Raw genomic sequence first — 56,436 nt, 5'->3', positions numbered from 1 at the left:
TGCCGACGCGGCCGGAAGCGCTGGGTGACCTGCTGGCCTCGGCTGTTGTCGACCGGGTGAACGAAGGCGACCTGACCCCGTTGACCGGCCACATCCAGGCCCGTTCGACCGAGATCGACCTGCCCTTCTCGGTGGACCTGGGTGACCCGGACGTGGTGGAGGAGCTGCGGGAGAAGTACGAGGAGCGCCGGGCGAACCCGGAAACGCCGGTGACGGGCCGGCACGCGTCGGCGATCCTCGACCTGATCGAGGACGACACCCTGCCGACGTCGATCCCGCTCCCGATGTGGGCGTGGCGCTTCGGCGGCCTGGCCATCCTCGGCCTGGGGCACGAGGTGCTGTCGTCGTACGACCGCAAACTCCACCGCGCGTTCGGCGGCCCCCTGTGGGTGATGGCCTATACGGGCGAGGTGGAGTGCTACGTCCCGGACGACCGGGCCCTGCGCGAAGGCGGCTACGAGGCCGGCTGGTCGGGCGACGACAACGAAATAGCCGGAATCGACTCCGCCGCCATGTCCTACAAGTGGCCCGCGCCGCTGGAGGAGGGCGTGGAACAGCAAATCCTCGACGCCGCCCTGAAACTCCTCAACGGTTGATCCCCGGTCAGGGGTTGAGCAGCGGGGTGACGAGGGCGTCGACCTCGGCGGCTTGTCCGTCCGACACCTCGGGGACCTGGTAGTCCAGCTCTCGTACTTGCGCGAGGAATGCGGCGGGTAGGCGGAGGTCGTAGTTGTCGTAGTAGTGGCCGAGGTCCTGCCGCCAGAGGTATTCGCCATCCGTGCGGATGGACGAGCCGTTGAAGATCTGCCGGTCCCCGCCCATCACGTCGGGGTCGTTGCTCATGATCGCGAGGATCAGGTCGCCGGTGTCCAGGTACTGGCGGACGCGGTCGGTATCGGGCTCGCGCGAGGTCGAGGTGTGCGCCTTGATGGAACCGTCGGTGCCGGTGGCGTACGGCCACAGTTCGTCGTAGAAGCCGAGAATTTTCACTGCTTCGCTCCCAATGGCAGGAGTATTCGCCACTAGCCGTCGTTCTGGTGCTTCACCGACTGGTCGGGGCCGAGTCGGCGGTTGACGCCCACCCGCCCGCCGGGGATGAAGGAACCCTGTCGATCACCGTGGACCACCACGTCGTGGTAGCGATCCTCGGGCGCGGCGCAGGTGGCGGGCCGGCAGGTCGCGTGCCGACTCGGCCAGGTCTGCTGCGGTGTGGAGGTGGGTGGCTGTTTCGGTTGCTTTGGCGAGGACTGCGTGTAGGGCGGTCTCGACCTCGCCCAGGGTCGTCACTCGGGCGTGGTGAGGAATGCCTGTCAGGTCGAGGACGGGAAGGTCAGGGTGGGGCCGGTCGGGTTCTTCGAGTCGCGGACGAGGGTGGTGACGGCGGTGTGGGCCACCTCTACGCAGCTCGTCTGCCCGCTGCCGCTGTAGGTGCTCTTACGCCAGGTCGGTGCCTCGGTCATCGCGGTCCTCTCGACGGTCGTAGATGTCCGCCCAGTAGGCGAACACTGCCCGTGATTGTTCCGCACTCAGGGCGATCCTGGCCAAGAGCTTCTGGTGGCGCTTGTAGGTCTTGATCGCGTCCCTGTCGTCGATGAACAAGGAGGCGGTGTCGGTTTCGGCGCACGCCACCGGGTCGATCGGCGTGTCGAAGGTCATGAGGTTGAACGGGCTGCGCACGAGGTGGTGGCCGACCGCCGAGAGGGGGACGACGCGGAGGTCCATGTGCGACCACGTGCCCATGAACCTCAGACGCATCAATTGGTCGTGCATGACCTTGTTGCCGCCCACCACGGCTTGCAGCGCCGCCTCGTGGATGTAGAAGGTGGTCTGGGGCGGCGCGTTGCGGACGTAGATGTCCTGGCGGCCCATCCGGGCGTCCACGAACAGGCGGTGGTGGTGCGGGCGGATGTAGTGGCCCAGGTCGTGTTCTTCGATCAGGCGGGCGACGCGGGCGCGAGTGGGCGGGTCGGCTTCCAGGCGACCGAGGAGGGTGCCCACGTCGAATGCGGTCGCGCCCCTGGAGCCGTGTTCGAGCCTGCTGATGCGGCTCAGGGACCAGCCGAGGGATTTCGAGAGGTGTTCGGCCCTGAGGTCGAGTTTCAACCGCATGGTGCGGAGTTCTTCGCCTGGTTCCCGGCTGCGGATGGTTGTTTCGGCTTCCGTGCGCATGGGCGGAAGTTGGTGGCAGTCAACGGGAATGGGGGCTGTTGGGGCGAAAATTCGCCCCAACAGCTTACTTCACGTGTGCTGTTGCCAGGTCGGCAATGTGTTTGCCGATTTCCAGCGCCCCGGTCGCGCCGGGGCTCGGTGCGTTCAGCACGTGCACCTGGTTCGGTGCGTTCTCGATCAGGAAGTCGTCCACCAGGGCACCGCTCGGCAGCATTGCCTGAGCCCGCACGCCCGATTCCGCCTTGACCAGGTCGTGTTCGCCCACCTCGGGCACCAACCTGGCCAGGCTGGCCGCGAAGCGCTTGCGGGAGAACGAGCGGAGGACTTCTTCCGCGCCGGTTTTCGCGAAGCGCTTCGCCAGGCGCCACGTGCCGGGGAAGCGGGCCACGTCCAGCAGGTGCGACGGGGAGATCCGGCCCCAGCCGTAACCCTCCCGGGACAGGGCCAGGACCGCGTTCGGGCCGGCGTGGACGGTGCCGTCGAGCATTCTGGTCAGGTGCACGCCCAGGAACGGCAGGTCCGGGTTCGGCACCGGGTAGATCAGGCCGCGCACCAAATGCCGGCGGTCTTCGCGGAGTTCGTAATACTCACCCCGGAAGGGGATGATTCGCGCCGACGGGGTCAAGCCCGCCAACCGCGCGATCGCGTCCGCGTGCAACCCGGCGCAGTTCACCAGCACGTCGCCGCGGACCACGCCCTGCGGGGTCGCCACCTCGACGCCGCCGGCGCGACCCGGGCGGATGCCCAGCGCCGGTGACGACAGGCGCAGGTCCTGGTCCGAGAGCGAGCGCACGAACGCCGCGCACACCGCCGGGTAGTCGATGATCGCGGTCGACTCGACGTGCAGCGCCGACACCGCCGTCACCTCGGGCTCGTAGGCACGAGCCTCGTCGGCGTCGATCATCCGCGCCGGCACGCCGTTCGCCTCGGCCCGCGACGCCAACGCCTGCAACCGCGGCAGTTCGTCCGCCGACGTCGCCACGACGAGCTTGCCGCACACGTCCACCGGCACGCCGTTGTCCCGGGCGAACGCCACCATCGACGCGTTCCCGGCCACCGACATGCGGGCCTTCAACGACCCGGGCTTGTAGTACAACCCGGCGTGCACGACGTTGGAATTGTGCCCCGTCTGGTGGGCCGCCCACGACGATTCCTTCTCCAGGACCGTCACGTCGTTGCCCCGGGACACCAACTCGCGGGCGGCGGCGAGACCGAGGATCCCGCCGCCGATCACCACCACGCGGGCCAAGTCAGGCCTTGCCCGCGATGGACTTCAGGATGTCCAGGTTGGCCTCGCAGATCTTGGGCATGTCGAAGTTCTCGAACACCCACTGCTTGCCGGCCTCGCCGACCTTCTCCGCCAGCGACGGGTCGTCCAGCAGCTTGTTCACCGCGTCCGCGATGCCCTGGTGGTCGCCCGGCTTCACCAGGAACGTCTCGGTGCCGCTGGTCAGCACCGCGCCCGGGAAGTAGTCCGCGCGCTCGGCCATCACGGTCGGCGTGCCGGCCGCCATCGCCTCCAGCGACGCGATGCCGATGCCGAAGCCCTGGAGGTCGTGGATCTCCAGGTCGGCCGCCGCGAGGATGCCCGGGATCTCCGCCTTCGGCAGGGTGCCCGTGCAGATCAGCGCGTGGTCGACGCCCAGTTCCTTGGCCCGGTCGAGGAACGCGGTGAAGTACATGCCACCGACGATCATCACCTTGGTGTCCGGGTGCTTCTCCAGGATCTTCGGCAGCGACTCGACCAGGTTCATCCGGTCGCGCACCGGGATCACGTGGCCGAGCGAGGCCAGCAGCGGCCCGTCGCCGATCTCGTACTTCTCCCGGACCTTGGCCCGCTCCTCGGAGCGCACCAGGTCGCGGAAGCGGTCGAGTTCGACGCCCACGGCCAGCTTCTCGATCCGCGACTCCGGCACCTTGTAGCGCTTGCGGATGTACTCGTCGAAGACGGTGTCGATCGCGATCAGCTTCGTCGGCTTGTTGAACGACGTGATCGGCCGCACCACGAACGCGTCGAGCATCCGGAACACGCCGTGCACCAGTTTCACCGGGCTCTGCAACCGGGTGTGCAGGGTGAGCACCGAGGGCACCTTGTTCTTGCGCGCCCACAACCCGCTCTGCCACGTCAGGTCGAAGAACTGGCCGTGCTGGTGGATCGCGTCCGGCTTGAAGTTGTCCAGCAGCTTGAAAACGCGCTTCCGGTTGCCCCACTTCAACGCGAACGTGATGTCGAAGTTGAACGAGATGCGGGTTTCCGGCAGCGTCCACGACGGCAGCCGCACGATGCGGAAGCCGTCGCGGTTCTCCACGGGGAGCGCGCCGCCGTACGCCGCGGTGATCACCAGCACCTCGTGCCCGGCCGCCGCGTAGTGCCGCGCGAGCGTGTCCGACACGTAAGCGCTGCCGCCCATCCGGGGCGGGAAGAAGTTGTTGATGATCGCGATGCGCACGCGAATTCCCCTCGTCTAGCTCGCGTTGCCCGCCGGCACGGTGCCCGCCGAGACGGTGGCCTCGTGCACGACGCGGTGCGCGGGCAGGATAGCGGCCCGCTCGGCGGCGACCTCGTCCGAGCCCGCGCCCAGCTCCACCAGGTTCAGGAAGTGGTTGAGCTGCGCGGCCAGCGGCTCCGCGGACTGGAGGATGGTCGGCAGCTCGATGACCGTCTGCTGCTTGTAGCCGACGCCGTCGGCCGCGGGCGAGTCCGCGACGTGCCGGTAGATCGTGATGTCCCGGCGCAGCAGGTCGATCTCGATCAGCCGGTCCAGCTCCAGCACGGAGATCTGGCGGACCTTGCGCTGCGAGATCCGGGAGGCGGAGATGGTGGCCAGCGCGCCGCCGTCGAACGACATGGTCGCGTCGGCCGAGTCCTCGGACCGGTTCTCGATCGACTGCTCGTTGAAGAACCCGAACGAGCCCTTCACCGCGGCCGGCGTCTGCCCGATGAACCGGATCGCCAGGTCGACGTCGTGGATCAGCAGGTCGGACGCGACGCCGGTCTTGATCCGCGGCACGAACGGCGAGTGCCGGATCGCGTTGATCTGCACCACGTCGCCGACGAACTGGCGCGCGGTCAGGATCGCCGGGTTGAACCGCTCCAGGAACCCGCACACCAGCGGCAGGCCGCGGGCCTCGGACTCCTTGGCGAGCTCCTCGGACTGCGCGTACGTCGCCGCGAGCGGCTTCTCCACCAGCAGCGGCTTGCCCAGGGCGAGCACCTGCTTGGCGATGTCGTAGTGCGCCTCGGTGGCCGCCGCGATGACCACCAGGTCGATGCCGGCCAGCTCGTCGATCGACGGCGCGTAGGCGGCGCCGTAGCGGTCGGCGATCTCGCGGCCGACCTCCTCGCGCTGCTCGACCAGCAGGCTGAAGTCGACCCGGTCGGACTGCGACAGCACGCGGGCGTGCAGCGAGCCCATCATGCCCGCGCCGATCAACGCGACCTTGGGACGAGCGCTCATGCGGAGAACACCTCTCGGACGGCGGCCACGATCTGCTCCAGCTCGGACTCGGTGAGCTTCGGGTGCACGGGCAGCGACAGCGCCTGCTCGGCGACCTTCTTCGCGACCGGCACGTCCGACGCCACGACCTGCGGGTTGTCCCGGTAGCAGTCGTAGTCGAACACCAGCTTCGGGTAGTAGATCCCGTTGCCGATGCCCTTCTCGGTCAGCTTGGCGGACAGCTCGTCCCGGGTGACGGACGCCTCGTCGCCGACCAGCACGGTGTACTGGTGCCACACGTGCGTGCGACCCGGCAGAACGGACGGAACGGTCAACCCGGGCACGTCCGCGAGACCCTTGGACAGCGCCTCGGCGTTGCGCTGACGCGCCTCGGTGAGCTGCGGGAGCTTCTCCAGCTGCGGGATGCCGACCGCGGCGTGGAGGTCCGTGAGGCGGTAGTTGTGACCCGCCATCTCGTACTGGTAGCGGGCCCGCATGCCCTGGTTGCGCATCACCCGGAGCTTGTCCGCGAGCGCGTCGTCCGAGGTGGTGATGACACCGCCCTCGGCCGTGGTGACGTTCTTGGTCGCGTACAGCGAGAAGCAGCCGACGCCGAAGCTGCCGGCGGGCTTGCCCTCGAAGGTCGCGCCCACCGCCTGCGCGGCGTCCTCGACGATGGCGAGCCCGTGCCGCTCCGCGAGCGGCACCAGCTTGCCCATGTCGGCGGTCTGGCCGTACAGGTGCACCGGCATGAGGACCTTGGTGCGGTCCGTGACCTGCGCGGACACCAGGTCGGCGTCGAGGCAGAAGTCATCGGTGCGGATGTCCGCGAAACGGGCGGTGGCGCCGGCCTCGAGGATCGCGTTCAGCGTCGCGACGAACGTGAACGGCGAGGTGATCACCTCGTCGCCCGGCTTGAGGTCGAGGGCCTGGATGGAGGCGACGAGCGCGGTCGTGCCGTTGTTGACGGCGACGGCGTGGGGGACACCGGCCACGGCGGCGAAGGCATCCTCGAACCGCTTGACCATCGGGCCCTGCGCGATGACGCCGGAACGCAGCACCTCGACCACGAGGGATTCCGCGTCCTGCACGTCTACGACGGTGATGGGGATCATGCAGCAGACTTTCGCTTTCGGAGACGGTGGGGTGCGTCCGGTAGAGTGACTGGTCGTCCCCGGCCCGACGCGGGCCACACGTTACCTGTATGAAATGGCCTGCCCCGGCGTAGGTGTGCGAAGGGTCGCGGGGGACGTACGCCAGACAAGCAGCGGACACACCCGCGCACGGCACCAAGGGCGAGGTAGTGGCGAATCGAATCCACCCCACGGCGATCATCGGCGAAGGTGTCGTCCTCGGCGACGACAACGTGATCGGGCCTTATTCGGTGATCGTCGGCCCGTGCCGGATCGGCGGCGGGAACTTCATCGGACCGCACGTCAGCATCGGTGGCCCGGCCGAGTTCCTGAACGGTCCGCACCTGGCCGGCTGGGACGGCGAGCAGAGCGGCCCCGGTGTGGTGATCGGCGACGCGAACAAGATCCGCGAGTTCGTCACGGTCAACCAGGGCGTGCACGCCGCCACGACGGTCGGCTCGAACAACTACCTGATGGGTCGCGCCCACCTGGGTCACGACGTGGTCGTGGACGACGGCACGGTGATCTCCTCGGCCGTGCAGGTCGCGGGCCACTGCCACCTGTGGTCCTACGCGAACGTCGGCATCGGCACCGTCGTCCACCAGCGCACGGACATCGGTCCCGGCGCGATGGTCGGCATGGGCTCGGCGGTGCGCAAGGAAGTGGGCGCGTTCACCATCGCGGTGGGCAACCCGGCCCGGGTCACGGGCGTCAACTCCATCGGGCTGAACCGTCGCGGCTGCGACGACGCGACCGTGGAGGCGCTCGGCGACTTCCTCAAGGGCAAGGGCGAGTTGGACCCCTCGGGCCTGCCCGAGGAGGTCGCGTCGCTGCTCAAGGCGTGGGCCGCGCGCGCGACCGACCAGCACTGAAGCCCCGTTCCGGCAAGATTCCCGGATCCACTACGGAAAGATCGAGAGACGCATGGCGATCAACGACCGGCTCCGTGACACCTTCGTCGAGGCCCTGGCGCTCGAGGACGGCGTGGACGTGGAGAACCTGAAGTACCGCGAGATCGACCAGTGGGACTCGGTCGGCCACATGGCGCTGGTCGCGGCCATCGAGGACGAGTTCGACGTCGAGTTCGAGACCGACCAGGTGATCGACATGAGCAGCTTCAAGGTCGCCGCCGACATGCTCCGCGGCTTCGGCGTCGAGGACTGAGGTTTGTCCTCGCAGCTCACCGACCGGGTCGTCGTCGTCACCGGCGGCACCCGGGGCATCGGCTTCGCCACCGCCCGCGCGCTCGCCGAGGCGGGCGCGACGGTCGTGCTCACCGGGCGCGACGAGGACACCGCGAAGCAGCGGGCCGCCGAGATCGGCGCGCACGGCCTGGCCCTGGACGTGTCCGACTCGGCCGCCGTGCGGGCCGTGTTCAAGTCCGTCACGAAGGAGCACGGCCGGATCGACGGCCTGGTGGCCAGCGCCGGCGTCATGGAGGGCGCGCTGATCGGGATGATCGGCGACGACCACGTGGAGCGGCTGCTGACCACGAACGTCGCGGGCACCGTCGCGTCGGTGCAGGCCGCGGCCCGGGCCATGATGCGCAAGAAGACCGGCTCGATCGTGCTGCTGGCCTCGATCGTCGGCGAGCACGGCAACGCCGGTCAGACCGTGTACGCGGCGACCAAGGCGGCCGTGGCGTCGATCGCCAGGTCCACCTCCAAGGAGCTCGGCCGCTACGGCATCCGGGTGAACGCGGTGGCGCCGGGCGTGATCAGGACCGACCTCACCGCCTCGCAGTCCGAGGAGACCCTCGCGCGGGTGGTGGAGGACACGTCGCTCGGCAGGCTCGGCGAGCCGGCCGAGGTCGCCTCGGTGATCAGGTTCCTGTTGGGCGACGACGCCGCGTTCGTCACCGGGCAGGTGCTCGGGGTGGACGGGGGGCTCGTGCTGTGACCCTGCTCGGAGCGGGCGCACGCCTGGTCGACGCGGTGGACGGCACGCTGCTCGCGGGCGGGGAGCTGACCGCGCGGGTGGCCGAGGAGGCCGCCGTGCTGGCCGCGCTGCCGTCCGGGGTGCTGTTCGCCCGGCTGTCCGTCGACGTGCCGAGCGTGCTGCGGTACCTGGCCGCGTTCGAGGCCGGTCGCGCGGTCGCGCTGCTGGACGCCGGGCAGGACCGGGACGCGCTGTTGGAGCTGATGCTGCGGTTCCGGCCGGCCGCCGTGCTGGGCGCCGACGGCCCCGCGCCGGGCGGGTACCGCGCGCAGGGCACGTCCTGGGTGCGCGTGGTGCCCGAGGGCGTCGTACCGCACCCGGACCTGGCGGTGCTGCTGCCGACCAGCGGGTCGACCGGCAACCCCAAGTTCGTCCGGCTGTCGCGGGAGGCCGTGCTGGCCAACGCGGACGCCATCGCCGACGTGCTGGGCATCGGTCCCGACGAGGTCGCGCCGACCAGCCTCCCGCTGCACTACAGCTACGGCATGTCGGTGCTGAACTCGCACCTGCGGCGCGGCGCGACCGTCGTGGTCGAGCCGACCGGCGTGATGGGCCGGCCCTTCTGGCAGGCCGTGGAGCGGTACGCGATCACCTCGCTCGCGGGGGTGCCGTACCACTACGAGATGCTCAAGCGGCTGCGGTTCGACCCGGCCAAGTACCCGTCGCTGCGCACGATCACCCAGGCGGGCGGCAAGCTCCGCGACGACCTGGTGGTCGAGTTCAACGAGAAGATGCTGGCCGCGGGCGGCCGGATGTTCGTGATGTACGGCCAGACCGAGGCCGCGCCCCGGATGGCCACCGTGCCCGCGGCGAAGCTCGCGGACAAGATCGGCTCGGCCGGTCCGGCGCTGCCCGGCGGCGCGTTCGCGATCCGCGGCGAGGACGGCGTGGAGACCGCCGAGGCCGACGTGGTCGGCGAGGTGCTCTACCGCGGCCCGAACGTGATGATGGGCTACGCCGAGTCCGAGTCCGAGCTGGCGCTGGCCGACGTGGTCGGCGGCGTGCTGGAGACCGGGGACCTGGGTCGGCTGGACGCGGACGGGTACCTGTTCATCACCGGCCGGCTCAAGCGGATCGGCAAGGTGTTCGGCAACCGCGTGAACCTGGACGACCTGGAACAACTGCTCCGGGGCGCGGGGTTGGACCTGGGAGCGGCTGCCGCCGTGCCCGCCGGCGACAAGGTGGTCGTCTGGGTCGAGAACAGCTCGACCGAGACCCGCAAGGCCGCCGCGAAGGCGTTGGGCGAGCGGCTGCACCTGCACGTCAGCGGGTTCGACGTGCGGGAGATCGACGCCTTGCCGCTGCTGCCCAGCGGCAAGGTCGACTATCGCTCCTTGGAGGGACGGGCGTGACCAGCACCGTGTTCGGGCTCGACCAGGCCGCGCGTGAGGCGGCCCTGCTGCCCGCGCTGACCGAGCTGACCGACCACCACCGCGCGCACTGCGAGCCGTACGACCGGATCCTGTCCTCGCTCGGCACACCGCGGACGTTCGACTCGGTCGCGGACCTGCCGTGGCTGCCGGTGCGGATGTTCAAGCACCACGTGCTGAAGTCCGTGCCCGACGAGGACGTGTTCAAGGTGCTCACCTCGTCGGGGACGACCGGCGCCGAGGTGTCGCGCATCTACCTGGACCGCGAGGCGGCCGGCGACCAGCCGCGCTACCTCGGCCGCACGCTCCAGGAGGTGCTGGGCGACAAGCGGCTGCCGATGCTGATGGTCGACACCGTCGGGATCATCAAGAACCGCCGCTCGTTCTCGGCGCGCGGCGCGGGCGTGCTGGGCATGGCCAACTTCGGCCGCAAGCACGTGTACGCGCTGGACGAGGACGACCGGCCGGACGTGGAGGCGATCAAGGGCTTCCTCGCCGAGCACGGCTCGCAGCCGTTCCTGATCTTCGGCTTCACCTTCATGGTGTGGCAGTACCTGTACGAGGTCGCCCGCGAGCACCGGCTGGACCTGTCCAACGGCACCCTGATCCACTCGGGCGGGTGGAAGAAGCTGATCGACCGGGCCGTGGACAACGCCGAGTTCCGCCGCGCGTTCGCCGCCGACACCGGGTTGACCCGCATCCACAACTACTACGGCATGGTCGAGCAGCTCGGGACCGTGTTCGTGGAGGGTCCGTCGGGGAACTCCCTGTACTGCCCGGACTTCGCCGACGTGATCATCCGCGACCCGGAGACCTGGGCCGAGCAGCCGGTGGGCAAGCCGGGTGTGATCGAGGTGGTCTCGACGGTGCCGCGCTCGTACCCCGGGCACGTGCTGCTGACCGAGGACCTGGGCGTGGTGAACGGGATCGACGACGGCGACTGGCCGGGCAAGCGGTTCTCGGTGCTGGGGCGGCTGCCTCGTGCCGAGGCTCGGGGTTGTTCGGACACTTTCAGCGGAGCAGCGGCATGACGGTGGAGCAGCGTTTCCCGGCGGGGCCGGACGTCGCGGTCGAGGACCTGATCGCGGAGGTCACCTCCGGCGAGCAGTTGACGGTCGGCGACGAGCGGGTGGTCGAGTTCCTGGTGCGCTTCGCGCGCAAGCTGCTCGCGCCGGCCGTGGCGCGGCGGTTCCCGGAGCTGGCCTCCCTGGGCTTCTTCCTGCGCCGCGGTGAGCTGACCAAGGCGTTGCGCAGGCTCGAAACGTCCACAGAGGACGAACTGAGGTTCCCGCGCGGACTGGTGTTCCACGTGCCGCCGGCCAACGTGGACACGATCTTCGTGTACTCGTGGGCGCTGTCGGCGTTGGCGGGCAACCCGAACGTCGTCCGGATCTCGTCGCGTTCCGCGGGCGCCGCGTCCACCGTCATCGAGGCGTTGAACGAGGCGCTGGCCGAGGCGGACCCGATCATCGCGCGCACCCAGCGGATGGTCACCTACGGCCGGGACGACGCGGTCACGACCGCGCTGTCCGCCGCGTGCGAGCTGCGGGTGATCTGGGGCGGTGACGGCTCGGTGGCCGCGCTGCGGAAGTTCGCGCTCAAGCCGTCCGCGCGCGACGTCACGTTCCCGGACCGCGCGTCGTTCGCCGCGCTGTCGGTCGCCGGCTGGCGGGCCGCGTCCGCGGCGGCCAAGCGCGACGCGGTGACCGGCTTCTACAACGACTCGTACTGGTTCGACCAGGCCGCGTGCTCCTCGCCCCGAACGTTGTTCTGGGTCGGCGAACAGGACGCGGAGGCGCGTGAGGAGTTCCGCGCGCTGCTCGCCGACGTGGTGGCGGCCAAGCACTTCGTGGTCGAACCCGCGATGGCCGTGCAGAAGCGGGTGTCCGCGTACGGCGTCGCGGCGGAGGGGCACGCGTCGGCGATCCGCTTCTCCGGCAACGCGGTCGCGACCCTGGAGCTGACCTCGGCGGCCGACGTGCCGCGCGAGTGGCTGGGCGTCGGCACGTTCCCGCAGGCGACCCTCGCGTCGCTGGCCGACTTCGCGCCCCTGGTGCAGCGCAAGGACCAGACCCTGAGCGTGTTCGGCTTCGAGCGCGCCGAGGTGCTGGAGTTCATCCGTTCGTTGGGCGGCAGGGGGATCGACCGCGTGGTCCCGTTCGGCAAGGCGTTGGACTTCGCCGCCGTGTGGGATGGTTACGACCTGCTCGCCGAGTTCAGCAGGCTTACGACGGTGTCCGTGTGACGCGGCCCGGATCCGAGACCACCGGAGAACCACCGATGACGGTCCAACCCGACGTCGACGTCGAGACTGTTGCCGAGAAGGCCCCGCGCACCCGCAAGCAGGTGATCATCGGCTGGGCGCGTCGCCTGCTCATCGTGCTGGTGCTCGCGGGCGCGGTGTACCAGGTGTACTCGCAGTGGGACGAGGTGTCCGAGGCGCTGCTGAAGCTGCCGTGGCAGTCGGTCGTGCTGTCGCTGCTCGCGGTGTTCGCCGGGCTGTTCCTCGGTTCCGTGGTGTGGAAGATCGTGCTGTCCGACCTGGGCGCGCCGGTGTCCTACCCGGACGCGGCGAAGTTCTACCTCGTCGGCGGGCTCGGCAAGTACATCCCGGGCGCGGTGTGGGCCGTGCTGCTGTCGATGGAGCTGGCCAAGCAGGCGGGCGTGAACCGGGCGCGGTCGTTCACCGCGGGTCTGGTGGCGACCGGCATGGGCGTGGTGGCGTCGTTGATCACCGGCCTGGCCGCGCTGCCCGTGCTGCTGGAGGGCCAGTCGCGGCAGCTGCTGTGGCTGTTCTCGCTGCTGCTGGTCGGTCTGGTGTTCCTGCACCCGAAGTTGTTGACCTGGTTGGTGAACCTGGTCCTCAAGGTGCTGCGCAAGCCGCCGCTGGAGCGCCGGTTCACCGGCAAGGAGGTGCTCAAGGCGACCGGCGTCGCGGTGCTGATCTACGTGCTCTACGGCGTGCACCTGTGGCTGCTGGTGAACTCGCTCGGCTCGCCGTCGATCGGCACCCTCGTGCTGTGCGCGGGCACCATGGGCATCTCGATGACCGCCGGTCTGCTGGCGTTCTTCCTGCCGTCCGGCCTGGGCGCGCGCGAGCTGGTCATCACCGGCGCGATCGCGACCGTGCTGCCGACCCCGCAGGTGCTGGCCCTGGCCCTGGTGTCCCGCCTGATGTTCACCGTGGCGGACCTGGCGTCGGCCGGCATCGCCGCGCTGGTGGCCCAGTTCCAGCGCAAGAAGACCGTGGCCGTCGAGGAAGTCTGACGGCATTCCGGAAGAAGCCCCCCGCCGCAGCCGCGCGGCGGGGGGTTTTTCCGTCTGCTAGGCCTCGGTCCAGCCGCTGAACGCGCCGCCCGCGGCCGGTTGGACCGCGTGCAGCAGCTTGGCGTTGCCGCCCAGCGCGAGCAGGTGCACGTCGCCCGCCGCGTCGGTCACCGCCGCCAGGCCCTGCTCGACCCACTCACCGAGGTCGCCCCACGAGTTCGCGCCCAGCTGCCGGAACGCGACCGTCTGCACGTCGCCGCGCGCGAACACCACGACCCGGCTGCCCGTCCGGGCCACCGCGACCGGGCCGGTGCCCTGGAGCGGCAGCGCGTTCTGGGTCGCGCCCAGCACGTTCTCGCCCACCGCGGTGCCGTTGTGCCTGCGGGTGACGATCTCGATGCCGGTCGCGGTCTCGACCACGGCCGGCGGGCCGATCGTCTGGAGCGCGAACGCGCTGTCGTACGTGAAGCTGCCGTCCGGCACGGTCTGCCGCCAGCGCTTGAGCTGGTTGTTGACCTCCGCGAAGACCTCGATGCGGTAGTCGGACGTGGCGATGGCGCGCGGCGGGTCGATGATCTTCGTGCCACCGCCCGCGATCGCGGTCCACGCGCTGAACGTGCCGCCGATCGCCGACTGGAACCTCGTCGACAGACCGCCCGCCGTCGCCGGGTTCCGGATGATGATCTCGAAGCCGCCGGTGAGGTTCGCGACCACGGTCGGCGCGCCCATCTGCGGCGCCTTCGGCGTGGACAGGTCCTGCATGCCGCCGAACGTGCCGTTGGTCTGCTGGCGCCAGGTCTGGATGGTGTGCGTGTCGAGGTTCAGCGCCGCGATCCGCACCAGGCCGTCCTTGTTCACCGCGGCCGAGACGCCCGTGGCGAACCGGCCGGTGGCGAGCAGGGTCGGCGCGGCCCACACGCCCGCGGTGCGCGTCCAGCGGACGAGACCGCCCGCCATCGCCGCGAACGCGTGCAGCCGGCCCGCCCCGTCGACCACGGCCCACCCGTCGCCGGTCGGCCAGCGGTGGATGACGCGCTGCTCGTTGGTCGGGATCTCCGGGTCCACCAGCGGGTCGTAGGACCGGAAGAGGTCCATGCCCTGGTGCTTCTTGGTGTACCAGTCGCCCGCGACGTTGACGGCCCAGTCGGTCGAGTTGTAGTCCACGTAGTGGATCACGTTGACCGGCTTCCACCCGTTCTTGTTGGCGTAGGTCTTCGCGACCTCGGCGCCGAACAGGGCGGTGTGGATGTGGTCCTCGTGCTCGCCCGCGAAGCGCGGGTCGCGGTCGGTGTTCTGGAGCCGGACGGTGGTCGGCGCGAACATGTCCATCAGGCCGCCGAGCACGATCAGGACGTCCTGCTTGACGTAGTACAGGACGTCGCCGACCAGGCCCCCCTCGGGCACGATCGTCGGCGAGACGTACGTGGTGTTCGTCCAGAGCTTCTTGATGGCGTTGGCGTACAGGGTGTCGTTGCCATCGGGGATGTTCAGGTAGGCGAGCTGCACGTGCGGCGCGCCGATCAGCGTGACGACCTCGATGGTCATGTCGCCGAAGAGGTGCTCGGACCGGCTCCACTGGTTCGCGACCCCCGCGAACAGCGCGTACGCCTTCCGCTGGCCGATCTGCTGGTCGCCCGCGTACTGCTCGCGGGTCCGGTTGTTCGTGCCGTTCGCCTCGCTCGCCGTGGTGACGACGGTCAGCGACGGGTGCCCGGCGGCGATGGTCTTCTGGATGTCAGGGTTGAGGAAGATCAGGTCGTCGTCCGGGTGCGCGACGATGGACATGAATCTAGGCGTGGTCATGACGGTGTTCCCCCCGTTCGGTCGACCGATGAGTCGTTCGTAGGGGGCTGTTCGTTGCTTTCCTCGCCGCACCGTGGCCTAATTGTCACTCGAACGGAGCAATCAAGCCGTCACCCGTATGCGCGACACGCGATCAAGTGATCACGAGGAGTCATGGCATGAGGTTTGTCCGGTTCGTCGCCGCGGCCGCCGTCGCGCTGGGACTGGCGGGCATCGCGCCCGCCGCGCACGCCGACTCGGTGCGCATCACCGACTCCGTGCGGATCACGGACTCGGTGCGCATCACGTCCGCGGAGCGCTAGCCCCGCCCGTCGGTCAGAACCAGCGTTCGAGGACCAGGGCCACGCCGTCCTCGCCGTGGGTCGCGGTGACCTCGTCGGCGGCGGCGCGGCACCGGGGGTGCGCGTTCTCCATCGCCACCCCGTGACCCGCCCAGCGCAGCATCTCCACGTCGTTCGGCATGTCGCCGAACGCGATCACCCGGCGGGCGGGCACGTCGTGCCGCCGGGCGACGTCGGCCAGACCGGTGGCCTTGGTGACGCCGGCGGCGGAGATCTCGATCAGGCCGGAGTTCGTCGAGTAGGTGATCGCGAACTCGTCGCCCAGCACCGCCTCGGCGGCTTCGGTCATTTCTGCACTGGTCATCTTCGGGTGCCTGACCAGCAGTTTCACCGCGCGGTGGCCGAACACCTCGGCCCGGGTGACCTCGACGTGGTCCGGCCCGTTGCCCCACGGGTGGGTGTACGCGGTCTCCGCGACGAACGGCTCGACGTCGCCGACCCGCTCGCTCGCCAGCGCCGAGCCGGGCAGCACGTGGTCGAGCGCGGCGGCGACGTCCATCAACCGGACCGGGTCGAGGCCCTTCTCCCACACCACGCGGTCCTCGGCCAGGTCGTAGAGCACCGCGCCGTTGGCGCAGATCGCGTAGCCGTTCACGCCCGCGTCCCGGGACACGATGTCGAGCCAGCGCGGCGGACGGCCGGTGACCAGCACGAACGGCACGCCGGCCGCGAGCACCCGGCCGATCACCCGGGCGGTGCGCGCGGTCACCCGCTCGTCGGGGCCCAGGAGTGTGCCGTCGATGTCCGATGCCACCAGCGCAGGTCGTTCCACGGTGTCCATACTGCCCTGCCCGGTCACCCGCCTCGGTGAACCCGGTCGGAGAGCCTCGTTACTGTCTGGGGCGTGCGCATTGGCATCGTGATCCTGCCCGAGGACCGCTGGTGGGCCGCCGAGCCCAAGTGGCGTGGAGCGGAGGAGCTGGGGTTCCACCACGCGTGGACCTACGACCACCTGGGGTGGCGGACACTGGTGGACGGCCCGTGGTTCTCCGCCGTGCCGACGCTGACCGCGGCGGCGGCCGTGACCTCGACCATCCGACTGGGCACGTACGTGGCGTCGCCGAACTTCCGCCACCCGGTGCCGTTCGCCCGGGAGCTGCTGACGCTGGACGACGTGTCCGACGGCCGGATCACGGTCGGCATCGGGTCGGGCGGGCCGGGGTACGACACGTTCGTGCTGGGCGACTCGCCGTTGGCGCCGGCCGACCGGACGCGCAAGTTCGCCGAGTTCGTCGACGTGCTCGACCGGCTGCTGACCTCCGAGCGCACCACGTTCACCGGCGAGTTCTTCACCGCGGACGAGGCCAGGAGCGCCCCCGGCTGCGTCCAGAAGCCCCGCATGCCGTTCATGATCGCCGCCAACGGCCCGAAGGCGATGAGGATCGCCGCCCGCTACGGCACCGCGTGGGTGACCACCGGCCCGCCCACCGACCCGGCGGCCGGCGCCTCCGCCGACGCCGTCGAGGCGTGGTGGCGCGGGGTGTCCGCGATCGCCGACCGGATGGACGGCGAACTCCACCGCATCGGCCGCCACCGCCACACCCTGGACCGCCACCTGAACCTCGACTCGGCCCCGCTGTACTCGATGACGAGCCTCGAGCACTTCCAGGACGCCCTGGGCCGAGCCAGGGACCTGGGCTTCACCGACGCGGTGACCCACTGGCCCCGAGCCGACGGCGTCTACGCGGGCCGGGAAACCGTCCTCGAACAGGTCGCCGCCGAGGTCCTCCCCACCCTCGCCGCCCGCCCCACCAACTCCCCGAAGATCCACCCGGACCTCTCGTAGGATCACAGAATCGTTCAACAACCCCACAATCCAACACACGACACTGCGACTGTTCGGTTGTTCGACTGTTCAATCGTGTACTCGTCGTATCGTCGTATTGTCGAGTTGTTGAACAATCCTTCGACCCTTAGCGACCCTTCTCGGCTTTTCTCGATTCCGCGCGACCCGGGCTTCGTGCGACGTCATAGCGGACGGCAGATGTCCGCTATGGGTGCCAGGGTGTGGGTACAGCAGCCAGGAACGGAGTCAGGTCATGAGTCGGCACATCCAGGTCACGTTCGACGCCCACGATCCCCGGGCGTTGTCGTCCTTCTGGCGGGACGCGCTGGGGTACGTCCACCCGGGGCCGCCGGGGGTCGAGTTGGCGGAGGGGGAGGACCCGCTGGCCGCGTGGGACGGGTTCCTCGCGCGGATCGGCGTGCCGGAGGCGCAGTGGAACACGCGGTCGGCCATCGAGGACCCCGACGGGCACGGGCCGCGGGTGTTCTTCCAGCAGGTGCCCGAGGGGAAGGTCGCCAAGAACCGCGTCCACCTCGACGTCCGGGCCGCTCCCGGGTTGCAGGGCGACGAGCGGATGGCGGCGCTGGAGGCCGAGTGCGCGCGTCTCGTCGCGCTGGGCGCCACGCGGGTCCGACGGGACGAGCCGGCACCTCCGATGGGCGCCGGATTCCTCGTGATGACCGACCCCGAGGGCAACGAGTTCTGCCTGGACTGACCGCCACGCCGAGGTTCGCGGTCCCGGTGACGGACCGCGAACCCCCGGCGCACACCTGCCGTGCCGGCCGACCGTCCGGAAAGGACGGAAAGGACGACCTACCCCGCGGTCGGAAGCTCTCCCGGCTCCGGCACGAGCCTGTAGATGATCGCGTCGTCGTTCTCGTAGACCTTCTCCAGGAACGGCTTGTCGTTCAGGTCGCGCAGACCCGGCGTCCGCTCGTTCCACCCGCGCACGAACCCGCGCCCCACGATCGCGTACCGGATGTTCAACCGCTTCACCGCGGCCCGCACCGACGAGTTCTGGTCGTAGTCCGTGAAGTGCTGCATCAGCAACGAGATGTCCGGCGACTCCAGCGACCCGTCGTAGTGCCCCGCCACCGGGCGCACGTCCGCGAGCGCGTACATCCACAGCGTGCCGTCGTTGCGGTCGTTCATCACCCGCTCGCCCGGCTTCACGATCTTGCCGAGCTCGGTCATCGCCACGATCTCGTTCGGACCCACGACCGCGTCGTGCTTGTCCTGCCCCGGCGCGTTCCCGTACCCGCGCGCCACCTGGGCCGAGTTCAGGGTCACGTACAACCCGCTCAACGCCACGAACGCCACCAGCACCACGGCCGCCGACAGCGGACGCACCCAGGGCGCCCGCGCGGCCCGACCGGCGAGCCGCGCCAACCAGTCGTGCACCGCCGCCAGGCCGTGCCCGGCGATCACGCACAGCGGCACGCACACCAGGGCGATGAGCCGGAACTGGTCGTTCCACCACGGGCTCGTCACCTTCGCCACCCACGGCTGCGAGTACGACGCCGTCAGGATCCACACGACCCCGAACACCCCCGCCGCGCCCAGCAACCACTTCTGGTTGCCCAGCCGCCCGGCGAAGGCCAACCCGATCCACAGCGGGATCGCGAGCCAGTACTCGGGGCGCTCGATGATGTGCTGGAACGTCAGCATCGCGCCGACCGACTGCGAGACGGGGAACGTCGACGGCCAGTCCACGATCGCGATGGTGCCCTTGATGCTCGCCGCGCCCAGCAGGTGCGGCAACGTCACGACGATCGCCACGACACCGGGGATCAGCATCTTCAGCACGTCGCGCCACAGCGTGCCCCAGGCCCGCCACCAGCGCTGCGCCAGGAACGGCAGGATGAACAGGATGCCGCCGAACAGGTTGCTGGAGTGCACGCACAGCATGCCGACCGCGACACCGCCGAACACCACGCCGGTGTCGATCGCGGGCCGGCGCAGGTACATGTCCAGCACCACGGCCAGCACCGGCATCACCGCGAGACCGAGCGTGAACGTCAGCAGCGGGCCGCGCCACAGGTTGTCGTAGGTCGCGGAGGTGCACGCCACGGCGACCAGCGCGGTGAACCCGGCGGTCACCGCGCGGCCGCGGAAGTAGCGGACCATCGCGGCCAGCTCCAGCGCCAGCAGACCGGGCAGCAGCGCCATGTGCGCGTTGATCACCGCGGGCACCGTCGCGCCGGTCAGCTTGAACACCAGCGCGCCCACGAGGTGGTAGGCGTTCGGGTAGAACACCCCGCCCGGGATGTCGTACCAGTTGACCTTGCCGGTCCCGTACAGCCCGCCCTCGCCGGTGTCGGCGATGTACCGGATGCCGTTCGCGTGGTACCCGGCGTCCCAGTCCTGCGGCACCGAGTTCAGGTCGCCGTTCATCGCCTTGAGCAGCACCGCGACACCGGCCGCCGCCGCCACCAGCACGACCAGCACGACCGCGACCTGCGCACGCAGCTCCCACGGCGACCCGTCGCGCGGCGGCGGTCCGCCGAACCGGCGCACGGTGAGCCACCGGGCCAGCCCGAACACCAGCACCACCACGACCGTGCTCAGCACGAACGTGAGCACGGTGAAGGGGATGCCGACCTTCCACAGCCACGGACCGGCCAGGCCCGCGATGAGGTAGGTGAACACAGGCGCGGTGGCGGCGAGGACCCACCCGCGCAACCCGACGGCCAGCGCCGCGAGCCCGCCGGGCAGGAACAGGACGGCGAGGTACACCGCGATCGTCCCCGCGGTCAGCAGGGGGCTGGCTTCGGTCGGCACAGGTTCACCCAACGAGGTCGCTACGAACGGGAACGCGGAACACACCCGCGTGACGCCCGAAGGCTATACGGCGGCCGGTCACCGCCCGCATGTGCCCGACGACACGATTGAGGTCGCACGTTAGCCCTGATCACAACCCTGTGGACAACGAGGGGTGAGTGTGGTTGCGCCTCGAACCCCCGGTACCCTCGGTCGCCGTGAGCTTCGCAGGGTATGACCTGATCGTGGTCGGTTCCGGGTTCTACGGGTTGACCGTCGCCGAGCGCGCCGCCTCCCAGCTCGGCAAGAAGGTGCTGGTGGTCGAGCGCCGCGAGCACATCGGCGGCAACGCCTACTCCGAGGCCGAGCCCGAGACAGGGATCGAGGTGCACCGCTACGGCGCGCACCTGTTCCACACGTCCAACAAGCGGGTGTGGGACTACGTCAACCAGTTCACCGAGTTCACCGGCTACCAGCACCGCGTCTTCGCGATGCACGGCGGTGTCGCCTACCAGTTCCCGATGGGCCTCGGTCTGATCACCCAGTTCCTCGGCAAGTACCTGACGCCGGACGAGGCGCGCGCGTGGATCGCCGAGCAGTCCGCCGAGTTCGACACCAAGGACGCGAAGAACCTCGAGGAGAAGGCGATCTCGCTGATCGGCCGCCCCCTCTACGAGGCGTTCGTGCGCGACTACAGCGAGAAGCAGTGGCAGACCGACCCGAAGGAGCTGCCGGCCGCGGTCATCAGCCGCCTCCCGGTCCGCTACAACTTCGACAACCGCTACTTCAACGACACCTACGAGGGTCTGCCCCTGAACGGGTACACCGCGTGGCTGGAGAAGATGGCGGAGCACCCGAACGTCGAGGTCCGGCTGAACACCGACTTCTTCGACGTCAAGGCGGAGATCCCGGCGGGCACCCCGGTCGTGTACACCGGCCCGGTCGACCGCTACTTCGACTACGCCGAGGGCCGCCTGGGCTGGCGCACGCTCGACTTCGAGCGCGAGGTGCTGCCCACGGGCGACTTCCAGGGCACGCCGGTCATGAACTACAACGACGGCGACGTCCGCTACACCCGGATCCACGAGTTCCGGCACTTCCACCCGGAGCGCACGAACTACCCGACGGACAAGACGGTCATCGTCCGCGAGTACTCCCGTTCCGCGACGGACGAGGACGAGCCGTACTACCCGATCAACACCGCCGAGGACCGCGAGAAGCTCGAGCGGTACCGCGAACTGGCCAAGAAGGAGGCCGCCGAGAACAACGTCCTGTTCGGCGGTCGTCTCGGCACCTACAAGTACCTCGACATGCACATGGCGATCGGATCGGCGCTGACCGCGTTCGACAACAAGATCGCCCCGCACCTCACCGAGGGCACGCCGCTCGACGGCAGCCTGGACTGAGACCGGCCTCCCGGACACCCCGGGCCGCGTCGCGCGGCTGCTCCGCGCGACGCGGTATGGTCGGTTTATTCCCGCACCGCGCCACCCTTCGCCCCGGTGGCGGAACCGTCCCGTGACCCGAGCCGTTTGCGGTTCGTCGGAGGAAATCAGTGACCGAGCAGAGCAGCGCCGCTGCGAAGCCGCAGACGACCAAGCCGGACAACAAGGTCACCGACGTGACGTCGACGCGCGTCGCGGCGCGCGTTGCGGCGATCGACCCCGCGAAGGTGCTCCAGCGGGTCATCCTGCCCCGCGACGAGGACCCGCTGGACGTGCGGCCCCTCTACCTGGACGAGCCGGAGAACGTGCACACGCACGTCTCCTCGCGCCGTTCGGTGACCGTGCCGGCGTCGGCGAAGGTGTCCTTCGCGTCGTACTTCAACGCCTTCCCGGCCTCGTACTGGAAGCGCTGGACGGTGGTCGAGGAGGTCGTCCTCCGGTTGACCGTCAAGGGCGCCGGCCGCGTCGACGTGTACCGCTCGAAGCCCAACGGCGACCCGATCCACCTCGACGGCCGCCCGATCCGCGGCGCGAAGACGTGGACCGACGTCGAGTTCCGGATCAGCCTCAAGCCGTTCGAGGACGGCGGCTGGATCTGGTTCGACGTGTTCACCGACGACTCCACGCTCGACATCCGCGAAGCCGCGTGGACCACCGACCAGGTCCTGCCGCCGCAGAAGGTCGCGATCGGCATGACCACCATGCGCCCGGTCGACGCGGTGATCGCGCTGCGCGCGCTCGGCGAGGACCCGGCCGTCCTCGACGTGGTGCAGAAGGTCTTCGTCGCCGACCAGGGCGCCGTGAAGGTCCGCGACACCGAGGGCTACGCCGAGGCCGTGAAGCTGCTCGGCGACAAGCTCGAGGTGATCGAGCAGGACAACCTCGGCGGCTCCGGCGGCTTCACCCGCGGCCTGTACGAGGCGATCGAGCACACCGACGTCGACCAGATCATGCTGATGGACGACGACATCCGGCTGGAGCCGGACGCGGTGCTCCGCTCGAACGCCTTCGCCCGCGCGTGCGCCCAGCCGGTCATCGTCGGCAGCCACATGCTGAACCTCCAGGCCCGCGCCCGCCTGCACAGCATGGGCGAGGTCGTGGACCTCGGCACGTGCTACTGGCGTGCCGCGCCCGGCGCGCTGACCGACCACGACTTCGCCACCGAGTCGCTGCGCGAGACGGAGGAACTCCACCTCCGGATCAACTCCACCTACAACGGCTGGTGGATGTGCCTGTTCCCCCGCGAGGTCGTGGAGCGCACCGGCTACCCCCTGCCGCTGTTCATCAAGTGGGACGACGCGGAGTACTCGCTGCGCGCCCTGGAACGCGGCTACCCGACGGTCTCGCTGCCCGGCAGCGCCGTGTGGCACATGCCGTGGACGGACAAGAACGACGCCACCGACTGGCAGGCCTACTTCCACACCCGCAACCGCCTGGTGATGGCCGCCCTGCACAGCCCGTACGACATCCGCTCGACGCTGCTGAAGCAGGGCCTGAAGCTCTCCCTGCGCCACCTGCTGTCGATGGAGTACTCGACGGTGGCCGTGCAGCAGAAGGCGATCGAGGACTTCATGGCGGGCCCGTCGAAGCTCTTCGACTCGCTGCGCACGGCACTCCCGGAGATCCAGAAGCTCCGCAAGGAGTACACCGACGCCCAGGTCCTCCCGTCGGCACGGGAGTTCCCGGCCCCCACGTTCGACATGGTCCGCGCCGAGGCGATGCTGAAGCCCCCGACCAACCCGGCCACGATCGCCGCGGAAGCCGCGAAGGCCCTGGTCCACAACCTCCGCGACCCGGAGATCTCGACCACCGAACGCCCCCAGATCAACGTGCCGGCCACGAACGCCCGCTGGTTCCTCCTGGGCAACCTGGACAGCGCCACGGTCTCGAACGCGGACGGCAGCGGCGTAGCCTTCCGCCGCCGAGACCCGAAGGAATTCCGCCAGCTCATGAAGCGAGCAGTCCGCAACTACCGCCGCTTGAGCCAGGAATGGCCAAGGCTGAAGCAGGTCTACCGTGACGCCCTCCCGGAACTGACCTCGGTGGAATCCTGGCGCAAGGTCTTCGAAAACAGGTAAAAAACAGCAAATCGCAAAGGGCGGCGGGAACCCTTCCCGCCGCCCTTTCGCACCCCAAAGCGCCGCAGGGCGCGCAAGCCCAATGCCGTGGCCTCGTGTTCTCCCCGTATGGCCTGGGCGGAGCCCAACCGCATGTGTCAAGGGGGCACATCAAGCGCTACCGCCGCCCAAACTCACAAACCGCCCCCTTGACGCATGTGGTTGCCTTTGGCAGGCCATACGGGGAGAACACGACGCCCTAACCCCCGGAGGCGCTGCCCGTCCGGCGAGGACGCTCTTCAATCCCTAAACCCACCCCAACGCCCACCGGCGCCTAAACAAAATACGCCGCAACCACATGCGAAAAATTCACCACAAAATCGTGCCCCTCAACGGTGGGCACCACCTGCGTATGCCCATTCCGCACCACTTGCAACAACCGCCCCCCAAGATCGACAGCGGTCTCCTCGGACACCCGGACAGTGATCGGATTGGGGTTGGCGGCAAGGTGCAACACCAACTCCCGCCCCCCACGACGCGCTTCAGTAGAATGCATACCCAAAGCGCACCACCACCCGAAGCCCCCCACAACCCAGGTTCACCGACAGCGATTACGCCAACAGCGCAACCCAATCCCGACCCACCAGAACATCACTTGCGAAAGAACCGCTCCCGCTGCCCGAGCCGAACCAACCGCAACCACTCGAGAAACGCCTTGGGATCCCGCCGGACCCCGATAAAATACAACCCGAACCGAAAGACCTCCAACAGCCCCAACTTCCGCATCCCGGGCTGCGACAACAAATACCCACGATTCCGGTAGGTGTAATACCGCTTAATCGGATTCTCGGGATCCTGGGCGTGGAACCGCCCACCCAGCATCGGCTTGAACTCATCCGACCCGTCAGGATGCAGATACGTAACCTTCAACGAGGTCCCGAACGGCAACCCGGACCGAACCAGCCGCCGATGGATCTCGACCTCGTCCCCCCGGAAGAACAACCGATAATCGGGAACCCCGATGACATCCAAGGTGGACGCCCGAAACAACGCCCCGTTGAACAACGAGGCAATCCCCGGCAAGAAATCGGCCCCAAGCGCAGCCGCATCCCGCTTCCAGGTCAACCCGCGCCGCAACGGAAACGCCAACTTCTCCGGCCGCTCGATATTGGCCACCACCGGCGAAACGGCGGCCAACTTCCGCCGCTCGGCCTCGTCCAACAACACCCGCAACACGGTCTCGTCGGCCGGCCGCCCGTCGTCGTCGGCCAACCACAACCACTCCGCGCCCAACGACAACGCGTGCAACATCCCCAACGCGAACCCGCCGGCCCCACCGAGATTCCGGTGCGACACCAGGTAGGTCGTGGGAATCGGACACTGCTCGACCAGGTCCGCGACGGGCTGATCGGGCCCGTTGTCGACCACCACGAGGTGGTCGAGCGGCCGGGTCTGCAAAGCGAGCACCTTCAACGAGTCGGCCAGCAACTCACGCCGGTGCCGCGTCACCACGACCCCGACCACGGCCCCCTCCGGCAGTGCCCGTCCCTGCGCCTGTCCCTGCGCGCTCGCGCTCACGACCTACTCGCCACCGTTCCCGCTCAACACGCGGCTCTGGCCGATCCGGTCGAGCGTCTCCTGGTCCAGGTGCTCGAACGGGTCACGCCCCTTGTACGCGGTCACCACCTCGCGCAACGGCCCCTGCATCTTCACCTGACCCTCGTCCATCCAGATCGCGCTGGTGCAGAACTCCACCAGCGCCTCGTCGGAGTGGTTCGCGAACACCAGGAGGCCGGACCGCTTCACGAGGTCGTTCAGCCGGTCCCGGGCCTTGGCCATGAACGCCGCGTCGACCGCGCCGATGCCCTCGTCCAGCAGCAGGATCTCCGGGTTGATGGACGTGACCACGCCCAGCGCCAGCCGGACCCGCATGCCGGTCGAGTACGTGCGCAGCGGCATCGACAGGTAGTCGCCGAGTTCGGTGAACTCGGAGATGTCGTCCACCCGCTTCTCCATCTGCTTGCGGGTCATGCCGAGGAACAGGCCGCGGACCATGATGTTCTCGTAGCCCGACAGCTCCGGGTCCATGCCGACGCCGAGGTCGAACACCGGCGCGACCTTGCCCTGGATCCGCGAACTGCCCCTGGTGGGCTCGTAGATGCCCGAGAGCAGCCGCAGCAGCGTGGACTTGCCGGCGCCGTTGTGGCCGACCAGACCCACCCGGTCGCCGTGCTTCAGCGAGAGGTTGATGTCGTGCAGCGCCTCGATGATCGGGACGCGGCCTTCCGCGCCGATCTTGCCGCCGACCTTGCCGAGGGCGAGCTTCTTCAGCGACCTCGACTTGGCGTCGAAGATCGGGAAGTCGACCGAGGCGTTCCAGACGTCGATGCTGACCATGGATTCCACTTCAGACCCAGTAGGAGACGCGAGCACGGTAGTTGCGCAGGGCCAGGAGCGCGAGCGCCCAGCCGACGACCGTCATCACCAGGACGACCGCCCAGTGGTGCCAGCTCTGCTGGTGGCCCAGCAGGGGCGCGCGGACGATCTCCACGTAGTGGTAGAGCGGGTTGAGCTCGGCGATCAGGACCCGCCAGTTGCCCTCGCCGTTGGTGACCTTGTTCAGCACCCCGGTCGGCCACACGATCGGCGTCATGAAGAAGATCAGGTTGATGAAGCTGTGCACCACGGGCGGGATGTCCCGGAACCGGGTGCTGATGATGCCGAACAGCATGGCCACCCAGACGCCGTTCACGACCAGCAGCGCGAACGCCGGGATCGCCAGCACGATCATCCAGCTGATGCCCGGCTGGTGGATCGAGTCGCCCTCCAGGATGTAGGGCTTGGTCAGCGTCGGGAAGAAGATCGCCTCGACGATCACCAGCACCGCGAGGTTGTGGGCGAAGAACAGCACCTGGCGCCACACCATCCGCAGCACGTGCACGCTGATGGGCGCCGGGAGGTGCTTGATCAGCCCCTCGTTCGCGATGAAGACGTCCGTGCCCTCGGAGACCACGCCGAGGATGAAGTTCCAGATCACGAACCCGGCGGTCACGTACGGGAGGAACGTGGCGAGTTCCTGGTGGAACAGCTGCGAGTACAGCAGGCCCAGGGCCAGTGCCGTGGTGCCCATCGAGATGGTGATCCACAAGGGACCGATGACCGATCGGCGGTAGCGCTGCTTGATGTCCTGCCAGCCGAGGTGGCCCCACAGCTCCCGGTTGCGCCAGGCGTCGCGCACGTCGCCGATCGCGCGCGCGAAGGTACGCGAGTTGGGTGCAGGGGGAGCCGCTGGTCGGTCGACCGTGGAGGAGGGGTGCACGAGGCTTGAGACTACCGGCGACAGGGATGCGGTCCTGCCGCCGGGCGGTCACGGTGAGATCAACCCTCCGTAGAAGGCTCCAACACACTGGTCACCTTCATGACCACCTGTTCGTGGTCGTAGGTGTACCCCTCGTAGCTGAATTCCAGCCCGGAGCGTTCCACGTACTCCGTCCAGGCCTTGTGCTCGTGCTCCTGCCACCCGGGAAAGTTGAAGTATTCGTCAAAGACGATCACGCTGCCCGGCACCAACCGGGGTCCGACCAGCTCCAGCACGGTGCGGGTGGACGAGTAGAGGTCGCAGTCGACGTGCAGGAACGTCACGGGCCCGGGGTGCTCGGCGAGGAAGCCCGGCAGCACGTCGTCGAACCAGCCGACCACGAGTTCGGCGCCGTCCACGTCCGGCAGCCCGTCCACGCTGAACATCCCGGCCGGGAAGCCGTTGCGCCAGTCCTCGGGCAACCCCTCGAACGAGTCGAAGCCGTAGACGTCCCGCCCCTCGCGCGCCTGGGCGATGATCTTGAGCGTGGAACCGGTGTAGACGCCGAACTCCAGCGCCAACCCGTCCCGCTCGACCAGGCCGAGCGCGTGCTCCAGCGTCGCGTGGGGGTGCCCGAACTGCGGCACGGTCGGCATCACGTCGCGGACGAACTTCGCGCTCTGCAACGCCGCCTCGCGCTCGCCGGCGAACACCAGGTCCCGCCGGGTGCGGATCTCGAACTGCCGGGTGCCCTCGGTGATCCGGTCGGCCTGCTGCCGCACCTCCTCGCGGAGTTCGGCCAGCTCCCGCCGCACGCGTTCGAGCTCCTCGGTCTGGGCCCGGTGGTAGGGCCCGACCACGTCTTCGACCGCCTGCATGAGCTTGTCGCGCAACGCTCGCTTGAGGGGATCGGCGCGCAGCGACCGGCGGAGGTTGTCGAGCACCGGTGCTCTCCTTTCGGGGGTGGGGCGACCTGCGGGGAGGGGTGAACGAGACACGGTCGGGCACCACGACCGGTCTTGTCCAGCTTTTCGCGTTACAGGTACTGACCCGTGCCCCGGATGTGAGCACCGCTCTCGTCCGACCCGGCCGCGGACCGACCCGCCGGCAGCGCCCGACCGCCGCCGCCACCGCGCATCTGCTCCAGCTGCACCCGGGCCGCCATCTGCTGGGCGAACAGCGCCGTCTGGATGCCGTGGAACACGCCCTCCAACCAGCCCACCAGCTGCGCCTGCGCGATCCGCAGCTCGGCGTCGGTCGGCGTGCTCTCCTCGGTGAACGGCAGCGACAGCCGCTCCAGCTCGTCGCGCAGCTCGGGCGCGAGCCCGTCCTCCAGCTCCAGGATCGACCGCTTGTGGATCTCCTTGAGCCGGTTGCGGCTGGCCTCGTCCAGCGGCGCGACCCGCACCTCCTCCAGCAGCTGCTTGATCATCGTGCCGATCCGCATCACCTTCGCGGGCTGCTCGACCAGGTCGGTGATCTCCTGGCCCGGTTCCTCGTCACCGGCCGGGATGCGCGCCGAACCCACCGGCGTGCCGTCCGGCCCGACCACCACGACGTGCCGCTCGTTGCCCTCTTGACCCTCGCTCATGGGTCCATCCTGGCCCGATCGGGCGCGTACGGGCGAACCGGGTCGCGGGTGGGCGCCCGGGAGGCGGCAACCCTGCTGTCGGCCGTGCGGGCCTCCTCCGTACGGTGTGCGCCATGGCGTTCGACGTCGCACGGGTCCGCGGTCTGTTCCCCGCGCTCGGCGACGGCTGGGTCCACCTGGACGCGCCGGCGGGCATGCAGGTGCCCGAACAGGTGGCCGCTGCCGTCTCCGCGGCGCTGCGCGCACCCGTCTCCGGACCCGGTGGCATCTTCCCGGCCTCCCAGCGCGCCGAGGCCATCGTGGACGCCGCCCGGCGCGCCATCGCCGACCTCGTCGGCGCCGACCCGGCGGGCGTCGTGCTGGGGCCCAGTTCGGCCGTGCTGCTGCAACGGCTCTCCGACGCCGTGTCCGACTCGTGGTTCCTCGGCGACGAGGTCGTGGTGTCCCGCCTCGACCACCCGGGCAACATCGCGCCGTGGCAGCGCGCCGCGCAGCGCACCGGCAGCGTGGTCCGGTGGGCCGAGGTGGACATCGAGACCTGCGAGCTGCCCGCGTGGCAGTACGACGAGCTGATCACCCCCAAGTGCAAGCTGGTCGCGGTGACCGCCGCGTCCGGCTCCGTCGGCACCCGGCCCGACCTCCGCAAGATCGCCGAGGCCGCGCGCCGGACCGACGCCCTGGTGGTCGTGGACGCCTCGGCCGCGGCGCCGTTCGTGCCGCTGGACATCACGTCGATGAACGCGGACGTGGTGGCCGTGTCGGCGAACACCTGGGGCGGCCCGCCGGTGGGCGCGCTGGTGTTCCGCGACCCGTCCCGGCTCGACCTGCTGCCGTCGGTGGCCGTCGAGCCCGGCGCGCGGGGTCCCGAACGTCTCGAGCTCGGCCCGCACGCCTACCCGCTGCTGGCCGGACTCGTCGCGTCCGTCGAGTACCTGGCCGGGTTGGACGACGCGGCCGTGGGTCCGCGACGCGAACGCGTGCTCACTTCGTTGCGCTCGGTGAAGGCGTACCAGGCCGGTCTTCTGGCTAATCTCATCGGCGAACTGCGCTCGCTGCGGCACGTGATGGTGATCGGCGACGCGATGCGGCGGGTGCCGGCGCTGGCGTTCACCCTCGCCGGGGTGAAGGCCGCGGACGGCGTCGAGCACCTGTCCGACCGCGGCGTGTGCGCGTTCGCGGACTCCGGTCAGCACGGCGTGTTCTCCGTGCTGGGCGTCGGCGAGGTGGGCGGCGCGATCAGAGTGGGGCTCGCGCACTACACGAACGCCGTCGAGGTGGACGAGCTGGTCAGGGCGGTAGCGGAACTGGGCTGAGGCGGGGGAGCCGGTGGACGACTCGGTGGCACGGGAGCTGGCCGACCTCTCCGCGTTGCACCGGCTGGCGCCGCTGATGTCGGAGTACCTGCCGAACACCGCGCACGAACTGCGCCCCGCCGCGCTGGCCGCGGTGGTGGACGAGGTGCTGCTCGGCTCCCGCACGGTCGTCGTGGAGTGCGGCTGCGGCTCGTCCTCGGTGGTGCTGGCCCGGTTGCTCGCGCGGCGCGGTTTCGGGCACCTGCTGTCGATCGAGCACGACGAGCGCACCGCGGCGTTCGTGGCGAGCCAACTGCGCCGCGAGGGCCTCGGCCACGTGGCCCGCGTGGTGCACGCCCCGCTCGCGGGCCACCCGGCGGCGCTGGGCCACTCGCAGTGGTACCACCCGGCCCTGGTCCACGACGAGGTCTCGGGCTTCGTGGACCGGCACGGCCTGGTCGACCTCCTGCTGGTGGACGGCCCGCAACCGGGCGACACCCGCTACCCGGCCCTCCCGGTCCTGCGCGGCGCGCTGGCGCCCGGCGCGGCGGTCCTGGTGGACGACGCCGACCGCCCGGACGAGCAGACCGTCCTGGTCCGCTGGTCCGAGGAGTTCAACCTGCGCTTCCGGACGACACCCAGGACGTCACTCGCCACCGCGACGGCGCTCGACTAGTCCCACCCCGCCCGGCCGGTTCACCCGACCCGCAGCACCACCTTGCCGAACACGTCCCGGCCCTCCTCCAACGCCCGGTGCGCGTCGGCGGCCCGCTCGACCGGCAGCACCTCGTGCACGACCGGCCGCACCCGCCCGTCCGCCACGAGCGGCCACACGTGCCGCACCACCTCGGCCACGATCGCGCCCTTGCCGTCGCGCCCCTCCACCGGCCGGGACCGCAGCCCGGTCGCCGTCACGGTGGCGCGCTTGGCCAGCAGCTTGGCCAGGTTCAGCTCGCCCTTCACCCCGCCCTGCATGCCGATCACCACGAGCCGCCCGTCCGCCGCCAGCACGTCGACGTTGCGCTTCAGGTAGGCGCCGCCCATGTTGTCGAGCACCACGTCCGCCGAACCGACCTCGGCCACGAAGTCCTGGTCGCGGTAGTTCACCAGCACGTCCGCGCCCAACTCCGCGCACCGCGCCAACCGCTCCGCCGACCCCGCCGTCACCGCCACCCGCGCGCCCAGCGCCTTGGCCACCTGGATCGCGTGCGTGCCGATGCCGCCCGCGCCGCCGTGCACCAGGAACGTCTCGCCCGCGCGCAGCCCGGCCCGCATGACCACGTTCGACCACACCGTGCACGCCACCTCGGGCAGCGCCGCGGCGGTCACCAGGTCCACGCCGGCGGGCACCGGCATCACCTGGGCCGCGGGCACCGCCACCCGGGTCGCGTACCCGCCGCCCGCCAGCAGCGCGCACACCTCGTCGCCGACCCGCCACCCCTCGACGCCCTCGCCGAGCGCCGCCACGACACCGGAGCACTCCAGGCCCGGCACCTCCGAGGCGCCCGGCGGCGGCGGGTAGTGGCCCTGGCGCTGGAGGAGGTCCGCGCGGTTGACGGCGGTGGCGGCCACGTCCAGCAGCACCTCGCCGGCCGACGGTTCGGGATCCCGAACCTCCGACCACTCCAGCACGTCCGGTCCGCCCGGTTCCCGAATGGTGATCGCACGCATGGCACCGACGGTAAACCGGTCGACCGGCCGCCACCGAGCCGGGCACCATCGGCCGGCATGGACCCCTGGCCGTTCACGGATCTCGTGCTCACCACGCCCCGGTTGGAACTGCGCCCCGACGACGACGCGGGCCTCCGCGAACTCGCGGACGTCGCCGCTCAGGGCGTGCACGACCCGGCCGTGATGCCCTTCGGGTTCGCGTGGACCGACCTGCCCGAGGCCGAACTGGGAATCGGGATGCTCCAGTTCCACTGGGGCCGAAGGGCCGCACTGCGCGCCGCCGACTGGACGCTGAACTTCGTCGTGCGGATGGACGCACGGGTGGTCGGGATGCAGAGCGTGTCGGCGCGGGATTTCGCGCAGTTGCGCGAGGTGGACACCGGTTCCTGGCTCGGTCTTCGTTACCAGGGGGTCGGAATCGGCACGGAGATGCGGGCCGCCGTACTGCTTTTCGCCTTCGACCACCTCGGCGCGCACACCGCGCGGTCGTCCGCGTTCACCGACAACCCGGCCTCGATCGCGGTGAGCCGCAAGCTCGGCTATCGGGAGAACGGGACATACACGCTGGTCCGCCGAGGACAGTCGGCTACCAACACCCGGTTCGCTCTCACGAACGAGACCTTCGTCCGGCCCGATTGGGTACTTCGAGTCGAGGGAGCAACACCCTGCGTGCCTCTGCTCATGTGATGGGAACCCGCCGGTCGACGGATTGTTTTTCCCTTCCCGAATTGTGAGGGTTCGGCATCCGAGTGAAGGGGAACCCGCTCATGTCTGCAAGATCCGGGATTCGACGCGTGGCGGTGCTCGCGGCGTCCGCGTCCCTGGCCCTGATCGCCGTGCCGGCCGCCGACGCGGCGCCCGCGCTCGACGGGCCCGCACTGGCCAAGAAGCTCACCAAGGACGTCACGGTGGACGGTGTGAACCGCCACCTGATCGCCCTCCAGCGCATCGCGGACCGCAACAACGGCACCCGCGCGGTCGGCACCCCCGGCTTCGAGGCCAGCGTCGACTACGTCGCGGGCAAGCTGCGCGGCGCGGGCTTCGACGTGTCCACGCCGGAGTTCACCTACCAGGTCCAGGTCACCGACGCCGCCGTGGCCAAGGTGGGCACGACGACCTACGAGAACATCCCGCTGACCTTCTCCCCGCAGACGCCCGTCGGCGGCGTCACCGGCACGCTGCGCGCGGTGCCCGAGGACGCGACCCCCGGCTGCGAGGCCGAGGACTTCGCGGGCCAGGACTTCACCGGCTCGATCGCGCTGATCCGGCGCGGCGGCTGCACGTTCGACCTCAAGCACCGCAACGCGGCGGCGGCCGGCGCGATCGCCGTCGTCATCGCGAACAACGTCGACGGCAAGCTCTCCGGGGTCACCCTCGGCCAGCCCGGCGTCGTCCCGACCGGCGGCGTCTCCAAGGCCGACGGCACCACCCTGTTCGGCAAGGCCGGCCAGTCGATCACCGTCGACCTGCGCTTCCACCAGCAGGACAAGGTGGCGCGCAACGTGATCGCGCAGACCAGGACGGGCCGCAAGGACAACGTCGTGTTCTCCGGCGCGCACCTGGACAGCGTCGAGGCGGGCCCGGGCATCAACGACAACGGCTCCGGCTCGGCCGGCCTGCTGGAGACCGCTCTCCAGCTCGGCGGCTCGCCGAAGGTCAACAACGCGGTCCGCTTCGGCTGGTGGGGCGCGGAGGAGCTCGGCCTGCTCGGCTCCACCGCGTACGTCAAGTCGCTGACCTTCGAGCAGCAGCTGGACATCGCGCTGTACCTGAACTTCGACATGATCGGCTCGCCGAACGCGGCGTACTTCGCCTACGACGGCGACGACTCCGACGCCACCGGCGCGGGCCCCGGCCCGTACGGCTCGGGCCAGATCGAGAAGGCCTTCGTCGACTACCTGACCCTGGAGAAGAAGGTCCAGGTCGAGGGCACCGACTTCACCGGCCGCTCGGACTACGGCGAGTTCATCGCCCAGGGCATCCCGGCCGGCGGCCTGTTCACCGGCGCCGAGCAGATCAAGACCCCGGCGCAGGTGCTCAAGTGGGGCGGCACCGCGGGTGTCGCGTACGACAAGAACTACCACGGCAAGGGCGACAACCTGGGCAACATCGACCGGGTGGCCCTGGACCGCAACTCCGACGCCCTGGCCTGGGTGACCGCGTCCTACGCGATCAGCACCGAGGACGTGAACGGCGTCCCGGCCCGCGCGTCCCGCGTGAGCGCCCGCATCGCGGCCAAGTCGAGCAAGGCGTTCGCCACGGACGCCCACCACGACCACGACGTGGTGTCCTAGTACGGATCACGCGAAGGGCCGGTCTCCGCAGTCGGAGACCGGCCCTTCCGTCGTTCCGAAGCCTCAGCCGAGGTTGTCCGTGTCGAACGTGTTGCAGCGTGCCGGGTCACCCGTCTGGTACCCGGTCGTGTACCACTTCTGGCGCTGTGCGGACGTTCCGTGCGTGAACTGGGTGGTGTCGACCCGACCGCCGCCCAGCTTCGACTGGATGTAGTCGTCGCCGATCCGGGCCGCCGCGTCCAGCGCGTTGGCCACGTCCTCCTGCGTCACGCCCGTGATGAGCGGCTTGCCCGACGCGGTCGGCACCGAGGTGGCGTGGTTGGCCCACGCGCCCGCGTAGCAGTCCGCCTGGAGCTCCAGCCGCACCGAGCCCGACTTCGGGCCGCTCTCCTGGGTCACCCGGTCCGAGGTGCCGAGCAGGTTCTGGATGTGGTGGCCGTACTCGTGCGCCAGCACGTACGCCTCCACGAACGGGCCGCCGGTCGCGCCGAACTTCGTCTGCAACTCCTGGAAGAAGGTCAGGTCGATGTAGACCTGCCCGTCCGCCGGGCAGTAGAACGGGCCGACCGCCGAGGACGCGTTGCCGCACCGGGTCTGCACGCTGCCGGAGAAGAAGTTCGTCTGGGCGGGCTGGTAGGTGGTGCCGGACCGGGACAGCTGGTCCTTCCAGTACGCCTGGATGGAGTTGATGAACGCCACCGCGCGGCAGTCCGCCTCCCGGTTGGCGTCCGCCCCGGTCTTGCACTTCGTCTTGATGTCCTCCGAGCCCACCTGCTGGCCGTTGCCGACGTCGGAGAACCCGGAACCCGAGGGCAGCTGCACGCCGCCACCGAGCTGCGAGAGCACGAAGTAGATGATCAGACCGACGATGCCCAGACCGCCGCCGCCGAGGGCGACACGGCCGCCGACCCCGCGGGAGTCGTTGACCTGGGATGTGTCGAGTTCGGCGTCCTCGTTGAACTGCACCGCGCGTCCTCCAACCAAGGAACTGCAAGAGCGGCACAACGATAGCCGTGAAAAGCCCGGGTGCGGACCCCGAAGGGCTCCGCACCCGGGCATCTACCGGAATCGTGACTCCCGCGTTCGGGCGAGGGCGGCGCGGACCACGGCCGGCGCCGGTCCTGGAGACGGCGCCTCAGACGTCCACCGTGGTCAACGGCGTTGCGAACGCGCGGTTCGCGCCGGATGCGGCGCGCGTTCTCCGGCCTCTGCGTGACCGCTCACGGTCGCGGGCGAGGCGGCGTGGACCATCTCACCCGCGGGGACGCGGTCGAGCGCGGATCGTCACGTGGGGTTCTTTCCCGCACCGCACCACCTGTCCCTTCCGGGCGTGCCGCTCGGGGCTTGGCTCGGGTTGCCCCGCGCGGCCGGTCCTACCGTCGAGACTGCGCTTGATCGGCCCGCATTGCAACCGCTCGCACCGTCCCTGAACTGGTGAAATCCCCACAATCCGTCCGAGTGGGACGGAGGTTGCACGCGGTGAGCGACGAGCCGCCGCCCACCGCGTGCGACCGACTACGCGGTGGTGGTGATCCGACCCAGCGCCGGGGGCGCGGTGTTCGGGTGGCTGCCCAGGTAACCCGCGAAGGCGTCCAGGTCGATGCCGCCGCCGGTGATGTTCGTGCCGCCGGTGAACGCGCCGAAACCGTCGCCGCCGCCCTGGAGGAAGCTGTTGATCGTGACCCGGTAGCTCGCGGCCGGGTCGATCGGGGTGCCGTTGAGGGTGATGTTCGAGACCTTCGAGCCGATCGCCGCCGACGCCGACCAGGTGTAGGCGAAACCGGCCGACGGCTGGAGGATCGTCTGCTTCACGGCGCCGTTGACCAGCGACCACTGCTGTTCGAGCGCGGCCTTGATCTGCGTGCCGGTCAACGTGACGGTCTGGAGGATGTTGCCGAACGGCTGCACGGTGAACGCCTCGCCGTAGGTGACCACGCCGTTGCCCTCGCCCGCGGGCGAGGAGGCGTAGGTCAGGTCGGCCCGCACGCCGCCCGGGTTCATGAACGCGACGACCGCGCCGTTGCCGGTCGTGCCGGCGAGCTGGGAGTCCGCGATCAGGTTGCCCAGCGGCGACTCGCCCGCCGGGTTCTGCGCCCGCACGACGTCCGCGGCGATGGTGCCGACCTGCTTGTTCGCGATCGGGCCGGACTTGGACTTGGCGAGGTCGATCACGGCCTGCACCTGGGCGTCCGGCGTGACGTCCTTGGTCACGACCTTGTTGGTCGCCTTGGTCGCCGAGCGCACCACGTCGCGGGTCCGCTTGTCGATCTTCAGGTCGACCACGGACAGCTCGCGGCCGAACGCCAGGCCCTCGATGAACGGGCGCGGGTTGCCCGCCGGGTCCTTCACGACGCAGTTGTAGTTCTGGTGGCTGTGACCGGAGAACACCGCGTCGATCTTCGGGCTGACGTGCTCGGCGATGTACCGGCCCGGACCGCCCTCGGCGGTCTTGCAGTCGTCCGGCGCGCTGATGCCCGCCGTGTTGTCGCCCTGGTGCACCAGCAGCACGATCGACTTCACGCCGAGCCAGTTCAGCAGGTCCGCGTACTTGTTCGCGGCGGCGATCTCGTCGCCGAACTTGAGGTCCTTGATGCCGTTGGGGTCCACCAGGATCGGCACGTCCTTCAGCGGCATGCCGATGAAGCCGATCGGGACGCCCTCGCGGTACTCGACCCAGAACGGCGGCAGCGCGGGCAGGCCGTTCTTGGCCAGCGTCACGTTCGCGCCGAGGATCGGGAAGTTCGCGCCCTTGTACTTGTCGCGGAACTGGCAGCCGTCGGTCGGGTGGCACCCGCCCTTCTGGATGCGCAGCAGTTCCTTGTAGCCCTCGTCGAACTCGTGGTTGCCCGCCGCGGTCGCCTCGAGGCCGACGCGGTTGAGGATCTCGATCGTGGGCTCGTCGTGGAACAGCGCGGAGATGATCGGCGACGCGCCGATCAGGTCGCCCTGGCCCACCACGACGGAGTTCTTGACCTCGGACTGGAGCTTCTTGACGTGCGTCGCGTTGTACGCCGCGCCGCCGGCCTCGACCACCGTGCCGTCGGCGAGGGTGACCCGCCCGGACGACCCGGTCGGCGGCTCGATGTTGCCGTGCAGGTCGTTGATCCCGATCAGCCGGACATCCACGGTGCGGGTGTCGGCTTGGGCGGGTGTCTGCGCCAGGGTCAACGACACCGCGGCGGCGGCGGTCACCGCGAGCGCTCCCACGCGCCGGGCGGTCCGTCTGAAGTCGGTCATGGTGGGGGTTCCTCCCAGTGCACGCGGGCGCGTCCAGGCGTGGGAGTTTGCCGGGCCGAGCTGACGCGCACCAGACATCCGCATGGATCGTCCGTTAACTCGACCACGCCGGTTTAACCTGTGCGACGTGACCAAGCAGGGACCGCGGTGGTTGGACGAGGGCGAGATGCGCGCGTGGCGCAACTACGTGGTCGGGGCGTCGATGCTGGCCGACCGCCTGCACCGCGAACTCCAGGACGGCCACGAGGTCTCGCTGGCGGACTACGAGGTCCTGGTCCGCCTGTCCGAGCGCACCGGCCTCCGGATGCGCATGTCCCAACTGGCCGACGAGGTCGCCTCCTCCAAGAGCCGGGTGTCGCACCAGGTGGCGAGGATGGAGAAGGAAGGCCTCCTCCGCCGCCGCGAGTGCCCGGAGGACGGCCGAGGCGTCTTCGCGGAACTGACGGAGAAGGGCATGGAGGTCCTGGCGGGCTCCGCCCCGACCCACGTGGAAGGCGTCCGCACGCACATGATCGACCTGCTGTCGAGGGACGAGCAGGAACTGGTGGCGAAGGTCTTCGACCGGGTCATCTCCCACCTCCGAGGCCTGTCCGGGTAGCCTGCACGGCGCACACGGGAAGCGTGGCAGAGCGGCCGAATGCACCCGCCTTGAAAGCGGGAGACGGGCAACCGTCCGGGGGTTCAAATCCCTCCGCTTCCGCTGGTCAGAGGGGGTGCGGATTGGTGCTGCCACCCCTCCGCACCCCCTCTGTGTAGCAACAGGTGTAGCAACGGCCTCAGCCCAGCTCGACCGCGAGCTTCCGCAGTGCCTCCCGCTTGTCCTGGAGGCTGACGGATCCGTAGATCGTCATCGTCACGGCGATGTCCGAGTGTCCGGCGATGTCCCGCACGATGTGCGGTGGCACGCCCAGCCGGAGCAGCAACGTCACGCACGAGTGCCGCAGGTCGTGGAACCGGACCCCGTCGAGGCCCGCACGCGTGCGCAACGGGTACCAACTCGCCCGCAGGTAGGTCGGATCGATCGGCCCACCCTGCAAGCTCGTGAAGACCAACCCGGAGTCTTCCCAGCCTTCCGCCGCTTCGGCTTCGTCGTCCTGGCGGTCCCAGTGCTCGACCAGCGCTTCCGCGACGAACCCAGGCAGCGGAATGGACCGCTCGGATCCTTCCGTCTTCGGTGGGACGAACACCAACTCCCTGCCGACCCGCTGGAGCGTCTGCCGAATCTGCAAGCTCGGGAAATGCAGGTCCGCGCAGTCCTGGCAGAACTCGTCGGCGTGTTCCGCGCACTTCTCGTCCCAGCCGTCCCAGTCGATGTCCGTCCACCGCAGCCCCAGCAACTCTCCCCGCCGCATCCCGAGGTAGAGCGCAAGGACGTACAGCACCAGCAGCCTGTCGCCCTCGGCCTCCTTCATCAGCTTCCGGGCCTGCTCCGCGTCGAGTCCCCGGTGGACGTCGTAACGGGGTGACCGGACCTGCACCAGCTTGGCGACGTTGCGCGGGACCAGTTCCTCCCGCATCGCGTTCTGGAGCGCGTTCCGAAGCACCGCGTGGATCTGCTGGACAGTCCGGTCGGACAGCACCAGGCGACAGCACTTCCCGACCGCACAGCACCGCCGGGAAGCCTTGGACCGCTTCGCGTCGATCCGCTCCGAGCAGCACCGGCAATCGTGTCGAAGCTTTGTCATGAACGTCCGCACGTCCTGCGCGGAGAGTCGCTGGAGCTTCTTCTTCCCAAGCCCGGGAATCAGGTGTCGCCGCACCACGGTGCTGTACCCCTCCACGGTGCGAGGTCGCTTTGTCGACACGACGTTGTCCACCCAGTAGGTCAGGTACCCCTCAACGGTCCAACCGTCTGTAGAGGTGGGAATCCCCGCGTCGGAATCGGCGATCTTCTTGCGGAGCTTGGCCCACGCCTCGTCCGACGACGTCGCCGCGACGACAACCCTCTCCCGGTGGCCGGTGGTCGTGAGCACGTAGGCAGCGCCGATCCACAGGCCGTCCTTGCGCTGGTAGACCGACCCCTCACCGTTCGACCTCCTGGACCGGGCCATCACGCGGCCTCCCCGACCAGGCGGGACAGGTAGTCCCGGACCGAACTCACCGGAACACGACGGCTACCGCCGATCTTGACCGACACCAGCTCGCCGGACCTGATCAGGTCGAACACCTTCGTCCGACCGATCCGCAGTGCACGGGCGACTTCTTCGACCCTGTAGACCATGTCGTTCATCAGTTCCCCCAATCGGTCAGGCGGCATCCGGAATTGCCGAAACATCGGGTGGTGCGCCATGGGCCGCGAGTAGCGCCCGGTCGTACTCGGCTTTCCATCGGGTGCGTTCGGCGATGGCGTGCATGAGCTGGTGTGCGCGTGGCGGCACGTTGGGGTCGCCGGGCCGGACCTTGTTCCAGGTCAGTTGTGAGGTGTCGGGTTCGGGTTTGTCGATGCCCACGGCTTTGAGCGCGTCGAGGACGAACCGCTTCCGGTCGGCCCGGTGGTCGGCCAGCGTTTTCCCGGACCACTTCCGGGACACGAGCACGCGGCGGCCGGGGAGGCCGAGGGTGGTGCGGCGGTGTGCCCGGCCCTTGCAGTGGCCGGGGACGGTGCGGGGGCCGGCTGCGCGGGGTTGGACGCCGTAGCGCAGCCAGACCGGGCAGCGGTCGGAGCAGGGTGTGACGGCCAGTTCGTCGGCCAGGCGGTCCGCGTGGAGGCGTTTCCGGTCGGTGTCCGGCTCGACGACCTCGCCGATGGACTTGGTCAGGTACTTGGTGAGGTAGCCGATGTGGCGGCCGGCTTCCTGCGAGCCGCCCAGGATGCCCTTGGAATGGACCTGTCGTCCGAAGCGCACGACGTGGGCGGGCTCGTCCACCTGGTCGACGGCATCGGCCCAGGTCGGCAGCGGTTTCCGGGTGTCCGGGTCGACAAACTGCCTGGTGTCGGGGTCCCAGACCGGGACGTGGTCGGCGGGGTAGCGCAGTTCGTCGTGGGCGGGCCACCAGACCTGGTGGTAGGTGGCGGCGGTGACCAGGCGGATCGTGTCGTGGGGGATCGAGCCGCGGAGCGCGGCGTGCAGGTGGGGCGCCGCCCGACGTTGGGGTTCGACGGTGGCGAAGTACTGGACGTCCCAGCCCACGACGCGGCGGAGGTTCTGCCACCACCGGTCGATCAGGGAGGCGAAGTGCACCGCGTCCCGGGCGGCCCGCCGGTAGTCGTAGGACGCGGCGTCCACGGGGGTGCCGTCGTCGCGCACCCGTCCGTAGGTGTCCAGGGTGAGCGTGACGAACATCGACGGGCGGTACCCGCCGGCGAACTCCCGGCCGACCGTCCGCTTCTCCACTCGTCGCCGGGGCAGGTCGGGCGAGTCCTGCCGACGCTTCGTGGACCGCTTGACCGACGGCCGCTCCGGCAGGTCGGGCGTGGGAAAACGGCCCCGGACGCCGAGTTGCCGAAGTTCGGCGTCGACGCTGTGCACCTCTTCGCGCAGTTCCTCCGCGTGGCCGGCCTCGCCCGCGTCGACGGCTTCGCGGTACGCCTTCACGAGGTCCGCACGGAACGTCAGCAGCTCGGTCTGCGCCTCGGACGGCGGAGCCGGGGTGAAGTCGGGTTCCTCCGTCATGTGCCAGCCTTCACGGCAATGGGCCATCCGCAAAGCCTTGGCCTTGCGGGCACACGGCTTGCACACACTCTCCACAGTGGACCCGCACGGCACCGCCACGTACCGAACCTCGAAGCTCGCCCGGTCCTCGACCTCCATCGTGAACGGCCGCACGCACACCCCGTACTTCTCCGCCGCCGCCTTGGCCACCTCCAGCGCCACGGGCTGACGCATCCGCTCCACGCGTGTCCCCTCGCTCATGCCGCCGCCCCCGCCGAGCCGTCCGACCGCTCCGGGAAGGCGTGCACCGTGCCACCGGCCAGGAACCCGCCCAACTCCACGAGATCCGCGTCCGTGACGTGGAACGCCCGAGCACGTTCGGGTTCGCGCTGCCCGTCCTGCTTGGTCCAGGCCACGCCCGGGGTGTTCTCGCCGATCTCGTGTGCGGCTGCTCCGCGTTGGCGGACGCCGTCGCCCAGGACCATGTCGACCTGCCCCGGTTCGTCCAGCCGCAGGGCGACCCGGGTGGTGAACAGGTGTCGGAAGGACACGACTTCCTTGCGCGGGTCCTGCACCAGCCCGACGACCGCGTAGCCGGGTGCCCGGCCTTGGGAGGTGATCGTCTGGATGGCGCGCTGTGCGCGTTCGCGGAGCTGCCTGTCCGGTTGATAGGCGATCAGGTCCGCCAGCTCATCGACCACCAGGATGGTGAACGGCTCGCCCGTGGAGCGTGCCCACAATCGCCGCACACCCCGGTAGCGGGTCGCGCGTTCCTTGACTTCGGTGGCGATTTCCTCAAGCAGGGCAACAGCTTCCGGCCCGTTGTCGTACACCACCCGATCGAACGCGTCCGGGCACTGGCCCAGCTCCATCCCGCCCTTGGGATCGATCCCCATCAGGCGAACGAGGCCGTCACGGACCGACGGGGCGAGCTGCCACACCAGCGACCACAACACCGACCCCTTGCCCGCGCCAGGCACCCCGACGATCAACACCTGGGACCCGAGCAACCGCAGTCGCCAAGGACGGCCCGTCTCGGTGACCCCGACCGTGACCCGCTTGAGGTCCACCTCGCCCGGAAACGCCGGCACCGGTACCGGGCGCGCCAACGGGTCGGAGTGCACGAAGTCCAGCTCCACGACCCGCGGACGGACCACCCGCACCCGACACGACAGGGCACCGAACGCGTGCGCCAACTCCTCCCGCCGCAACTCCCACACCTCCGGGGACTGCGCCGGCACCATCCGCACCCGAACCCGATCCCGCCACCCCTCAGACCGCACCCGCCGAAGACGAGGCCGGTACTCACGACCCCGATCCCGCTTGGCCAACTCCGCCAGCCGCATCACCGACCGCCACCGCGGCACGTACACCGTCGCCCGCCGCCATTCGGTCAACAGCCGCAACCACCCGTGCCGGACGAACGACCCGCGATCCCACCCCGCCCAGATCGTCAGACCCGCAACCAGCGACAACAACGCCAACACCAACGGCGACAACCCGAACCGCCACCAGCACCACGCCGACAGCGCAGGTGTCAGAGTCGCCACCGGATACCGAACGACGACGAGCACCAGGCGCACGACACCGACCACGACCAACCAGGCCAGGACGACCACCGCGGCCGGCCACTTCGCCTTGCCCGGCACCAGAACCCACCAGGGCAACCGAGGACGCGCGCCCTCGAACGGTGCCGGGTCGACCCACCGCCGACTCACCGGTCACCACCAGGTGCCGAATCCACCCATTTCGTTGCGCGCACACATCCACTTGACGTGCGCACCCAACCTGCTGCTATCTTTGCCATGACCGGTACACCTCGTTCTCATTGGGCGACAATGTGAAGCGAAATCGGTCGACAAGGTCGCCGGGGACAGCCTGAGCCCGCCAAGACTTGTGGCTTGTCCCCGGCGAACCGTCAACCGGGAGAACTTTCGAATTACGGCAGCGCGACTGCTTTTACTTCGCGTCGGCGACGTTCATGCCGCGCCGTTTGCCGTACCAATCGGTCAGGTCGTAGAGGAATTCCCGCGACCGCTCACCCTCCAGCGCCGCAGCCCGGATACTGTGCACTCGGTCGCGATAGACCGCGATGTCGTCCGGCCGGTCGAGCAGCAGACTGGCGGTGTCCAATTCCAGGTGAGCCACCGTCGGATAGGAATCGTGCTCCATCAGCGTGAACTGACCCCGGGACCACGCCGCCCCGGGAGTTCCGGCGGGAACGACCCGAACGGTCACGTCCTCCCGCCCGGCCAACTCCGCCAGGCGCAGGAGCTGGTCCTCCATCACGCCGTGATCCCCGACGACCGCGCGCAACGCGGCCTCCGGCACCAGGAACTCGAACTCCCGCGTGAGAGGCTCGGACAGGATCCGCTGCCGGTGCATCCGGGCCTCGACCCACGCCCCGGCGTCGGACGTGTCCAGCAGCACGCGCGCGTACTCCCTGGTCTGCGCCAACGACGGCACCGCGGTCGGGTCGAAGACGATCACCGCCGACGCCTCCGACTCACACCGCAATACCATCCACACGGCATCCGGACCCGCCGGCAGGTGCCGATGTGCCAACAGGTCGCCGTCGGCCTGCCAGTCCGCCTCGACCACCCGGTCGTAAAACTCCGGCGGAGCCCCCACCTCGTCCAGACAACGACACGCGTCGTCCACCGGGAAACTCCGGAGCCCTTCCTCCAGTCGGTCGAGCCTCAACCGGGGCCACCCCATCGCGGCCGCGAGTTCGGTACGGCCGAGTCCGGCCGCCACACGCGCCTCACCCACTGTCCCGCCGACCACCCGGTCGTGAATCCGCACCCCGAGATACGACTCCGACACCATCACTCCACCGTCCCGGCCACAACGAACAAATCATCGAACTGCATCGGCGACAACGCGGTCAACGCGCCACCGATGAACGCCGGCCCCGGAAACAATTCCCCGGAACGCACCCTCGCCACCGTCGACCGGTTCAACTTCATCACCTTCGCCAACGCGTAATCCGAATACAGGCCCGCAAGCCGTGCGGCCCTCGTGAACCTGTCGAACTGAAGTCGCACCGTGTACTGATCATGAGTCACCCGCCCACCTCCGAACGATCGCTCTCACCCGTCGGCCGCAACACGCCTTTGATCACCTCGCGGGCACCCCCCGCCGCACGTTCCTCGACCACCGCCTGGTGCTCGAAGGTCTCCGCCGCGTGCAAAGCGGCGGTCCTGGCCCACCAGGGCGTGGACTCCACCGCGGCGAGTTCCCGCCACAACCGGGCGACGTTCCGATAGGCAGGCGTGATCCGCGCCGCGGCAACCGGATCACCGGCGGTCACGTACCTGTTCGCGTCGTGCGCCGACGTGTACTCCTGGTACGCGGTCTGCCAGTCCGCCAACAACTTCGGCAGCTCGGACAAGGTTCACGCCGCCTTCGAAGCGTCCGTGTTCCCGCCGCCCGACTTCGGTTGCGCCCCACGCCCCGCCGCCCGGAAACCCGTGGCGCGGAACAGGTACGACTGGTACTTGAACTCCCCGTTGCCCGCGACACGCGGCTCAGCCGTCAACCCGTCCAACTCCACCGGCCGCATCCCCGGCAACACCTCCGTGGTGGACGGCACCGGCTGAACGTCGGCGAGCAACGTGACCTCGAAGCTCTGCCGCTTGGCGTTGGGCTCGTGCGGGTCGGTGACCGACACCTTCCACTGCCGCTTGCCGGTCGCCTCGTCCATGCGTTGACGCACCGGCCGTCCCTGCGCCTTCTCCTCGCGCGACTGGTACTCGACGTCCGGCATCACCTCGCCGACCATCACCAGCCCGTTGGGGAACGCGTCCTCGAACGAGACCGGGAACCGGTAACCCCTGCTGATCGCCATTGGTGTGCTCCTGATGGGTGAGCCGCACGTGTTGCGGCTTGCCCACCCAGATTCGGCACAGATCAGTCCCGTCCGATTCCCGCGCAGGTCTCGCCTGGTGCGCGGCGGGCTCGGATCGTCTCGTCTTGGTCTCGTCTTGGTGCTACGGTCGGCCGAGCGGACCACGCCAGGGGAGGCCGGATGGCCGAGGAGACCACGCTGTTGAAGGTGCTGCTCAGGCAACGCCACATGCACGGCTACCGGACGTTCTGCAAGGAGTACGACCGGGTGGCGAAGCAGTTCGACACGGACCTGATCGGCAAACACCCGAGCAAAGCCCAGTTCTACCGCTGGACCTCAGGAGAACTGCTGGGCCTGCCCTACTCGGACCACTGCCGAATCCTCGAAAAGATGTTCCCCGGCTGGACGGCCGACCAACTGCTGTCCCCGCACGAAGACGACGCGGACAGCCTGATCACCCCGCCCCCAAGGTCCGCCAGCCACCCCGTGCCCCGGCCCGTCCAACTGCCACAGCCGGCTCGACTCGCGGACGTGACGGCCGTGTATCCCAGTCGCACGGAGTTCCTGCACAACCTCACTCCGCGCGACCTGTTCGACGGCACACGGGAAATCCACATCACGGGCCTGTCGCTCAACGTGCTGTGCCAGCAGTACTCGGACCGCAGCCTCCTGGACGCCGTCGAAGGCGGCACCATGATCAGAGCTCTGTTTCTCGACCCGGACGGCGTCAACATCACCGCGAGGGAGGCGGAGGAGGAGTTGCCACCCACCCACCTCAGCACCCTCACCCGCCTCAACATCGAGGCACTGCGCCGAGTGGGCAACAAGGTTTCCTCAACCGCACAGGGCCGCCTGGAGATCCGCGTCTACGACGAACCGCTCCGCTACAACATCCTGGTCACCGACCAGGCGAGGTGCGTCGTCCAGCCGTACCTGCCGAACGCGCGCGGCGTCGAGTCGCCCACACTGGTCATCGAGAAGGACGAGACGACGCCGGGCCTCTTCGGCACCTTCTCCCAGGTCTTCGACTCCATGTGGACACGCGCGAAGGAGACGCCCTAGTGCGCTCGCTCGACCAGTTGGCCAAGATCGCGGAATCCGCCGTCCAGATGGCCGGAGATCTACTTCAAGGCTCCAGGCCACAGGTCGTCACCACGAAATCGGACCGCGACACCTTCACCGACATCGATGTCCTGATCGAACGGAAGGTCCGGTTCTACCTGGCCGACGCCACCCCCGACATCGCGTTCCTGGGCGAGGAGGAGGGCTACTCGAATCAGATCACCGACAGCCCGTACACCTGGGTCCTGGACCCGGTGGACGGAACCGCGAACTTCGTCCACGGCGTACCCCTGTCAGCCGTCTCGCTGGCCCTGGTAAACGACAACACCGCCGTGGTCGGAGTGATCAGCCTTCCCCACCTGCACCTGACCTACACGGCTGTCCACGGAGGCGGCGCGTACGTCAACGGCCAACCCATCAAGGTCAGCGGCGTGACCGAGCTGTCTAGCGCGATGGTCGCGATCGGCGACTACGCAACCGGCACCGGAGCCGAGGACAAGAACACCCGACGAATCGCCCTCACCACGGCCTTGGCCAGCCGGGTGGAGAGAATCCGCATGTTCGGATCGGCGGCCCACGACCTCGTGTGGTTGGCCGAGGGGCGAGTAGACGCCGCCCTGATTCTTGCCAACGAACCTTGGGACGTGGCGGCCGGCGTCCTCATCGCACGAGAAGCGGGCGCACTGGTAGTCGACGCCTCGGGCGCCACCCACAACTCACAGTCCGCCGACACGATCGCCGCAACCCCCGCAATCGTGGACCAGCTCCTAGCCATCATCCCCGCGTGACCTGAGCCGCCACCGGAATCACTGCCGAATTCAGCTCTATGGGATCAAGGCGCGCCGCCTGCGGCGACGCGCAGCCAGGCAGTCCCCGCGTTTGCGTCGGCTCCCCGCATCGCGGCACGCCGGGCTCCCGCTCCGCTCCGCCCGACGACCACGCGCGGAGCCGACGCACCCGGTACAGCCGGCGGCGCGCACCCACACTCGGCGTACCAAATTCTCCAGCGGCAACGAGCACCAGGCCGACGCCGGGGGCAGCGCCCAGCGGCTCGGGTCCGGGTCGATCGCGTGGTCCAAGACCTTCGTGTGGGTCGGGGCGATCGGCTGCCGCGACGGCTCCGCCGCCTTGCCATCGAGCGGCGAATGCTCGGTGACTGGTTCGTGAGCTGGCGTAGCTCGCTTGTCACTAGGTAGGACTAAGTATCACCTCAGGTTGCATGTGGAACGGCAGTAAACTTGCCGTCTATGCGACAGGTGTGTTGCACTAAATCGAGAACCTTGCGGAGGAGGCGAATTTGACGTATCCGGGAGGTCCGGGCAGCCCTTCTTATAGGGGTGTTCCGGTGTCGATCATGGAGATGTCGCGATCGCTGATCTCGTGGAGCATTTTACGTTGCGAGGAAGTCAGCAAAAAGCTGTTTGAGAATGTTGATTACCTTAATCCTGCAATTCTGCGCACCGCTATGTCTTCTTTTCCGAAGAGGCAGCGCTACTATATCAAGCGATATCTGCACAATACATTTACCGTTGCTTCGCTTTTGCAAAATAGTGCGATTGATCACGCGCGGGCGATTGAGCACCTTCTTTCGGGTTCTGCCGTCACCGTTTGGGCGCCACTGTCGCTGACTAGGGTGGTCATCGAGAGTTCGGTTCGGGCGCGGTATCTGATCGATCCCGAAGCTCCTGCCGCCGAGATCGTCCTACGCGGTGCTGCCGCTCTGCTTGACGGCTTGCAGGAACAGAAGTCTTTGTCATCGCAATTCGACGTTTCTGTGCAGGCGACCGTGAGTGTTGCACTGGAGAAGGTGGAGAAGGATATAGCCCGAGCGGGTCTGCGTGTTGAAAGGTTCAACGGAAAGTTGAAGTATGTATATTGGCCGAATGCTGGACGGAAGGAACCTTGTAAACCGAGCGTCACCGATCTCGCCAAGAAGTGGATTTCGCACAGTCCCGGAATTTATGGCATCACTTCGGGTGCTGTTCATGGTGGCTACTGGTTGTCCGGCGCTTCGATAAGTCCGGATGGGTCTACCTTTCGGTCCGATCCTGAAAATATAGTTCTGTGTGCTTTGGCCGTAGCATTTTCACTCCGCCTGGTGGTACTTGCCGTGCATGAAATTCACTGCGTCGATGCGGATGAATACAGGATTAGTATCGACTGCAAGGCTAAGGAACTACTTGACCACTTTATTCAATGGAAGGAATATATGAAAAGTGGGTCGGCTCATTGAGTTTCTTGCCTTTTGGGGGCCGCAAGGAGCGTGTAGCAACGAGTGTAGCAACGAGGACGGACGGCGCTGAACGGCGTCGCACGTTTGACCAGGTCAGGTCGGCTGAAGTGGACCGGTTCGGACTGTCGGGAAGGGCGCATGCCAGCCTTGAAAGCGGGAGACGGGCAACCGTCCGGGGGTTCAAATCCCTCCGCTTCCGCTGGTGGGAGGGCGTGTCTTCGGTCCGGACCGTCGCACCCCCTCCGGTAGCAACGGGATCGGCCCGATTGGGCCGTGAGCCTCGTCCGGCCGTACTTGCCGAACGCGCGGTGTGGACACGCGCGAAGGAGACGCCCTGGTGCGCTCGCTCGACCAGTCGGCCAAGATCGCGGAATCCGCCGTGCGGATGGCCGGCGATCTGCTGGAAAACTCCAGACCTCAGGTCGTCACCGCGAAAGCGGACCGCGACACCTTCACCGATATCGACGTCCTGATCGAACGGAAGATCCGTTCCTACCTGGCCGACGCGACTCCCGACATCGCGTTCTTGGGCGAGGAGGAGGGCTACTCGAACCAGGTCACCGACAGCGGCTACACCTGGGTCCTGGACCCGGTGGACGGCACCGCGAACTTCGTCCACGGCGTACCCCTGTCAGCCGTCTCCCTCGCCCTGGTAAACGACAACACCGCCGTGGTCGGAGTCATCAGCCTCCCCCGCCTCCACCTGACCTACACGGCCGTCCAAGGCGGCGGCGCGTACGTCAACGGCCAACCCATCAGCGTCAGCGGCGTGACCGAACTGTCCGGCGCGATGGTCGCGATCGGCGACTACGCAACCGGCACCGGAGCCGAGGAGAAGAACACCCGGCGAATCGCCCTCACCACGGCTCTGGCCGGCCGAGTGGAGAGAATCCGCATGTTCGGATCAGCAGCACACGACCTCGTGTGGCTCGCCGAAGGACGAGTAGACGCCGCCCTGATTCTCGCCAACGAACCTTGGGACGTGGCGGCCGGCGTCCTCATCGCACGAGAAGCGGGCGCACTGGTGGTCGACGCCTCAGGCGCCACCCACGACTCGCAGTCCGCCGACACGATCGCCGCAACCCCCGCAATCGTGGACCAACTCCTCGCCATCATCCCCGCATGAACCGAGCCGCCACCCAAATCAACGGGCGGGAAGGGCGCGGGTCGGCCTTGAAAGCGGAGGCGGGCGACCCGTCGTGGACCCGGTGAGTCGGTACCTCGACCTGGTCGACGAGTACCTGCGGCAGCACCCCGACCAGCGGGTGGGGCAGGCGTATTACAACGTCCTCCGGATCGGGTGGCCGCACCTCGCACCCGAGGTCGACTGCTTCAGTCGCGATTACCGCCTGCCCGCGTTTCTCGACTGGGTGGAACGGGCCCTGGGTGAAGAAAGTCGAGTGAAATGATTCCCCCGGCACGGTCGAAACCACTCGGAATGCCGTAGGGCGGCGGCGCCGAAGCGTCCGCCGCCCTACTCCGCCACTGCGAAAGGCGTCGCGCCCGGAACTACAGGCGCTGCCAGAGCGACGCCACGTTCGGCGGTTCCCAGCCCGCCAGTGAGGTGTGCGACTGCAAGCACTTGTACGACGACCCGCCGTAGGTCACCTGCGTGCCCGCCGGGTACGACACCCCCGCCGCCCACGCGCCTCCCGGTGCCGGGGTCGTGGTGGTCGGACGGGTCGTCGTGGTCGGCTCCGTCGTGGTGGTCGGCTCCGTGGTCGTCGGACCGGGCCCACCGGGCCCGACCTGAAGATCCACGCACGCGTAGAACGCCATCGCCGTGTCCGCGATGTTCCACACCGCCAGCACCTTCTGCCGACCCTGCCTGCCGCCCAGGCTCACCGCGTGCCGCACGGTCGACCCCGGCTGCCTGCCGTGGTCGTTGAACTCGGCCAGCTTCGTGCCGCCGATGAAGTACTGCCACGTCGTCGTCGCGTGGTTCGCCGTGATCACCCAGTTGAACGTCACGTTGTCGGTGACGGAGGCGACCGGCCACGCCTTGCTGTCGTCGCTGAGCGGCGCCCAGCGGCCGTCGCCGCCGTGGCAGTTGGTCTGGCCCTTGGGGCCCTCCACGCTCGCGGGTTCGTAGATGATGTCGCCGCACTGCTTGACCTTGCCCGCGGCGCAGTTGGCCTGCCTGCTGGGCGGTGACGTGATGTAACCGTGCGCACTCGCCGGTGCCGCCGCCACCACGACGACGAACGGGGCGACGGCCACGCCCGCGAGCACGGCCGCGAGCTTGCGTTTCAGGCTCATTGTCCAGCTCCTTCGGAGGAACCCCAAGGGGCGATCCCTGGGCAGGGTCCGAGATCCGCGGCGGCCGGGACGTCGCCGGTCGTGACACGGCGGTCACGGAAGGCGATGTGGTCTGGACCATAAACGGCAATCCGAAGGAGCGTCAATCAGCCGAACGGCCTGGTCAGGGCCTCGGCAGAAGTCCCGACGGGCGAACACCCGCCGGGACTCCACCCGTCGGCCCAGCACGAAGGCCGCTCAGCGCAGCAGCGACAGGAACTCGCCCTGCCCGCCCGCGAGCGACACCGAGGCGGCCGGCGCGAAGGAGCACTCGAACGACAGTCCCCGGTCGGAATCGCCGCCGGTCACCGTGTGCGCCCACCGGTCCAGCGGCGTCGCCGTGGTCGCGTGCGCGAACACCGTCACCTGACCCTCGACGTCCGTCTGCACGCCCAGCGGCGTCACCGCGGACACCGACAACCCGGTCTCCTCCAGCACCTCCCGCACCGCCGCGGCGTCCAGGCGCTCACCGGCGCGCACGCCGCCCGCCGGCACCTGGACACCCGCCTCCGCGTCGTCCCGCTGGGTGAACACCAACAGGTCCGAACCCCGCGTCACGTACACCGCCACGCGCACCCGCGTCATCGTCAAGCCCTCCAAGGGAAGTCAGGTCAGGGCCGACGAGCACCGCGCCAGGAGCGCCTCCAGGACCTGCCGCTCCTCCGCGCTGAACTCGTCCGCCAGCCGCCGTTCCACGGCCACCGCGCGCTCGTCCGCGATCTCGAACGCCGCCACACCGGCGGGCGTCAGCCGCGTCTCCAGCACGTTGCGGTGCACCTCGTGCGGCACGCGTTCGATCAAACCCGACGCGTCGAGGTTGCGCAGGACGGTGGTCATCGTCTGCGGGGTGACGCGGCACCGCCTGGCCAGCTCGGCGGCCGACACGCCCGGCTGCTCGGAGAGCACCAGCATCGCCGCGTACTGCGCCACGGTCAGGCCCGCCGGACGGACCGCGGCCTGCTTGGCGGTGTTCAGCTCGTTCTCGACGCGCTTGAGGTGGCCGCCCAGCCGCTGGTCGAACGGGAGTCCCATGGCCCGAGGATAAAGCGCTTGCCAGTTATCAGAGCCCTGACATAGCTTCGTTCACGTACTCAACTTCGAGGACGGAGCATGATGCGCTTCCTGATCGCACTACTGGCGCTGGCCCTGGTCACGGCGCCAGCGGCCGAGGCGGCACCCCGGGTGATCACCGGCCACGCCACCGCGCTCCACCCCGAGGGGATCGCCCGCGCGCCGCAGGGCTTCCTCGTCGGCTCGATGACCCGCGGCACGGTCGAACTCGTCCGCCGCGACGGCTCCACCACGACCCTCGCCTCCGACCCGGCGATGGTCTCCACGTTCGGCCTGCACGTCGCGAACGGCCGGATCTACGTCGCGTACGCCGACATGGGCGTCGGACCGCGCTCCACCCCGGCCACCGCGTACCACTCGTCCGGGCTCGGGATCTTCGACCTGCGCACCGGCCGGACCCTGCGCGTCGTCGACCTCGCGATCGGCGCCGGGAAGCACACCGCGAACGACGTGGCGCTCGACCGCGCGGGCAACGCCTACGTCACCGACCCGTCGAGCGACACCCTCTACGAGGTCGACGCGCGCGGTCGCGCCACGGCGTTCCTGAAGGACCCGAGGTTGGCGAGCACGAGCATCGGCCTCAACGGCGTCACCTGGCACCCGGCCGGTTTCCTGATCGCCGGCCGCTACGACACCGGCACCCTGTTCAAGATCCCGCTGGACCACCCGGAGGCCTTCACCGAGATCACCACCGACCGCGCCCTCGTCGGCGCCGACGGCATCCAGTTGCGCCCCGACGGCGGCCTGACCGTCGTCACCAACTCCCTCGGCGCCCAGGGCACCCCGGCCGTCACCGTGCTGCGCAGCACCGACGGCTGGCGCACCGCCCGCACGACCCGGCGCGTCGAGCTGCCGGGCACCCAGCCGACCACCGTCGACGGCGACCGGGTCGTGGACGGCGACCTCGAGGTGCTGCTCGCCGGCGGCACGTCCGACACCTTCACCCTGCGCCGCTTCTGAAAGCGAGGACGGGTGGCGGTGAGGCCTTGGCCACACCGCCACCCGTCCGGCGCAGTGTTAGCGTCGCTGACCAAAACCAGGGGAGGCACACCGGTGACGACGCTCGAAGCCATCATCGTCGTCCTGGCGGGTGTGTTCGCCGGCGCCATCAACACCGTCGTCGGCTCCGGCACGCTGGTCACGTTCCCGGTCCTGCTCGCCGTCGGCCTGCCGCCGGTCACCGCGAACGTCTCCAACAGCCTCGGCCTCGTCCCCGGTTCGCTCAGCGGCGCGTGGGGCTACCGCCGCGAGCTCGAGGGCCAGGCGGGCCGGGTCAAGCGCCTGCTGCCCGCGTCGATCCTGGGCGGGATCGTCGGCGCGGTCCTGCTGGTGCTGCTGCCCGCGAACGCGTTCTCCGCGATCGTGCCGGTGCTGATCGTCATCGCCCTGGTGCTGGTGGTGATCCAGCCGTGGCTCAACAAGAAGCTCGCCGAGCGCGAGCGCCACGAGCACGGCGGCGTCGCGCTGTGGATCGGCGTGTTCCTGGCCGGCATCTACGGCGGCTACTTCGGCGCGGCGCAGGGCGTGCTCGTCATGGGCCTCATGGGCGTGCTGATGAACGAGCACCTGCAACGCATGAACGCGCTCAAGAACGTGCTGACCGCGTTCGTGAACCTGGTCGCGGGCGTGCTGTTCATCTTCATCGCCGACGTGTCGTGGCTCGCCGTGCTGCTGCTCGCGGTCGGCTCCACGGTCGGCGGTCAGCTCGGCGCGAAGATCGGCCGCAAACTCCCACCCGCCGTGCTGCGCGGCGTGATCGTGGTGGTGGGAGTCGCGGCCATCGTGCAGCTACTGACCCGCTGACGGGTCGGTCACCCGGTGAACGACCGGGCCGCCGCCAGGAACGCGTCGTTCTCCTCGGGCTCGCCGATCGTCACCCGCGCGCCGTCGCCCGGGAACGCCCGCACGACCACCTTGTGCGCCAGGCAGTGCTCGTTGAACTCCGCCGTGCGCTCGCCCAGCGGCAACCACACGAAGTTCGCCTGCGACACCGGAACCTCGAACCCGGCGGACTCGAGCTCCGCGCGCACCCGACCGCGTTCGGCCACGATCGCCCGGCACCGCACCATGAGCTCGTCCTCGGCGTCGAGCGACGCGATCGCGGCCGCCTGCGCCAGCGCGTTCACGCTGAACGGCACGTAGACCTTGCGCAGCGTCGTCGCCACCTCCGGCGAGGCCACCGCGTAGCCGACCCGTAGCCCGGCGAGCCCGTAGGCCTTGGAGAACGTGCGCAGCACCGCCACGTTGTCCCGGCCGCGCGCCCACTGCGCCTTGGCCAGCTCGACGCCGTCCGGCACGTGCGGGTCGTCGACGAACTCCTTGTAGGCCTCGTCGATCACCACCAGCACGTCCGAGGGCACCTTCGCGATGAACGCCTCGATCTCCTCGGTGCGCAACGCGGTTCCGGTGGGGTTGTTGGGGTTGCACACGAAGACCAGCCGCGTCTTCTCCGTCACGGCGGCCGCCATCGCGTCCAGGTCCAGGCCGTGGCCCGCGGTCAGCGGCACCCTGGTCTGGCCCGCGCCCACCACCGCGCTGATCAACGGGTAGGCCTCGAACGAGCGCCACGGGAACAGCACCTCGTCGGCCTCGGTGCAGGTCGACTGCACCAGCTGCTGGCACAGCGTCACCGATCCGCACCCGACGGCCACCTGCGCCGCGGGCACGCCGAGTTTGTCTCCGAGGCGCGCCACGAGGTCGGTGGCGGCGGTGTCGGGGTAGCGGTTCACGGCGGTGGCCGCGTCCGCGATCGCCCGGACCACGCTCGGCAGCGGTCCGGCGGACACCTCGTTGCTCGCCAGCTTGATCGCGCCGGGAACGGTTTTGCCGGGCACGTAACTGGGTAGCGCGGAGAGGTCGGCGCGGGTTCGCACGGTCATCCGAGGACTCCTTCCGGTCTTCTGGGCGCGACCGTAACCCGCGCGCGGGCCGGATGGGACGCGGGAGAGGTCTGGTTGCTCACGTTGACTGCCGTTAACCCCCACGTGGAAGGGTTGGGACATGACACCTACCCGCACCGAGACGCTTTCGCTGACCGACGGCAGGCAGCTCCGGCTGACCGTCGCCGAGCCGGAGAACGCCGTCCGCGGTGGCCTCGTGGTGCTGCACGAGGCGCGTGGAGTGACCGACGCCGTCCGCGGGTTGGTGAGCGGTCTGGCCGCCGAGGGGTGGATCGCGGTCGCGCCCCACCTCTACGACGGCGAGGGCGACGAGTTCGACGGCGACGAGGTCAGCGCGAAGGTCTCCGGCCTGTCCGGCGAGTCCGTGCTGAACGACACGGACGTCGCGTTCCTCTGGTTGGCGCAACGCGGCGTGAGCAACGACCGGGTGGGCGTCATGGGCTTCGACCTGGGCGGATCGGTCGCGATGGTGGTTGCGGGAAGCCGAAGCATCGGCGCGGCGGTCACGGTGGGTGGCGGCGGGATCCTCGAGCCGCTGTCCGACGGGCTGCCGTCGCTGCTGGAGGTCGCGGGCGAGCTCGCGTGCCCGTGGCTCGGCCTGTACGGCGACGAGGACGCGGAGATCCCGAACAGCGACGTGGAGAAGCTGCGCGACGCGGCGGCCGCGGCGCCGGTGGCGACCGACGTGGTCCGCTTCCGGCACACCGGCCACCGGTTCGACACCTCGCCGGAGGCCAGCGCCGAGGCCTGGCAGCGCGCGTTGAACTGGTTCGACGCGCACCTGAGGTAAACCTCTTGGGGGAGGGTTGGAACCGGAACGCCTTCCCGGTACATCTAAGGAGAGCGCCCGGAACGCCGACGCGGGCGCGTGCCCGGGTAACGCACGGCGCGGCTGCGGCGAACAACCGCAGTGCAGGGGGTAATGATGAGCGACGGGAACACGGTTCCACTGGGACAACCGGCACCGCTGCCGTTTTCGCAGCCGGCGCCGGTCCCGGCCGCCGGGACACCTCCGGTGGCGCCCTACACGGCCGATCCATCTCCGACGGTGACCCTCGGTGCCGGCAACCCCGGCCTGATCGGCTCCGTCCCGCCGGTCTACCCGATCGGCACACCCGCACCACAGGCTCCGGCGGCCTTCTCGGCGGTGAACCCGACCCCGCCGGTGACGCCCGTCCAGCCCGTCACGCCGGTCCCACCCGTGACGCCGGTCGCGCCGACGCCGTCCGTCGCGTCCCCGACGCCGGACACCGCGGCCACGCAGACGATCACCACGCCCGCGGCCACCCCGACGACGCCGGCCACGCCGACCTTTACCGGCGCCGCGCAGTCGGACCTGGCCGACGCCAAGGACGCGCTCGGCGCGGTCGACAAGTCCAGCGTGAAGCTGTCGCTCGACCGGCAGTCGGTGATGGAGCTGCTGGCGATCATCGGGCAGGCCCGCGACCTGGTCAGCGGCGTGCGCACGTCCGCCGCGACGAGCCTGGACGTCGAGCTGAAGTTCGGCAACAACTGGGTGAGCGACGCGATCGGCCGCCGGCTGCACGACGTCGCGGTCGGCAACGAGGGTTCCGCGGTGTCGGTCGTCGGCGACTTCCTGAAGGTGCTGGTGGAGGTCGAGGAGACGATCCGCAAGGCGGTCAGGAACCTGGAGGACGCGGAAGAGGAAGTGTCCGGCGCGGTGCGGTTCGCCGGGGGAGGCAGGAGCTGATGGGCGGCAAGGGCGGCGGCCGGCAGGGCGGTCAGGGCCAGTCGGGCGGTGGTCAGGGCCAGACGGGTCGGTACGACGACGGCCAGTACCACGGCGGCGGCGGCAACGACCAGCCGTCGCACCTCGGCGAGAAGGTCGACTGGCTGGTCTACACGCACCAGGCGCTCTACGACATGGTGCACACCGGCGTCGACCTGAACAGCGCGCAGACCGCGAAGTCCGAGTGGTCCTCGATGGGCAAGTCGCTGGGCGAGGTGCAGCAGCTGCTGGCCAAGGCGATCACCCAGTCCAGCCAGGCGTGGGAGGGCGAAACCGCCGACCGCGCCCGCAACGCGCTGGAGCAGGTGGAGAAGTGGGCGCTCAACACCAGCGACCACGCGGAGAACGTCGCCACCTGCATCGGCGAGGAGATCCAGCACGTCCAGACCGCGCGCGACATGATGCCCGCGCCGTCGCCGCTGCCGCCCGTGGTCACTCCGGTGACCGGCGCGCCCGGCGCGCCCGTGACGGCTCCCGGCACGCCCGCGCCCGTGGCGACGAACCCGGCCACCCGGTCGGGGCTGGTCGACCCGGTCACCGGCGCCACGCCGACACCGACGCCGCAGAGCCCGTTCACCGGCGTCGGCAACGTCGCGCAGCCGGTCGTCGGCGCGGTCACCGAGGCCGACGCGCAGCACCGCCAGGCCGCCGAGGTCATGGCGCTGTTCCAGCAGAACTCCTACGAGGTCGGCCGCACGCTCCCGGCGTTCGCGCCGCCGACCAACCCGGTCGCGGTGACCAACCCGACGCCGCCGACCCACGGTTCCGGCCCCGGTTCCGGTCCCGGCAC

Annotated in this window: 58 protein-coding genes and 1 tRNA gene (2 of these 59 running past the window's edge); 29 read left to right on the top strand and 30 right to left on the bottom strand. The window is 69.3% G+C overall.

Features of this window, described 5'->3' with window-relative positions:
- Positions 1–596, top strand: the final stretch of a protein-coding gene (locus AB0G50_RS04175; protein WP_360102060.1) for a hypothetical protein. The gene continues 730 nt to the left of window position 1, outside the view; only the last 596 of its 1,326 coding nucleotides appear in the window; the start codon falls outside the window, past its left edge; the stop codon is at positions 594–596.
- Between the two features lie 7 nt (positions 597–603).
- Here AB0G50_RS04175 and AB0G50_RS04170 read toward each other — a convergent pair whose 3' ends face one another.
- The 7 genes from AB0G50_RS04170 to AB0G50_RS04140 all read right to left on the bottom strand — a co-directional run bounded on the left by AB0G50_RS04170 (position 604) and on the right by AB0G50_RS04140 (position 6,721).
- Positions 604–990 (bottom strand): hypothetical protein, encoded by a 387-nt coding sequence (locus tag AB0G50_RS04170; protein WP_360102058.1) that lies wholly within the window; start codon positions 988–990, stop codon positions 604–606.
- Positions 991–1,310: 320 nt separating this feature from the next.
- Positions 1,311–1,460, bottom strand: coding sequence for a DUF397 domain-containing protein (locus AB0G50_RS04165; RefSeq protein ID WP_360102056.1), 150 nt, complete (start codon positions 1,458–1,460; stop codon positions 1,311–1,313).
- Entirely contained in the window at positions 1,435–2,169 is a 735-nt protein-coding gene (locus tag AB0G50_RS04160; RefSeq protein ID WP_360102054.1) for a helix-turn-helix transcriptional regulator, read from the bottom strand. The genes AB0G50_RS04165 and AB0G50_RS04160 overlap by 26 nt, the downstream gene beginning before the upstream one ends.
- A 64-nt stretch (positions 2,170–2,233) precedes the next feature.
- Positions 2,234–3,418 (bottom strand): L-2-hydroxyglutarate oxidase, encoded by a 1,185-nt coding sequence (gene lhgO / locus AB0G50_RS04155; protein WP_360102052.1) that lies wholly within the window; start codon positions 3,416–3,418, stop codon positions 2,234–2,236.
- Position 3,419: 1 nt separating this feature from the next.
- The gene (locus tag AB0G50_RS04150; RefSeq protein WP_360102050.1) at positions 3,420–4,619 is read right to left on the bottom strand and encodes a glycosyltransferase family 4 protein; all 1,200 of its coding nucleotides are present in this window, start codon (positions 4,617–4,619) and stop codon (positions 3,420–3,422) included.
- A gap of 15 nt (positions 4,620–4,634) precedes the next feature.
- Complete coding sequence (locus tag AB0G50_RS04145) at positions 4,635–5,627, bottom strand: Gfo/Idh/MocA family oxidoreductase (protein ID WP_360102048.1); 993 nt, start codon at positions 5,625–5,627, stop codon at positions 4,635–4,637.
- Entirely contained in the window at positions 5,624–6,721 is a 1,098-nt protein-coding gene (locus AB0G50_RS04140; protein ID WP_360102046.1) for a DegT/DnrJ/EryC1/StrS family aminotransferase, read from the bottom strand. The genes AB0G50_RS04145 and AB0G50_RS04140 overlap by 4 nt, the downstream gene beginning before the upstream one ends.
- 188 nt (positions 6,722–6,909) lie before the next feature.
- On the opposite strand from AB0G50_RS04140, the gene AB0G50_RS04135 reads away from it, so the two are divergent.
- Genes AB0G50_RS04135 through AB0G50_RS04105 form a run of 7 tightly spaced genes read left to right on the top strand, consistent with a single transcriptional unit; the run spans position 6,910 to position 13,314 of the window.
- Positions 6,910–7,611, top strand: a complete 702-nt coding sequence (locus tag AB0G50_RS04135) for a UDP-N-acetylglucosamine acyltransferase (RefSeq protein WP_360102044.1) — start codon at positions 6,910–6,912, stop codon at positions 7,609–7,611.
- Between the two features lie 52 nt (positions 7,612–7,663).
- Positions 7,664–7,903: an acyl carrier protein gene (locus AB0G50_RS04130; protein WP_360102042.1), complete on the top strand. Its 240-nt coding sequence runs from the start codon at positions 7,664–7,666 to the stop codon at positions 7,901–7,903.
- 3 nt (positions 7,904–7,906) lie between these two features.
- Positions 7,907–8,638, top strand: coding sequence for an SDR family oxidoreductase (locus AB0G50_RS04125; RefSeq protein ID WP_360102040.1), 732 nt, complete (start codon positions 7,907–7,909; stop codon positions 8,636–8,638).
- Entirely contained in the window at positions 8,635–10,029 is a 1,395-nt protein-coding gene (locus AB0G50_RS04120; RefSeq protein ID WP_360102038.1) for an AMP-binding protein, read from the top strand. The genes AB0G50_RS04125 and AB0G50_RS04120 overlap by 4 nt, the downstream gene beginning before the upstream one ends.
- Positions 10,026–11,078: an acyl-protein synthetase gene (locus tag AB0G50_RS04115; RefSeq protein ID WP_360102036.1), complete on the top strand. Its 1,053-nt coding sequence runs from the start codon at positions 10,026–10,028 to the stop codon at positions 11,076–11,078. Before AB0G50_RS04120 ends, AB0G50_RS04115 begins: the two co-directional genes overlap by 4 nt.
- Entirely contained in the window at positions 11,075–12,292 is a 1,218-nt protein-coding gene (locus tag AB0G50_RS04110) for an acyl-CoA reductase (protein WP_360102034.1), read from the top strand. Before AB0G50_RS04115 ends, AB0G50_RS04110 begins: the two co-directional genes overlap by 4 nt.
- A gap of 35 nt (positions 12,293–12,327) precedes the next feature.
- Entirely contained in the window at positions 12,328–13,314 is a 987-nt protein-coding gene (locus AB0G50_RS04105; RefSeq protein ID WP_360102032.1) for a lysylphosphatidylglycerol synthase domain-containing protein, read from the top strand.
- Between the two features lie 57 nt (positions 13,315–13,371).
- Here the strand turns inward: AB0G50_RS04105 and AB0G50_RS04100 are convergent, their stop codons facing one another.
- Positions 13,372–15,117, bottom strand: a complete 1,746-nt coding sequence (locus tag AB0G50_RS04100) for a hypothetical protein (protein ID WP_360102030.1) — start codon at positions 15,115–15,117, stop codon at positions 13,372–13,374.
- A 158-nt stretch (positions 15,118–15,275) separates the two neighbouring features.
- Between AB0G50_RS04100 and AB0G50_RS04095 the strand changes: the two genes are divergently transcribed.
- Positions 15,276–15,419, top strand: a complete 144-nt coding sequence (locus tag AB0G50_RS04095) for a hypothetical protein (protein WP_360102028.1) — start codon at positions 15,276–15,278, stop codon at positions 15,417–15,419.
- A 13-nt stretch (positions 15,420–15,432) separates the two neighbouring features.
- Here AB0G50_RS04095 and AB0G50_RS04090 read toward each other — a convergent pair whose 3' ends face one another.
- A complete protein-coding gene (locus AB0G50_RS04090) occupies positions 15,433–16,230 on the bottom strand; it encodes an HAD family hydrolase (RefSeq protein ID WP_360102026.1) in 798 nt (265 codons plus the stop codon).
- Between the two features lie 72 nt (positions 16,231–16,302).
- On the opposite strand from AB0G50_RS04090, the gene AB0G50_RS04085 reads away from it, so the two are divergent.
- A complete protein-coding gene (locus tag AB0G50_RS04085; protein WP_360102024.1) occupies positions 16,303–17,244 on the top strand; it encodes an LLM class flavin-dependent oxidoreductase in 942 nt (313 codons plus the stop codon).
- 253 nt (positions 17,245–17,497) lie between these two features.
- Positions 17,498–17,959: a VOC family protein gene (locus AB0G50_RS04080; protein ID WP_360102022.1), complete on the top strand. Its 462-nt coding sequence runs from the start codon at positions 17,498–17,500 to the stop codon at positions 17,957–17,959.
- A gap of 98 nt (positions 17,960–18,057) precedes the next feature.
- Here AB0G50_RS04080 and AB0G50_RS04075 read toward each other — a convergent pair whose 3' ends face one another.
- Positions 18,058–20,025: a DUF6541 family protein gene (locus AB0G50_RS04075; protein WP_360102020.1), complete on the bottom strand. Its 1,968-nt coding sequence runs from the start codon at positions 20,023–20,025 to the stop codon at positions 18,058–18,060.
- Positions 20,026–20,222: 197 nt separating this feature from the next.
- Between AB0G50_RS04075 and glf the strand changes: the two genes are divergently transcribed.
- Both glf and AB0G50_RS04065 read left to right on the top strand, forming a co-directional pair.
- Positions 20,223–21,410 carry a UDP-galactopyranose mutase gene (gene glf / locus AB0G50_RS04070; RefSeq protein WP_360102018.1) on the top strand — a complete coding sequence of 396 codons (1,188 nt, stop codon included), beginning with the start codon at positions 20,223–20,225 and terminating at the stop codon, positions 21,408–21,410.
- 149 nt (positions 21,411–21,559) lie between these two features.
- Positions 21,560–23,527 carry a glycosyltransferase gene (locus AB0G50_RS04065; RefSeq protein ID WP_360102016.1) on the top strand — a complete coding sequence of 656 codons (1,968 nt, stop codon included), beginning with the start codon at positions 21,560–21,562 and terminating at the stop codon, positions 23,525–23,527.
- A gap of 630 nt (positions 23,528–24,157) precedes the next feature.
- On the opposite strand, the gene AB0G50_RS04060 is transcribed toward AB0G50_RS04065, so the two are convergent.
- From AB0G50_RS04060 to AB0G50_RS04040, 5 genes are all read right to left on the bottom strand, one after another.
- Entirely contained in the window at positions 24,158–25,084 is a 927-nt protein-coding gene (locus tag AB0G50_RS04060) for a glycosyltransferase family 2 protein (protein WP_360102014.1), read from the bottom strand.
- Positions 25,085–25,087: 3 nt separating this feature from the next.
- The gene (locus AB0G50_RS04055; RefSeq protein WP_360102012.1) at positions 25,088–25,903 is read right to left on the bottom strand and encodes an ABC transporter ATP-binding protein; all 816 of its coding nucleotides are present in this window, start codon (positions 25,901–25,903) and stop codon (positions 25,088–25,090) included.
- Positions 25,904–25,913: 10 nt separating this feature from the next.
- A complete protein-coding gene (locus AB0G50_RS04050) occupies positions 25,914–26,825 on the bottom strand; it encodes an ABC transporter permease (protein ID WP_360102010.1) in 912 nt (303 codons plus the stop codon).
- Positions 26,826–26,884: 59 nt separating this feature from the next.
- Positions 26,885–27,748, bottom strand: a complete 864-nt coding sequence (locus tag AB0G50_RS04045) for a class I SAM-dependent methyltransferase (RefSeq protein ID WP_360102008.1) — start codon at positions 27,746–27,748, stop codon at positions 26,885–26,887.
- Positions 27,749–27,840: 92 nt separating this feature from the next.
- Complete coding sequence (locus tag AB0G50_RS04040; RefSeq protein WP_360102006.1) at positions 27,841–28,395, bottom strand: bacterial proteasome activator family protein; 555 nt, start codon at positions 28,393–28,395, stop codon at positions 27,841–27,843.
- 113 nt (positions 28,396–28,508) lie between these two features.
- Here AB0G50_RS04040 and AB0G50_RS04035 point away from each other — a divergent pair, with 113 nt between their 5' ends.
- Both AB0G50_RS04035 and AB0G50_RS04030 read left to right on the top strand, forming a co-directional pair.
- Positions 28,509–29,708, top strand: coding sequence for a cysteine desulfurase-like protein (locus AB0G50_RS04035; RefSeq protein ID WP_360102004.1), 1,200 nt, complete (start codon positions 28,509–28,511; stop codon positions 29,706–29,708).
- A gap of 13 nt (positions 29,709–29,721) precedes the next feature.
- A complete protein-coding gene (locus tag AB0G50_RS04030; protein ID WP_360102002.1) occupies positions 29,722–30,363 on the top strand; it encodes a class I SAM-dependent methyltransferase in 642 nt (213 codons plus the stop codon).
- Between the two features lie 20 nt (positions 30,364–30,383).
- Here the strand turns inward: AB0G50_RS04030 and AB0G50_RS04025 are convergent, their stop codons facing one another.
- Complete coding sequence (locus AB0G50_RS04025; protein WP_360102000.1) at positions 30,384–31,358, bottom strand: NAD(P)H-quinone oxidoreductase; 975 nt, start codon at positions 31,356–31,358, stop codon at positions 30,384–30,386.
- A gap of 57 nt (positions 31,359–31,415) precedes the next feature.
- Between AB0G50_RS04025 and AB0G50_RS04020 the strand changes: the two genes are divergently transcribed.
- Positions 31,416–32,045 (top strand): GNAT family N-acetyltransferase, encoded by a 630-nt coding sequence (locus tag AB0G50_RS04020; RefSeq protein WP_360101998.1) that lies wholly within the window; start codon positions 31,416–31,418, stop codon positions 32,043–32,045.
- A gap of 80 nt (positions 32,046–32,125) precedes the next feature.
- A complete protein-coding gene (locus AB0G50_RS04015) occupies positions 32,126–33,652 on the top strand; it encodes a M28 family metallopeptidase (RefSeq protein WP_360101996.1) in 1,527 nt (508 codons plus the stop codon).
- Between the two features lie 63 nt (positions 33,653–33,715).
- Here the strand turns inward: AB0G50_RS04015 and AB0G50_RS04010 are convergent, their stop codons facing one another.
- On the bottom strand, positions 33,716–34,618 hold the full coding sequence (locus AB0G50_RS04010) for a neutral zinc metallopeptidase (RefSeq protein ID WP_360101994.1): 903 nt from the start codon (positions 34,616–34,618) through the stop codon (positions 33,716–33,718).
- Positions 34,619–35,167: 549 nt separating this feature from the next.
- Positions 35,168–36,889: a bifunctional metallophosphatase/5'-nucleotidase gene (locus tag AB0G50_RS04005; protein ID WP_360101992.1), complete on the bottom strand. Its 1,722-nt coding sequence runs from the start codon at positions 36,887–36,889 to the stop codon at positions 35,168–35,170.
- Between the two features lie 127 nt (positions 36,890–37,016).
- Between AB0G50_RS04005 and AB0G50_RS04000 the strand changes: the two genes are divergently transcribed.
- Both AB0G50_RS04000 and AB0G50_RS03995 read left to right on the top strand, forming a co-directional pair.
- Entirely contained in the window at positions 37,017–37,487 is a 471-nt protein-coding gene (locus tag AB0G50_RS04000; protein WP_360101990.1) for a MarR family transcriptional regulator, read from the top strand.
- Positions 37,488–37,504: 17 nt separating this feature from the next.
- Positions 37,505–37,589: transfer RNA gene (locus tag AB0G50_RS03995), tRNA-Ser, on the top strand.
- 76 nt (positions 37,590–37,665) lie between these two features.
- On the opposite strand, the gene AB0G50_RS03990 is transcribed toward AB0G50_RS03995, so the two are convergent.
- The 8 genes from AB0G50_RS03990 to AB0G50_RS03955 all read right to left on the bottom strand — a co-directional run bounded on the left by AB0G50_RS03990 (position 37,666) and on the right by AB0G50_RS03955 (position 44,332).
- Entirely contained in the window at positions 37,666–38,940 is a 1,275-nt protein-coding gene (locus tag AB0G50_RS03990; RefSeq protein WP_360102324.1) for a tyrosine-type recombinase/integrase, read from the bottom strand.
- Positions 38,940–39,119, bottom strand: a complete 180-nt coding sequence (locus tag AB0G50_RS03985) for a helix-turn-helix domain-containing protein (RefSeq protein WP_360101988.1) — start codon at positions 39,117–39,119, stop codon at positions 38,940–38,942. The genes AB0G50_RS03990 and AB0G50_RS03985 overlap by 1 nt, the downstream gene beginning before the upstream one ends.
- A gap of 16 nt (positions 39,120–39,135) precedes the next feature.
- Positions 39,136–40,743, bottom strand: a complete 1,608-nt coding sequence (locus AB0G50_RS03980) for a replication initiator (RefSeq protein WP_360101986.1) — start codon at positions 40,741–40,743, stop codon at positions 39,136–39,138.
- The gene (locus AB0G50_RS03975; RefSeq protein WP_360101984.1) at positions 40,740–42,200 is read right to left on the bottom strand and encodes an FtsK/SpoIIIE domain-containing protein; all 1,461 of its coding nucleotides are present in this window, start codon (positions 42,198–42,200) and stop codon (positions 40,740–40,742) included. The genes AB0G50_RS03980 and AB0G50_RS03975 overlap by 4 nt, the downstream gene beginning before the upstream one ends.
- Positions 42,201–42,441: 241 nt before the next feature.
- Positions 42,442–43,185, bottom strand: a complete 744-nt coding sequence (locus AB0G50_RS03970) for a DUF5753 domain-containing protein (RefSeq protein ID WP_360101982.1) — start codon at positions 43,183–43,185, stop codon at positions 42,442–42,444.
- 125 nt (positions 43,186–43,310) lie between these two features.
- Positions 43,311–43,550, bottom strand: a complete 240-nt coding sequence (locus tag AB0G50_RS03965; RefSeq protein ID WP_360101980.1) for a transcriptional regulator — start codon at positions 43,548–43,550, stop codon at positions 43,311–43,313.
- Entirely contained in the window at positions 43,547–43,876 is a 330-nt protein-coding gene (locus tag AB0G50_RS03960) for a hypothetical protein (protein WP_360101978.1), read from the bottom strand. Before AB0G50_RS03960 ends, AB0G50_RS03965 begins: the two co-directional genes overlap by 4 nt.
- A 3-nt stretch (positions 43,877–43,879) precedes the next feature.
- Entirely contained in the window at positions 43,880–44,332 is a 453-nt protein-coding gene (locus AB0G50_RS03955; RefSeq protein ID WP_360101976.1) for a hypothetical protein, read from the bottom strand.
- Positions 44,333–44,512: 180 nt separating this feature from the next.
- Between AB0G50_RS03955 and AB0G50_RS03950 the strand changes: the two genes are divergently transcribed.
- The 5 genes from AB0G50_RS03950 (at position 44,513) to AB0G50_RS03930 (ending at position 49,036) form a co-directional block, all read left to right on the top strand.
- The gene (locus tag AB0G50_RS03950) at positions 44,513–45,394 is read left to right on the top strand and encodes a DUF5919 domain-containing protein (protein ID WP_360101974.1); all 882 of its coding nucleotides are present in this window, start codon (positions 44,513–44,515) and stop codon (positions 45,392–45,394) included.
- Positions 45,394–46,182, top strand: coding sequence for an inositol monophosphatase family protein (locus AB0G50_RS03945; protein WP_360101972.1), 789 nt, complete (start codon positions 45,394–45,396; stop codon positions 46,180–46,182). Before AB0G50_RS03950 ends, AB0G50_RS03945 begins: the two co-directional genes overlap by 1 nt.
- A gap of 557 nt (positions 46,183–46,739) precedes the next feature.
- On the top strand, positions 46,740–47,627 hold the full coding sequence (locus tag AB0G50_RS03940; RefSeq protein WP_360101970.1) for a DUF5677 domain-containing protein: 888 nt from the start codon (positions 46,740–46,742) through the stop codon (positions 47,625–47,627).
- 337 nt (positions 47,628–47,964) lie between these two features.
- Positions 47,965–48,753 carry an inositol monophosphatase family protein gene (locus tag AB0G50_RS03935; protein ID WP_360101968.1) on the top strand — a complete coding sequence of 263 codons (789 nt, stop codon included), beginning with the start codon at positions 47,965–47,967 and terminating at the stop codon, positions 48,751–48,753.
- Positions 48,754–48,835: 82 nt separating this feature from the next.
- On the top strand, positions 48,836–49,036 hold the full coding sequence (locus AB0G50_RS03930; RefSeq protein ID WP_360101966.1) for a hypothetical protein: 201 nt from the start codon (positions 48,836–48,838) through the stop codon (positions 49,034–49,036).
- 100 nt (positions 49,037–49,136) lie between these two features.
- Here AB0G50_RS03930 and AB0G50_RS03925 read toward each other — a convergent pair whose 3' ends face one another.
- The 3 genes from AB0G50_RS03925 to AB0G50_RS03915 form a co-directional block, all read right to left on the bottom strand.
- Positions 49,137–49,886, bottom strand: a complete 750-nt coding sequence (locus AB0G50_RS03925) for a lytic polysaccharide monooxygenase (protein WP_360101964.1) — start codon at positions 49,884–49,886, stop codon at positions 49,137–49,139.
- Between the two features lie 237 nt (positions 49,887–50,123).
- Entirely contained in the window at positions 50,124–50,510 is a 387-nt protein-coding gene (locus AB0G50_RS03920; RefSeq protein WP_360101962.1) for an NUDIX domain-containing protein, read from the bottom strand.
- A 21-nt stretch (positions 50,511–50,531) separates the two neighbouring features.
- Positions 50,532–50,957 carry a MarR family transcriptional regulator gene (locus AB0G50_RS03915; protein ID WP_360101960.1) on the bottom strand — a complete coding sequence of 142 codons (426 nt, stop codon included), beginning with the start codon at positions 50,955–50,957 and terminating at the stop codon, positions 50,532–50,534.
- 78 nt (positions 50,958–51,035) lie between these two features.
- On the opposite strand from AB0G50_RS03915, the gene AB0G50_RS03910 reads away from it, so the two are divergent.
- Together AB0G50_RS03910 and AB0G50_RS03905 are read left to right on the top strand one after the other, a co-directional pair.
- On the top strand, positions 51,036–51,956 hold the full coding sequence (locus tag AB0G50_RS03910; RefSeq protein WP_360101958.1) for a hypothetical protein: 921 nt from the start codon (positions 51,036–51,038) through the stop codon (positions 51,954–51,956).
- A gap of 93 nt (positions 51,957–52,049) precedes the next feature.
- Positions 52,050–52,799, top strand: coding sequence for a sulfite exporter TauE/SafE family protein (locus tag AB0G50_RS03905; RefSeq protein WP_360101956.1), 750 nt, complete (start codon positions 52,050–52,052; stop codon positions 52,797–52,799).
- An 8-nt stretch (positions 52,800–52,807) separates the two neighbouring features.
- Here AB0G50_RS03905 and hisC read toward each other — a convergent pair whose 3' ends face one another.
- On the bottom strand, positions 52,808–53,875 hold the full coding sequence (gene hisC, locus AB0G50_RS03900; RefSeq protein ID WP_360101954.1) for a histidinol-phosphate transaminase: 1,068 nt from the start codon (positions 53,873–53,875) through the stop codon (positions 52,808–52,810).
- Positions 53,876–53,996: 121 nt separating this feature from the next.
- Between hisC and AB0G50_RS03895 the strand changes: the two genes are divergently transcribed.
- The 3 genes from AB0G50_RS03895 to AB0G50_RS03885 all read left to right on the top strand — a co-directional run.
- Positions 53,997–54,686: a dienelactone hydrolase family protein gene (locus AB0G50_RS03895; RefSeq protein ID WP_360101952.1), complete on the top strand. Its 690-nt coding sequence runs from the start codon at positions 53,997–53,999 to the stop codon at positions 54,684–54,686.
- Between the two features lie 258 nt (positions 54,687–54,944).
- A complete protein-coding gene (locus AB0G50_RS03890; protein WP_360101950.1) occupies positions 54,945–55,607 on the top strand; it encodes a hypothetical protein in 663 nt (220 codons plus the stop codon).
- Positions 55,607–56,436: the 5' portion of a PPE domain-containing protein gene (locus AB0G50_RS03885; protein WP_360101948.1), read on the top strand. Its footprint extends 517 nt past the window's final position; the window shows 830 of its 1,347 coding nt (coding positions 1–830); it begins with the start codon at positions 55,607–55,609; its stop codon lies off the right edge, out of view. The genes AB0G50_RS03890 and AB0G50_RS03885 overlap by 1 nt, the downstream gene beginning before the upstream one ends.

This window comes from Actinosynnema sp. NPDC020468 (genome assembly GCF_040642015.1).
Classification (GTDB): Bacteria; Actinomycetota; Actinomycetes; order Mycobacteriales; family Pseudonocardiaceae; genus Actinosynnema.
This window is presented reverse-complemented; position numbering and strand designations above follow the sequence as displayed.

Excerpts from the sequence above, each read along its gene's own strand:
- AB0G50_RS04100 (WP_360102030.1), bottom strand. The coding sequence starts at position 15,117 with ATGACCACGCCTAGATTCATGTCCATCGTCGCGCACCCGGACGACGAC.
- AB0G50_RS04005 (WP_360101992.1), bottom strand. The coding sequence starts at position 36,889 with ATGACCGACTTCAGACGGACCGCCCGGCGCGTGGGAGCGCTCGCGGTG.
- AB0G50_RS04055 (WP_360102012.1), bottom strand. The coding sequence starts at position 25,903 with ATGGTCAGCATCGACGTCTGGAACGCCTCGGTCGACTTCCCGATCTTC.
- AB0G50_RS04015 (WP_360101996.1), top strand. The coding sequence starts at position 32,126 with ATGTCTGCAAGATCCGGGATTCGACGCGTGGCGGTGCTCGCGGCGTCC.
- AB0G50_RS03920 (WP_360101962.1), bottom strand. The coding sequence starts at position 50,510 with ATGACGCGGGTGCGCGTGGCGGTGTACGTGACGCGGGGTTCGGACCTG.
- AB0G50_RS03955 (WP_360101976.1), bottom strand. The coding sequence starts at position 44,332 with ATGGCGATCAGCAGGGGTTACCGGTTCCCGGTCTCGTTCGAGGACGCG.
- AB0G50_RS04160 (WP_360102054.1), bottom strand. The coding sequence starts at position 2,169 with ATGCGCACGGAAGCCGAAACAACCATCCGCAGCCGGGAACCAGGCGAA.
- AB0G50_RS03925 (WP_360101964.1), bottom strand. The coding sequence starts at position 49,886 with ATGAGCCTGAAACGCAAGCTCGCGGCCGTGCTCGCGGGCGTGGCCGTC.
- AB0G50_RS04025 (WP_360102000.1), bottom strand. The coding sequence starts at position 31,358 with ATGCGTGCGATCACCATTCGGGAACCGGGCGGACCGGACGTGCTGGAG.
- AB0G50_RS04020 (WP_360101998.1), top strand. The coding sequence starts at position 31,416 with ATGGACCCCTGGCCGTTCACGGATCTCGTGCTCACCACGCCCCGGTTG.
- AB0G50_RS03895 (WP_360101952.1), top strand. The coding sequence starts at position 53,997 with ATGACACCTACCCGCACCGAGACGCTTTCGCTGACCGACGGCAGGCAG.
- AB0G50_RS03950 (WP_360101974.1), top strand. The coding sequence starts at position 44,513 with ATGGCCGAGGAGACCACGCTGTTGAAGGTGCTGCTCAGGCAACGCCAC.
- AB0G50_RS04145 (WP_360102048.1), bottom strand. The coding sequence starts at position 5,627 with ATGAGCGCTCGTCCCAAGGTCGCGTTGATCGGCGCGGGCATGATGGGC.
- hisC (WP_360101954.1), bottom strand. The coding sequence starts at position 53,875 with ATGACCGTGCGAACCCGCGCCGACCTCTCCGCGCTACCCAGTTACGTG.
- AB0G50_RS03915 (WP_360101960.1), bottom strand. The coding sequence starts at position 50,957 with ATGGGACTCCCGTTCGACCAGCGGCTGGGCGGCCACCTCAAGCGCGTC.
- AB0G50_RS04165 (WP_360102056.1), bottom strand. The coding sequence starts at position 1,460 with ATGACCGAGGCACCGACCTGGCGTAAGAGCACCTACAGCGGCAGCGGG.
- AB0G50_RS04140 (WP_360102046.1), bottom strand. The coding sequence starts at position 6,721 with ATGATCCCCATCACCGTCGTAGACGTGCAGGACGCGGAATCCCTCGTG.
- AB0G50_RS03985 (WP_360101988.1), bottom strand. The coding sequence starts at position 39,119 with ATGAACGACATGGTCTACAGGGTCGAAGAAGTCGCCCGTGCACTGCGG.
- AB0G50_RS04035 (WP_360102004.1), top strand. The coding sequence starts at position 28,509 with ATGGCGTTCGACGTCGCACGGGTCCGCGGTCTGTTCCCCGCGCTCGGC.
- AB0G50_RS04095 (WP_360102028.1), top strand. The coding sequence starts at position 15,276 with ATGAGGTTTGTCCGGTTCGTCGCCGCGGCCGCCGTCGCGCTGGGACTG.
- AB0G50_RS03990 (WP_360102324.1), bottom strand. The coding sequence starts at position 38,940 with ATGGCCCGGTCCAGGAGGTCGAACGGTGAGGGGTCGGTCTACCAGCGC.
- AB0G50_RS03910 (WP_360101958.1), top strand. The coding sequence starts at position 51,036 with ATGATGCGCTTCCTGATCGCACTACTGGCGCTGGCCCTGGTCACGGCG.
- AB0G50_RS04110 (WP_360102034.1), top strand. The coding sequence starts at position 11,075 with ATGACGGTGGAGCAGCGTTTCCCGGCGGGGCCGGACGTCGCGGTCGAG.
- AB0G50_RS04105 (WP_360102032.1), top strand. The coding sequence starts at position 12,328 with ATGACGGTCCAACCCGACGTCGACGTCGAGACTGTTGCCGAGAAGGCC.
- AB0G50_RS04130 (WP_360102042.1), top strand. The coding sequence starts at position 7,664 with ATGGCGATCAACGACCGGCTCCGTGACACCTTCGTCGAGGCCCTGGCG.
- AB0G50_RS04040 (WP_360102006.1), bottom strand. The coding sequence starts at position 28,395 with ATGAGCGAGGGTCAAGAGGGCAACGAGCGGCACGTCGTGGTGGTCGGG.
- AB0G50_RS03980 (WP_360101986.1), bottom strand. The coding sequence starts at position 40,743 with ATGAGCGAGGGGACACGCGTGGAGCGGATGCGTCAGCCCGTGGCGCTG.
- AB0G50_RS04080 (WP_360102022.1), top strand. The coding sequence starts at position 17,498 with ATGAGTCGGCACATCCAGGTCACGTTCGACGCCCACGATCCCCGGGCG.